The sequence below is a fragment of the Nocardia sp. CA-135398 genome, assembly GCF_050955845.1.
Lineage (GTDB): Bacteria > Actinomycetota > Actinomycetes > Mycobacteriales > Mycobacteriaceae > Nocardia.
Genome location: NZ_CP192084.1, coordinates 2,815,108 through 2,872,778, shown reverse-complemented (window position 1 = coordinate 2,872,778; position 57,671 = coordinate 2,815,108). Strand labels below are relative to the sequence as shown.

The 57,671-nt window shown below is 65.4% G+C and carries 41 protein-coding genes (2 of these 41 only partly in view); 11 read left to right on the top strand and 30 right to left on the bottom strand.

Annotated elements, in window-relative coordinates:
- On the bottom strand, nt 1-734 hold the 5' portion of the coding sequence (locus ACQP1T_RS12695) for an MFS transporter (protein ID WP_433760169.1). 667 nt of this gene lie to the left of the window's left edge; only the first 734 of its 1,401 coding nucleotides appear in the window; it begins with the start codon at nt 732-734; the stop codon falls past the left edge of the window.
- Nucleotides 731-1,708 (bottom strand): L-histidine N(alpha)-methyltransferase, encoded by a 978-nt coding sequence (gene egtD, locus ACQP1T_RS12690; RefSeq protein WP_433760168.1) that lies wholly within the window; start codon nt 1,706-1,708, stop codon nt 731-733. Before egtD ends, ACQP1T_RS12695 begins: the two co-directional genes overlap by 4 nt.
- Before the next feature lie 343 nt (nt 1,709-2,051).
- On the opposite strand from egtD, the gene ACQP1T_RS12685 reads away from it, so the two are divergent.
- Nucleotides 2,052-2,642: a class I SAM-dependent methyltransferase gene (locus tag ACQP1T_RS12685; protein WP_433760167.1), complete on the top strand. Its 591-nt coding sequence runs from the start codon at nt 2,052-2,054 to the stop codon at nt 2,640-2,642.
- 130 nt (nt 2,643-2,772) lie between these two features.
- On the opposite strand, the gene ACQP1T_RS12680 is transcribed toward ACQP1T_RS12685, so the two are convergent.
- Entirely contained in the window at nt 2,773-5,550 is a 2,778-nt protein-coding gene (locus ACQP1T_RS12680; protein ID WP_433760166.1) for a helix-turn-helix transcriptional regulator, read from the bottom strand.
- A gap of 279 nt (nt 5,551-5,829) precedes the next feature.
- Here ACQP1T_RS12680 and ACQP1T_RS12675 point away from each other — a divergent pair, with 279 nt between their 5' ends.
- Both ACQP1T_RS12675 and ACQP1T_RS12670 read left to right on the top strand, forming a co-directional pair.
- Complete coding sequence (locus ACQP1T_RS12675) at nt 5,830-6,252, top strand: threonyl-tRNA synthetase editing domain-containing protein (protein WP_062988178.1); 423 nt, start codon at nt 5,830-5,832, stop codon at nt 6,250-6,252.
- Between the two features lie 290 nt (nt 6,253-6,542).
- Entirely contained in the window at nt 6,543-6,827 is a 285-nt protein-coding gene (locus ACQP1T_RS12670; RefSeq protein ID WP_433760165.1) for a hypothetical protein, read from the top strand.
- A gap of 280 nt (nt 6,828-7,107) precedes the next feature.
- Here the strand turns inward: ACQP1T_RS12670 and ACQP1T_RS12665 are convergent, their stop codons facing one another.
- Both ACQP1T_RS12665 and ACQP1T_RS12660 read right to left on the bottom strand, forming a co-directional pair.
- Nucleotides 7,108-7,689: a hypothetical protein gene (locus tag ACQP1T_RS12665; protein ID WP_433760164.1), complete on the bottom strand. Its 582-nt coding sequence runs from the start codon at nt 7,687-7,689 to the stop codon at nt 7,108-7,110.
- Between the two features lie 204 nt (nt 7,690-7,893).
- A complete protein-coding gene (locus ACQP1T_RS12660; RefSeq protein ID WP_062988184.1) occupies nt 7,894-8,628 on the bottom strand; it encodes a MerR family transcriptional regulator in 735 nt (244 codons plus the stop codon).
- 169 nt (nt 8,629-8,797) lie between these two features.
- On the opposite strand from ACQP1T_RS12660, the gene ACQP1T_RS12655 reads away from it, so the two are divergent.
- The gene (locus tag ACQP1T_RS12655; RefSeq protein ID WP_433760162.1) at nt 8,798-9,151 is read left to right on the top strand and encodes a DUF1707 SHOCT-like domain-containing protein; all 354 of its coding nucleotides are present in this window, start codon (nt 8,798-8,800) and stop codon (nt 9,149-9,151) included.
- 15 nt (nt 9,152-9,166) lie between these two features.
- On the opposite strand, the gene ACQP1T_RS12650 is transcribed toward ACQP1T_RS12655, so the two are convergent.
- Complete coding sequence (locus ACQP1T_RS12650; RefSeq protein ID WP_433762176.1) at nt 9,167-11,362, bottom strand: tetratricopeptide repeat protein; 2,196 nt, start codon at nt 11,360-11,362, stop codon at nt 9,167-9,169.
- 390 nt (nt 11,363-11,752) lie between these two features.
- Nucleotides 11,753-13,282, bottom strand: a complete 1,530-nt coding sequence (locus ACQP1T_RS12645) for an amino acid permease (protein ID WP_433760161.1) — start codon at nt 13,280-13,282, stop codon at nt 11,753-11,755.
- Nucleotides 13,283-13,480: 198 nt separating this feature from the next.
- Between ACQP1T_RS12645 and ACQP1T_RS12640 the strand changes: the two genes are divergently transcribed.
- Nucleotides 13,481-14,548 carry an SPFH domain-containing protein gene (locus tag ACQP1T_RS12640; RefSeq protein ID WP_433760160.1) on the top strand — a complete coding sequence of 356 codons (1,068 nt, stop codon included), beginning with the start codon at nt 13,481-13,483 and terminating at the stop codon, nt 14,546-14,548.
- A gap of 351 nt (nt 14,549-14,899) precedes the next feature.
- Here ACQP1T_RS12640 and ACQP1T_RS12635 read toward each other — a convergent pair whose 3' ends face one another.
- The 19 genes from ACQP1T_RS12635 to ACQP1T_RS12545 all read right to left on the bottom strand — a co-directional run bounded on the left by ACQP1T_RS12635 (nt 14,900) and on the right by ACQP1T_RS12545 (nt 42,619).
- A complete protein-coding gene (locus tag ACQP1T_RS12635) occupies nt 14,900-19,801 on the bottom strand; it encodes an NAD-glutamate dehydrogenase (RefSeq protein WP_433760159.1) in 4,902 nt (1,633 codons plus the stop codon).
- Between the two features lie 157 nt (nt 19,802-19,958).
- The gene (locus tag ACQP1T_RS12630) at nt 19,959-20,675 is read right to left on the bottom strand and encodes a hypothetical protein (RefSeq protein WP_433760158.1); all 717 of its coding nucleotides are present in this window, start codon (nt 20,673-20,675) and stop codon (nt 19,959-19,961) included.
- A 10-nt stretch (nt 20,676-20,685) separates the two neighbouring features.
- A complete protein-coding gene (locus tag ACQP1T_RS12625) occupies nt 20,686-21,753 on the bottom strand; it encodes a discoidin domain-containing protein (protein ID WP_433760157.1) in 1,068 nt (355 codons plus the stop codon).
- Between the two features lie 69 nt (nt 21,754-21,822).
- Complete coding sequence (locus ACQP1T_RS12620) at nt 21,823-22,176, bottom strand: helix-turn-helix domain-containing protein (RefSeq protein ID WP_062988200.1); 354 nt, start codon at nt 22,174-22,176, stop codon at nt 21,823-21,825.
- Between the two features lie 13 nt (nt 22,177-22,189).
- Nucleotides 22,190-23,914 (bottom strand): type VII secretion protein EccE, encoded by a 1,725-nt coding sequence (gene eccE / locus ACQP1T_RS12615; RefSeq protein WP_433760156.1) that lies wholly within the window; start codon nt 23,912-23,914, stop codon nt 22,190-22,192.
- On the bottom strand, nt 23,911-25,260 hold the full coding sequence (gene mycP / locus ACQP1T_RS12610; protein ID WP_433760155.1) for a type VII secretion-associated serine protease mycosin: 1,350 nt from the start codon (nt 25,258-25,260) through the stop codon (nt 23,911-23,913). The genes eccE and mycP overlap by 4 nt, the downstream gene beginning before the upstream one ends.
- Nucleotides 25,260-26,792 (bottom strand): type VII secretion integral membrane protein EccD, encoded by a 1,533-nt coding sequence (gene eccD, locus ACQP1T_RS12605; RefSeq protein WP_433760154.1) that lies wholly within the window; start codon nt 26,790-26,792, stop codon nt 25,260-25,262. The genes mycP and eccD overlap by 1 nt, the downstream gene beginning before the upstream one ends.
- Nucleotides 26,789-28,306 carry an AAA family ATPase gene (locus tag ACQP1T_RS12600; RefSeq protein WP_433760152.1) on the bottom strand — a complete coding sequence of 506 codons (1,518 nt, stop codon included), beginning with the start codon at nt 28,304-28,306 and terminating at the stop codon, nt 26,789-26,791. The genes eccD and ACQP1T_RS12600 overlap by 4 nt, the downstream gene beginning before the upstream one ends.
- Before the next feature lie 34 nt (nt 28,307-28,340).
- The gene (locus ACQP1T_RS12595) at nt 28,341-29,171 is read right to left on the bottom strand and encodes an ESX secretion-associated protein EspG (protein ID WP_433760150.1); all 831 of its coding nucleotides are present in this window, start codon (nt 29,169-29,171) and stop codon (nt 28,341-28,343) included.
- Between the two features lie 80 nt (nt 29,172-29,251).
- Entirely contained in the window at nt 29,252-29,572 is a 321-nt protein-coding gene (locus ACQP1T_RS12590; protein ID WP_433760149.1) for a hypothetical protein, read from the bottom strand.
- A 55-nt stretch (nt 29,573-29,627) separates the two neighbouring features.
- Nucleotides 29,628-29,972, bottom strand: coding sequence for a hypothetical protein (locus tag ACQP1T_RS12585; RefSeq protein WP_433760148.1), 345 nt, complete (start codon nt 29,970-29,972; stop codon nt 29,628-29,630).
- Nucleotides 29,973-30,016: 44 nt separating this feature from the next.
- On the bottom strand, nt 30,017-31,348 hold the full coding sequence (locus ACQP1T_RS12580; protein WP_433760147.1) for a PPE family protein: 1,332 nt from the start codon (nt 31,346-31,348) through the stop codon (nt 30,017-30,019).
- A gap of 33 nt (nt 31,349-31,381) precedes the next feature.
- Nucleotides 31,382-31,711 carry a hypothetical protein gene (locus ACQP1T_RS12575; protein ID WP_433760146.1) on the bottom strand — a complete coding sequence of 110 codons (330 nt, stop codon included), beginning with the start codon at nt 31,709-31,711 and terminating at the stop codon, nt 31,382-31,384.
- A 127-nt stretch (nt 31,712-31,838) separates the two neighbouring features.
- Nucleotides 31,839-35,849 (bottom strand): type VII secretion protein EccCa, encoded by a 4,011-nt coding sequence (gene eccCa / locus ACQP1T_RS12570; RefSeq protein WP_433760145.1) that lies wholly within the window; start codon nt 35,847-35,849, stop codon nt 31,839-31,841.
- On the bottom strand, nt 35,846-37,405 hold the full coding sequence (gene eccB / locus ACQP1T_RS12565; RefSeq protein WP_433760143.1) for a type VII secretion protein EccB: 1,560 nt from the start codon (nt 37,403-37,405) through the stop codon (nt 35,846-35,848). Before eccB ends, eccCa begins: the two co-directional genes overlap by 4 nt.
- A gap of 5 nt (nt 37,406-37,410) precedes the next feature.
- A complete protein-coding gene (gene eccA, locus ACQP1T_RS12560) occupies nt 37,411-39,171 on the bottom strand; it encodes a type VII secretion AAA-ATPase EccA (RefSeq protein WP_433760141.1) in 1,761 nt (586 codons plus the stop codon).
- Nucleotides 39,172-39,535: 364 nt separating this feature from the next.
- Nucleotides 39,536-41,089, bottom strand: a complete 1,554-nt coding sequence (locus ACQP1T_RS12555; RefSeq protein ID WP_433760140.1) for a hypothetical protein — start codon at nt 41,087-41,089, stop codon at nt 39,536-39,538.
- A gap of 5 nt (nt 41,090-41,094) precedes the next feature.
- Nucleotides 41,095-42,051 carry a C40 family peptidase gene (locus ACQP1T_RS12550; RefSeq protein WP_433760138.1) on the bottom strand — a complete coding sequence of 319 codons (957 nt, stop codon included), beginning with the start codon at nt 42,049-42,051 and terminating at the stop codon, nt 41,095-41,097.
- Between the two features lie 283 nt (nt 42,052-42,334).
- Nucleotides 42,335-42,619: a hypothetical protein gene (locus ACQP1T_RS12545; RefSeq protein WP_433760136.1), complete on the bottom strand. Its 285-nt coding sequence runs from the start codon at nt 42,617-42,619 to the stop codon at nt 42,335-42,337.
- A gap of 9 nt (nt 42,620-42,628) precedes the next feature.
- Between ACQP1T_RS12545 and ACQP1T_RS12540 the strand changes: the two genes are divergently transcribed.
- The gene (locus ACQP1T_RS12540; protein ID WP_433760134.1) at nt 42,629-43,618 is read left to right on the top strand and encodes a hypothetical protein; all 990 of its coding nucleotides are present in this window, start codon (nt 42,629-42,631) and stop codon (nt 43,616-43,618) included.
- Between the two features lie 642 nt (nt 43,619-44,260).
- Here the strand turns inward: ACQP1T_RS12540 and ACQP1T_RS12535 are convergent.
- From ACQP1T_RS12535 to ACQP1T_RS12525, 3 genes are read right to left on the bottom strand one after another with little or no spacing between them, the layout of a single operon-like run.
- The gene (locus ACQP1T_RS12535; RefSeq protein ID WP_433760133.1) at nt 44,261-46,348 is read right to left on the bottom strand and encodes a hypothetical protein; all 2,088 of its coding nucleotides are present in this window, start codon (nt 46,346-46,348) and stop codon (nt 44,261-44,263) included.
- Entirely contained in the window at nt 46,348-48,324 is a 1,977-nt protein-coding gene (locus ACQP1T_RS12530) for a type VII secretion target (RefSeq protein ID WP_433760131.1), read from the bottom strand. Before ACQP1T_RS12530 ends, ACQP1T_RS12535 begins: the two co-directional genes overlap by 1 nt.
- Nucleotides 48,325-48,358: 34 nt before the next feature.
- A complete protein-coding gene (locus ACQP1T_RS12525; RefSeq protein WP_433760129.1) occupies nt 48,359-48,700 on the bottom strand; it encodes a hypothetical protein in 342 nt (113 codons plus the stop codon).
- A 225-nt stretch (nt 48,701-48,925) separates the two neighbouring features.
- On the opposite strand from ACQP1T_RS12525, the gene ACQP1T_RS12520 reads away from it, so the two are divergent.
- Nucleotides 48,926-49,933: a hypothetical protein gene (locus ACQP1T_RS12520; protein ID WP_433760127.1), complete on the top strand. Its 1,008-nt coding sequence runs from the start codon at nt 48,926-48,928 to the stop codon at nt 49,931-49,933.
- Nucleotides 49,934-50,005: 72 nt separating this feature from the next.
- Here ACQP1T_RS12520 and ACQP1T_RS12515 read toward each other — a convergent pair whose 3' ends face one another.
- Nucleotides 50,006-51,910: a type VII secretion target gene (locus ACQP1T_RS12515; protein ID WP_433760125.1), complete on the bottom strand. Its 1,905-nt coding sequence runs from the start codon at nt 51,908-51,910 to the stop codon at nt 50,006-50,008.
- Between the two features lie 285 nt (nt 51,911-52,195).
- On the opposite strand from ACQP1T_RS12515, the gene ACQP1T_RS12510 reads away from it, so the two are divergent.
- The 4 genes from ACQP1T_RS12510 to ACQP1T_RS12495 all read left to right on the top strand — a co-directional run.
- Entirely contained in the window at nt 52,196-52,627 is a 432-nt protein-coding gene (locus ACQP1T_RS12510) for a YbaB/EbfC family nucleoid-associated protein (RefSeq protein ID WP_433760124.1), read from the top strand.
- 70 nt (nt 52,628-52,697) lie between these two features.
- Nucleotides 52,698-54,380 (top strand): hypothetical protein, encoded by a 1,683-nt coding sequence (locus tag ACQP1T_RS12505; protein WP_433760121.1) that lies wholly within the window; start codon nt 52,698-52,700, stop codon nt 54,378-54,380.
- Entirely contained in the window at nt 54,377-54,658 is a 282-nt protein-coding gene (locus tag ACQP1T_RS12500; RefSeq protein ID WP_433760120.1) for a hypothetical protein, read from the top strand. The genes ACQP1T_RS12505 and ACQP1T_RS12500 overlap by 4 nt, the downstream gene beginning before the upstream one ends.
- Nucleotides 54,655-57,671 carry the 5' portion of a T3SS effector HopA1 family protein gene (locus tag ACQP1T_RS12495; RefSeq protein ID WP_433760118.1) on the top strand. The gene runs 259 nt beyond the window's last position, so only the first 3,017 of its 3,276 coding nucleotides appear in the window; the start codon lies at nt 54,655-54,657; its stop codon lies off the right edge, out of view. Before ACQP1T_RS12500 ends, ACQP1T_RS12495 begins: the two co-directional genes overlap by 4 nt.

Here is a 57,671-nt window from a genome sequence, read left to right as displayed (position 1 = left end):
CCGAGCAGCACCACGCCGAGCAGCGACATCCACCCACGAGCACCGATGAACCCATAGGTCACCGCACCCAACCCGGCAGCGGCGGTCGCCGCACCCGGCAGATCGAGCGGCCGCGCATCCTCAGCCCGCGACTCCGGAAGAAACCGCACCGATACGACGGCGACTGCCACCGCGAATGGCACGCTGATCAGAAAAACCGAGCGCCACCCGGCCAACTCGGTCAACCAGCCGCCGACAATCGGCCCAACCGCCTCGATGACGCCGATGAGCCCCGCCCACAAGCCAATTGCGGCACCATGGTCGCGCCGATCGATCGAGGACGAGATCAATGCCAGGCTGCCCGGAGTGATCAACGCACCCGCGATACCCTGCACCACCCGCGCGGCGACGAGCATTTCCATCGAGGTAGCGAAGCTGCACAACAACGACGCCAACGCGAAACCGACACTGCCCCAGACGAATACCGCGCGCCGCCCGAGTCGATCCCCCAGTGCCCCGCCGACCAGAATCAGCGACGCCAAGGCCAGCGTGTAGCCACCGACGACCCATTGCAAATCGGCCACATCGTCGCCGAGACTCGAACCAATTCGCGGCACAGCGATATTGACGACCGACGCGTCGAGCACCACGACCGCCGATCCGAGCACCGCAGCCGCGACAACCCACCGTCCGGTGACCGAACGCAGGCGCGGCGGTGCGGACGCAGCAAGGTTCGGGACAACGAGATCGCTCATCCTCGGCAGGCGAGAACCAGCGCGAATCGATCGTCCGAATCGGTCCACGAATGCTGTACCCGGAAGCCGGAGGTCTCGAGCTCCCGATGAAATTCGGTCAGCCGGAACTTGGCCGAGATCTCGGTGCGCAGCTGCTCACCCGCCGCGAAGTCGACAGCGAGATCGAGCTCGGCGACGGTGACCGACATATCGGCCGTGGCCTCCAGCCGCATCTCGATCCACTCGTTGTCCGGATCCCACACCGCGATATGTGCGAACCGACCCGGGTCGAAATCGGCGCCGAGCCGCTGGTTCACCACATGCAGGATGTTGCGATTGAACTCGGCCGTCACCCCTGCGGCATCGTCATATGCGGGGACCATGACCGCAGGATCGATCACCAGTCCGACGCCGAGCAACAACTGTTCGCCCGGCTCGGTCACCGCGTGGACGCAACGGTAGAAATCCGCACGCTCCTCCGGCACCAGATTGCCCAGTGTGCCGCCGAGCAGGGCGATCAGCCGCCGGTCACCGCGCGGCAAGGTGTGCAGCATGCTGGTGAAATCGCTGACCACCCCGTGCACCGCGAGTTCGGGATATTCCTCGTGGATCCAGGACACCGCGGTGCGCAGCGCAGATGACGAAACATCCTGCGGCAGATATGTTTTCAGTGACCCATGCGCACGCAAAGCGGTCAAGAGCAGACGCGTCTTCTCCGATGAACCCGAGCCGAGTTCGATCAGCTCGCCCGCCTCAGCCGCCGCCGACGCGATCGCATCGGCACTCCGACGTAACAGCGTCCGCTCGGTGCGGGTGGGGTAATACTCGGGTAGCTCGGTAATCGCTTCGAACAGCTTGCTGCCCTGTTCGTCATAGAACCATTTGGACGGCAGCCACTTCCGGCTTCCGGTCAGCCCGCGCTGGACATCGGCACGCAGTGCGGCCGCGAGATCGTGCTCGGTGAGTTGGATATCGATGCTGACGTGAGGCCGCACTGGCTTACTCCGATCGATGCTGAATCGCCAGGGTCAGGTCTGGAGTACAAACCTCGCGGTCCACTTCTCCGACAACGGAATTGTTGACGCAGCCACCAGTGTCCCGCCAACCCGTGATTCGCATATTTACATCGACTTAAGTCTGGCCACACGCTGCGAATCAATCGGGTGAGCCCGCATGGTGGTCGACGACGATGGGCCATGCATCCCGGATGCCGACCGCGCTCGCGTGTTCAGACACCACCGAATCGGGTCATATGCGTCAGGATGAGTGAGAGGATCTTGGGGTATGGAGGTGTCAGAGGATTCCTTTGGAGGGCGGCGGCCGACAAGTCATGAGCGGATGACGGGGCTGCCGTGGGATGCGTCGTATCAGGATGGCCCTGCGCCCTGGGATGTGGGTCGGCCGCAGCAGGCGGTAGTGCGGTTGGGGACCGCTGGCAGGTTCGCGGGGGCGGTACTCGATGCGGGGTGTGGGAGTGGGGAGAATGCGCTGTGCATTGCGGCGCAGGGATTTTCGGTGCTTGGCGTCGATGTGGCCGAGACGGCATTGGCCAGTGCGCGGGCCAAGGCTGCCGAGCATGGGATCGATGTGGAGTTCGTCGCGGCTGACGCGCTGCGATTGCAGGGATTGAGGCGCAAATTCGAGACGGTGCTGGATTGCGGGCTGTTCCACACGTTCGACGCGGACGAGCGACCGGGATATGCCGCGAGTCTGGCGTCGGTGACCGAGCCCGGCGGCACGCTGTATGTGTTGTGCTTCAGCAACGAGGGTCCCGAAACCGGACCGCACCCGGTCAGTCGCGAAGAGCTCGAGGCGGTTTTCGACGCCCACAGCGGCTGGCATATCGCCACCATCGAACCGGACCTGATCGAGACGAGGTTTCACGACCAGGGCGCACCAGCGTGGCTGGCCACGATCAAACGGAACTGAGCCTCGTCCAGACTGGTCGCACTGCGACGACCGGCGTACGAGGCGCACCGTTCTATCGTGCTACCGCACGCATTTCACCGGCCTACTGGTACGCGCGGGCGCGCTTCGGTACACCGGAGCGGAGTCGGCGCTACCTGCCGGACAGAGCCGCCGCGATATCACGCCGCGATCCGATGCCGAGCTTCGCCAGAATATTGGACACATGCGACTGAATCGTCCGGCGCGACAGGAACATCTGCGCCGCGATGTCGGAGTTCGAAAAGCCTTCGGCTACCAACGCGGCCACCTTACGCTCGGTATCGGTCAAGGCGGCCCGTCCAGACTTGGGGCGGTTGCGGGGTCCGCGGACGCCACGGCGAATTCCGTACGGACGCATGCGCGCCACCGCGCGGGCGGTGTCCCAGGAGGCGCCGAGACCGGTGTAGAGCGCGACCGCGGCATCCAGCGCGCCACGCGCATCGGAGCCACGACCGTCCGCGGCGAACAGTAAGGCGGCGTTCTCATACGCCTGCGCCTCGTAGAACGGTCGTCCCGCCCTTCGGAAATCAGCGGCGGCAGTGCGCAGGATCGACGGGTCGCGCTCGGCGACGCCGCGACACAGTAGCGCGGTACCGGTTCGAGCAGCCGTGGGTTGGCGCCGTGCCATTTCGGCCGATGCCGCCACCACCGAACGCGCCGCCTTCTCGTCACCGACATCGGCGGCGAGGCGGGCGATATCCGGGAAGATGTAGTACAGCGTGGCAGTGGTCAGGCCGCCCGCGAGCCGCTGATGCGCATCGACGAGGAGATCCAGTGCGCCGCGTGGGTCACCGCGGGTCTCCAGCATGAGGGCCTTGAGCCATGGATAAAACTGGCCGTTACTACTGCTGCCCAGTTGGTCGTCGGGTGCGGCAATGGTGTCCGGATCCGGCAGGAAGGTGCCGCGGTGGATGCCGATCAGCGCGGCCAGGATCTGCAGGATCGGGGTGTAGCCGAAGGCGTCGGGCACCGACTGGCCCGAAGTGCATTCGACGAGCGCATCGTCCCAGCGTCCGTTCAATGTGTAGAGCCGGGCCTTGGCGACCACATTCGCCCCCAGATAGAAACCGTGGATCCGGCGACTGTGTCCGATTGCCTTGTGCAGCGCCGCTTCCGCGTCGGCGAGCCGATCGAGCTCGATCAAGCAGTGGGCGTTGAGAATGTAGGGATCGAACTGGTCGGAGCCGAATCCGCTGTCGAAAACGGCCAGGATGCGGTTGCTCAATTCCAGCGCCTCATCGAGATAGCCCTGGGTGTGGCGCACAGATCCCACGGTCAACAGTCCGTATCCGGTCACAAGCGGATTCTCGGTGGCATCCCCGATCGCCAGCGCCCGCGCACCCGCCGCCTCCGCGGCCTCCAACCGGCCGAGGAACACATTGCTCAAGCCGATCATGCCGTAGAACCGACCCGCGTCCTCAGCCGCGAGATTCGAGGTAGCCAGGGTCTGCTCGGCGATCGCAACCACTTCGCGCAGGTCGCCCCGCGCATGGCAGGCCTGGATCAGCAACCAGCGCAGTTCGATATCGTCCTCCGGCCGGGTCAACAGCGCCGTGCGCACGAGGGCCTCGGCCTCGGCCGCACGACCGTTCCACAGCAGCGCCTGGATGTGCAGTTGCAGCAGTACCGGACGCATGCCGAGGTCCGCGGTGTCGGCCGCGCGCTGCAACAGCTGCACCGCGATCTCTGGCGCGCGCACGATCAGCTTGTCGGCCAGCGCGACCAGCCAGTCGAGTGTCGGCTGGTCAAGCTCGTTCTCCCCTGCCAACAGGTAATAGGCGATCCGCTCGATCGGCGCGTCGGTGGCCAGCAAGATCTGACCGGCCCGGCGCAGCAATCCCGCGCGCAGCGAATCCGGCAGCTGATCGGCGAGCACCTGACGGATCAGGTCATGCCGGAAGACCAGTTCGGAATCGGCGCGGGTGAGCAGTCCGCCGTCGGTCGCCTCGGTAACCACATTCCAGATTTCCAGAATCGGACTGTCCAGCACCGCGGCGAGTTCCGCGACGTAGACAGTCGGCCCGAGTGCGGCCGCCATCGGAAGTACTTGCCGCGCCGACCGGGACAGGAATTCCAGCCGCTGCGCGATCGCCTGCGCCAGTGATGCCGAGGGAGAATCGGCCGGTTCGGTCGGATCGGCGGTGTCGGCGACCACCGTGATCGCCTTGTCGCGCAACAACGAGGCCACCAATTCCGTAATGTAGAGCGGATTTCCGCCCGCACCGATCACCTGCCGCATCAGTCCCGGACCGGGTGCCGCACCGACCATATGCCGAACCAGTTCCGCCGCAGCCGGTTCCGGTAGTGCCCCGAGTCGAATCATCGGCGCACGGCGTTCCACCAGTTCGGCCGTCAATGCGATCATTCCGGTATCCCGTGGCACCGGACGCGTCCCCAGCACCAACAGCAGTGGCAAATCACCGGCCACATCGCAAAGCCGATGCAGCACTGCCAGACTCTGCCGATCCGCCCAGTGCACATCGTCGATGATCAACGCGACCGGACCCGCGGCACACCAGCTATCGACGAGATCGAGGATCGCCTCGGTAATCGCGAACTCGTGTGTCGCCGCACCGTCGCCCGCCCGATCCCCACTGCGCAGCAGCGCACGCACCGGATCGGATCCCCGATCGCTGTCCAGCCAGGAGCACACGGCCGCGAACGGCACCTGCCGCTGCAATTCCTTCGCCGCTCCCCGACGCACATTCAGACCCTCAGCCGCATATCGAGCAACGGCCACATCGAGGAGCGCGGTCTTGCCGATACCCGGCTCGCCCTCCACCAGCACCACCGTCCCCTCCCCAGCGGCGGCGCGTCGACCTAACGAGACCACACGCTCGACCTCGGCATCGCGACCAACGAAGACGGAGGTAAGGGGAGGGGCCTGCACGCAGCGAATCCTATGCCCCCGCATGAACCTGTGCAGCACGCGCATCGCCCGGTCAGCGCAATGTTTCGATACCTGATACGGATATTCCTACCCGTTATGACGGATGTTTCCCGCTTGGTGGTGCCCATAGGGTCCGTCTACGGTGGCTCGCGACCGGCGAACCTACCGGGTACAGCAGATCTGATCGGCCGCCGAACAAGAGGAGAACACACAGCGTTGGCCACACACGTAAGGACGGTCTGCGTCACCCCTGAGCGCGGTCGACGCTGAACACCGAGCATGAAGATCTTCAGTAGTCGTTGTCGCACCTTCGAATACACCGTCACTACCGCGAGTCCGGCCGCCGTCGATCTCGAATCGGCGGCGATCGGCGTGCCCAATGCGTTTTCCGATTGCCTGCTGCTCATGGTCGGCGTGGAGCGCGGCGATTCGACTTCGTCGACGGCCGCCGCGAAGATCGTGCGGCGCATCGCGTCCAAGACCGAAGCGTCGCATATCGTCATCAACGGGTTTTCCCATTTGGCAACCCCCGGTGAACGATCCGATATCCCAACGGCTTTGCACGTACTGGCGAATCTGGCCGAATCCCTCGAGGCCCGCGGTGCCCGCGTCCATCTGATGCCGTTCGGCTGGAACAAGCGCTGGCAGGCCGACGTCCTCGACGGCGAATGGGAACAGCGCGTCGTCCATCTGCCCTCCTGAAGCGGCTGTCCCCGCTCCTGAGAAGGAGCCCGGCATGGCGCGTACTCTCTCCGTGGCCGAACCCACTTGTCGCACTTGACACGGGTGCGTCCGAACCACCGTGCGCGAAATCTCCAGTTCTGCCCGCAGAAGCGGGAAACTTACCGGAAAATCCGTAGATTTTCCTAACGGGTCACTATTGATTGTGCCGTCAAATAGCGGCACAATAGATCTCAGACAACCTGCATCCCCGGCACACTCACTTACCGACCAAGTCCGGGCTCGGCGGGACGAAGGAGATATCGGTAACCATGAACCTCAAGTCGAAGAAGGTCGTCATAGCCGGTGCGGTCGCCGGTGCACTGGTGATCACACCGGCCGCGATGGCGATTCAGTCGACCATCGCGGCGCCCGGTAACCACAGCAACAGCAATGGCGGCGGCGCGCGAGGCGGCGGATACAGCAACGGCAACGCGGGCAGCCGCCGTGTCGCCGACCAGGATCACGCCGCCTCCGGCAACAACTCCAGCCGCGGCGGCTACGAAAGCAACGATGGCGGACGCTGGGTCTGGGTGCCCGCCGAGGGCAGCCGCTGACCCACTCCCCTTGCGGCTCTTCATATTACGAATGCGACCGTCGCTCCCTCCGGAGCGACGGTCGCATTCGTATGTTCGCCGTATATGACGGATCGCTTCGTCGTACACCGACCCGAATCAGCGCCATTCGTCAACTACCCGTCAGCATCGTTCGCCAACTGCCCTCCGCCGGTGGCCAACTGGACGCCCACACAGACCGATGCCCTCCCGGGCGGTGCGTGCGGAGTTGCACGGCCCACCCGAAAGGGCATCGGCGATAAGAAGTTTCGCGGTCTGTCGGCTAGGTCAGGTTGCCGTCGACGCACAGGCTCGACGACCGCCACGACGGTCCCGGCCGGTTCGCGGCCATATCGAACGTCCAGTCCGAAATCGGCCCGGCCGCACGCCAATACAGTCCGCCGCGACCGTCCGCAACGGCCTCGTAGATATCGTCGCGACCCTCGATCAGCTGACTGCCGACGCAGTAGTCCATGTAATCGGTGCCCGGCTGCTGCGCACCCGGACTGAACTTGCCCGCGGGATTACCGTTGGTGCCCGGGTTGTACACGCTGCTGCGACCGGATGCGTAGCCCTCACGAGACCAGCGCGCGAAGCCGAAGAAATCGGACTGGCACCGGAACCTCCAGCCGCCCGCGGAGATCGCCACACCCTGCGGCACGGCTTCGCCGGCCCACAGGCAGCGCACGCCGATATCCGCGTTGGCCGCGGGCGTCTCGGTGCCGATACCGAATCCGCCGACCCCCGCCGCGATCGCCGCAAGCAATGACAGTGCTCGGATCTTGTTGCGTCCCTTGGCATTACGTGCCTGGTCAGGACATTCCGTAGGTTTGGGTGCGCCGCGCAGTTCGCTGACGTTGATCATCGACGTCTCCTTCATCATTGTCTCGCCCCACCGGCCGACGTCGATACGGACCGATGGGAGGTGCTGATCCCGCTGCCTAATGTAACGCTATCTAACGGCACGTTAAGTTAAGTATCACCACACGTGGGAACGATGGAAGAGAAACACCTGGCCAGGCACATGCAGCAGCCGCAAGCCAGGTAAGAAAATGCGCGCCTCGGCGCGTCAGGCTTCGGGCAGCGCCTCGTTGAGTTCGCTGTCCTGTTCGAGATACTTCGCGATAAAGCGGTTCACGAGCTCGGCGGTCGCCTGGCCCGGCCGGATCCGAGTCTCGGCCACCCGGTCGGCCAGTACCGCCGTATCCGCGGGTGTGCGCTCGGAGTTCTGATACGGCTCCCACGCCGACCGATGGAACAGATCGACGAAACGGCGGGCGATCCGGTCGCAGTCCGCGCGCAGGCGCTCCAATTCGGCGAGCAGCGCATCGACCGGCATGCCCGCGCCCTCCAACTGATCGAAGATGCGGATCAGCTGCGGATCGGCAATGCGGTAGGTCGCCGCGTCGACCGGTTCGTACAGACCGGCCGAGACCACGCGGGCCAATCCATGGGGCACGTCGCGGTAGCGCTGCTCGAGTTCGGTCGCCGCGATCGTGTCGCCGGTCGGCGGCGCGGTGGATTGCGTCGCACCGGGCTCCGCGACGCCGAGGATGTCGCCGAGATCGTCACCGCGATCCCATGCCTCCAGCAGTTCCCTGATCCCGTTGAGCTTGATCCCTCGGTCCAGCAAACGGCTGATCGTCTGCACCCGATTGAGGTGATCCGGTCCGTAGAAACCGGTGCGGCCCTTGACCTGTGGTGGGGGCAGGATGCCGCGCTCGGCGTAAACCCGCAGGCTACGGACGGTCGTACCGGCCTCGCGCGCCAGCTCGTCGATCGTGTACTCCACGTCCCCTGCCATATGTCTAGGAAACCACACAGAAACATTACCCACAGGTAAGCATACGTCAGTGATGTCGGGTACCTATGGTGAGCCAGGCGTTGTCAACCCCCAATGACGCCCCTAACTATTCCCGCCGTTGGCAATTCATACACACCGAAACGGAGGCAGCGGGGCTTATCCTTCCGATATGACCGAAGCGCAGGCTTCTCGAATTACCGTGACGGAACGGGAACGGGCGCTGGAGCAACTGTCGCACCATCTCGGTACCGGGCGATTGAGCCTGACCGAGTTCGACGAACGCAGCGCCATTGCCGCGGCGGCGACCACCAAAGGACAATTGGCGGAATTGTTCGTCGACCTGCCCGGGATCACGCCGGATGCACCGCCGGCACCCACCGGCAACGCACTGCAAAGATTGCGGACGATCGCCGCGGTGGTCTCGATCGTGGCGGTCGTGCTCGCGGTCGCCACGGGTAACTGGCTGTGGCTGCTGGCGGGCACCGGAACCATCGTCGCCTTCGTGGTGCAACAGCTGCGCTGAGCCCGACTGTCGTCGCTACCAGCGGGTGCGCGGCCGAACCGAATTCGCCAGATCGACCAGCCGGTAGCGGTGCCAGCGATCCGGCGCGGTTCTGGCCAGGGCGCGCAGGCTGGTCTCCAACCCCTGCCGCAGTCCCGCCGAGGTGACCGGGAAACCGAGGATCGTCCGATTCGGATTCCGCGGCCGCCCGCCGACCCGCAGCCACTCCAAGGCGGCACCGACCACGATGACCTGCAATTGCAGCGTTCGCGCATCGTCGGGCAGCGCCTCCAACCGCCCCGCCGCCGTACAGATATCTTCCTCGGTGATATCGGCGATCGGCCGCGATACCAGCAGCAGACATCCCGTCGTATGCGCGACGCTGTGATGCCGGGACGCGGCGGGTACCTGTTCGAGCACCTCGACGGCCTCGAGCAATTCGCCGTCGGCGGCGAGTCGACGGGCCAGGCCGAAGGCCGCGCTCACCACACCGTGGTTGGTCCGCCAGACCGCACGGTAGTGCTCGGCCGCGGCGCGGTGCCAGCGATCGGATTCGGCCGGGTCGTCCAGATGCTGCAGCACCAGTTCCGCGGTGGCGGCCAGGGCGAGTTCCGGTCCGATCTCGCCGGGCAGCATCCCGTGCACGGTCTCGAAATGCTCCCAGGCGCGGTGGTAATGGCCGTCGAGCAGCGCGGCGACGCCGACGTACCACTCGATGCGCCAGTCCGCGCCGTAGTCGGGGCGCAGATCGGCGAGCAACTGGCAGGCCGGAACGGTTTCCCCCAGGTCCAGATAGGCGCGGACCGCGGTCAGCGGCCCCTCCAGGTCGAAGGATTCCGGGGCGACGATGGTGCCCGCGCGGATGCGTTCGTGTGCCCGGCGCAGCGCGTCCAGCGCGTGCCGCGGTTCGCCGTGCAGCAGGGAGGACAGCAGTTCGGCACTGGGATCCTCGCTATCGATCAACGGCGTCGGCAGGGCCGCGACGACATCGCGCGCCTCGAGCACCGGCATCCTGGCCATGCCGTCGACGATGCCGTCGGTCTGGCCGATGAGCGTATCGATGCCGAAATCGTCTCGCATGGAGCTCAATTCGACCGAAGGCTGCGGATGTTCCAGGCCGGTGTCGATCGCGAGCACCATGCGCAGCGCGCCGGCGAGCTGACAGTACATCGAATACGCGGACGGGAAGCGTCGCTCCGGCTCCGGATCGGTGGCACGCAGCAGCAGGCGGTACAGACACGGGTAGCGCGCGAGCAGCGGCTCCTCATCCGGTTCGGGTATGCCGCCGAGAAAATGCCCGTCGCGATCGCGCGGCAGATCCAGGGCGAGCGCCGCCAGGGTGCGGCCGACGGTGTAGATATCCGAAACCACGGTGGGCCCGGTCTCGGTGATCTCCGGGGCCTGATAGCCGGGCGTGCCGTAGATGCTGCCGTAGGAATCCATCGCGGCGACCGCACCCAGATCGATCAGTTTGACCTCGTGCTCGCTGACCATGATGTTGTCGGGTTTCAGATCGTTGTATGCCAATCCGAAGGAATGTAGATAGTCCAGCGCGGGCAGGATTTCCATGATGTAGGCGATAGCCTCGACAACCGGAATGCGCTCCTTGCCGCGCAGATCGAGCATCTTCTTCAGCGATTGTCCACCGACGTATTCCATGACGATGTAGCCGTCCGGAATATCGCGGGCAGACCGGTGTTTGACGAAGTTGTATATCTTCACCACGCCGGGGTGGGCCACCTCGGAAAGGAATTGCCGTTCGGCGAGCGCGACCACATGCGCCTCGAAGTCCAGCGGGTTCTGCAAACCCTTCAGCACGACCCAGCGATCGCTGACATTGCGGTCGACCGCGAGATAAATCCAACCGAGTCCGCCGTGTGCCAGCGACCCCTGCACCTCGTATTGATCGGCGACGAGTTCGCCGCGCTGCAGGGTCGGACGGAAGTTGAACGGCGAACCACAGCGGCCGCATTCGCCGACCACCACGCCCGGCTCGGTTGCGGTGCGGCGTCCGACCGGTTCCTGACATTTCCAGCAAAACCGTTTGAGTTCGGGCACTTCCGGATCGTCGAGAATGGCGGAGCGCGGGTCGACCGGCGCCACCCGAGGCATCGGCACCAGGCCCGCGCCGAGCCGCCGCACGCTCGGCCGAGAGCGACCGCTGCGGCCGGAGACCGGCTCGTCGAGTTCGAGGGCCTCCTCGGCGCCCGTCACCGGATCGCTCACCGGCATGGTATCGCCGGGCGATGGAGGCGCGGAGATCCGTTGCGCCGGAGGACGTTCCACGGTGCTGGGCCCGGACCATGGATGCTGGCGGCGTTGCGATGTTTCGAGTTTCGACATGCCGCGGGTAGCCCAGGGATGTGGCGTCCGTCGCGGAACCTCGGTACCGCGCATCCGCCGATTCGCCCATGGGTGCGGCAGCGGATTCTCGGAGGCGCTGGGTTGTTCCGGCATGGGAACCTTTCGAGCCTGGTGAATAGGGGACCCATTCTCTTCCGCCGTCCGCCGCCGCGCGCCTTGCCTTATTCCCCGCTATGGGAATAGCTCCGCCCCGGACATGCTGTCCGGGGCGGAGATCCCGTAGCGACTGCTTGCAGGTCGCTCGAAATGATCTGCTTTCTACTCCTCGTCGGGCTTGTCGAGAACCACGACCGCGTCACCTTCGCGGCGCGGCCGCTCGGCGAGCACCGGGAACTGACCGGTGATGCCCTCGCGCTCCTGAGCGACCTGCAGCACCCGCTTGCGGGCCAGGAACCAACCGCCGACGAAGGCCGGGACTACGACCACCGCCATGGCGATCACGGCACCGCGCTGCTCGATTTCGTGGCTGCATGCCATCAGCACGATCACCGCGACCAGGAACACCAGCGTGGCGTAGCTGGTGTAGGGCGCACCGATCAGCCGGAACGAAGGACGCTCCGCCAGACCCTTCTTCGACCAACGGAACAGCTGCAGCTGGCAGATCACGATCGCGCCCCAAGCCGCGATGGTGCCAAGTGCGGACATGTTCAGCACGATCTCGAAGGCCTTGTCCGGCACCATCGCATTGAGCCCGACACCGACCAGCGCGATCGCACCGGTGGCGAGGATGCCGACGTAGGGCACACCGCCGTTGGACATCCGCGAGGCGATCTTGGGCGCACTGCCGTTCATCGACATCGAGCGCAGGATGCGACCGGTCGAGTACAGACCCGCGTTGAGGCTGGAGAAAGCCGCGGTCAGCACCACCAGGTTCATGATCGAGCCGGCACCCCCGACACCGAGCTTGGAGAAGAAGGTGACGAACGGGCTCTCACCGGACTTGAAGACCACATAGGGCAGCAGCAGGCCGAGCAGCACCAGCGAACCGACGTAGAACAGCGCGATGCGGGCGATGACCGAATTGATGGCCCGCGGCATGATCTTTTCCGGGTTCTCCGCCTCACCGGCCGCGGTACCGATCAATTCCACTGCGGCGTAGGCGAATACGACACCGGTGGTGACGGTGACCAGGGGCAGCAGACCGGTCGGGAACAGGCCGCCGTTATCGGAGAGCACGGTGAAACCTGTGGTCTGACCGTCGACCTTGAATCGGCCCGCCAGGAAGATGGTGCCGACGATCAGGAAGGCGACGAGTGCGACGACCTTGATCAGCGCGGCCCAGAATTCCAACTCACCGAACCATTTAACCGAGATCAGGTTGATGCTGACCACGATGGCGAGTGCCACCAGCGCGATCAACCACTGCGGTATCGCCTCGGTGGCTCCCCAGAAATGGACATAGGTGGCGATCGCGGTGATGTCTACGATGCCGGTCATGCACCAGTGGAAGAAGTACATCCACCCGACTGCGAAAGCCAGCTTCTCGCCGTAGAACTCACGCGCGTAGGAGACGAACGAGCCGGAGGACGGACGATGCAGCACCAGCTCGCCCAGTGCCCGCAGGATGAAGAAGACGAAGATGCCGCAGACCGCGTAGACCAGGAACAGTCCCGGGCCGGCCGTGTGCAACCGACCACCGGCACCAAGGAAGAGTCCGGTGCCGATCGCGCCACCGATCGCGATCATCTGCAGCTGGCGCGGGCGCAACGCCTTGTGATAGCCCGCATCCTCAGCATGCAGACCATCCGCGGGCGCCGGCACTTCCGCGGAGGATTGAACGGTTGTCATGGTGGAGCCTTTCAAGTGACGGCGATCATATCGCTGCTTAATGTATCGCTATTCAACGGTACGTTCAATAGGGAAGCAAGACTTGTAACCACGCGGAAACGTCGCGGAGCCGCTCTACCCGCCGTGACCTCGGCATTAGTTGATCGTACCGTTGAACATCGGTACGATGTATACGTTTACGGCTGATGGAGCGCGAGCATGGCATGGTTCGAACGGGAGTTCATCGCGGTCCCTGAGGACCGCAAGAATCAACTGGTCTACAAGTGGCCGGATGTCAACATCCGTCGCTACAGCCGTGCCAACGTCAATGCCGACGAGATCGCCCTGTTCGTCAAGTCCGGGCAGGTCGTGGCCGCGATGGGCCCCGGTCGGCATCGGATCGATGCCGACGAACTGCCGGTACTCGGCGCGCTCGTGGATACGCTGACCGGCAACAACTTCTACCGCGCCGAACTGTATTTCGTCTCCACCCGCGAGTTTCCCGGCATCAAGTTCGGCGGCCGCCTGGCCGATATCGCCGATCCGGTCAGCGAACAGGTCGTGACGCTGCGCGTCTTCGGGGAATTCGCACTGTCGGTGCGGGATCCGGCCGAACTGGTCACCGCACTGGCGGGCACCACCGACCTGAGCGTCCCGGCGACGGTGGAGTCCTGGTGCTCGGACCTACTGCTGAAGTCCATGAAAGTCGCTGTCACCCAGGGGATTTCCCGGGGCGAATGGCCCGTGCTCGGCCTGTCCGGACAGTTGGAGCCGATCGAGGCCGCCGTGGTGCGCCAGACCAATCTGACGCTCTACGAGTACGGCCTGCGCATCGCGCGCCTCGGCAACTTCGATATCACCTTGGCCCCGGAGGATGCCGAGCGCATCAAACGACTTGCCAAGGATGTCACCTATATCCGGCTTGCTGGCGACTTCCAGCGTTATGCGGCAGGCGAATTGGCACTCGGCGCCGGCCAGGGTTTCGCGCACGGCCATGGTGGTGGCGACGGATTCCTCGGCGCCGCATTGGGTTTGAATGCCATCCAGCAGCAGGCGCCGAGCAATCCGTGGCAGCGCCAGGCGGTTCCCCCTGTCGCACAACCGGTTTCGACCAACCCGAAGCCCGAATGCGCCAGCTGCGGAACCGACAATCCCGCAAATGCGCGATTCTGCATGAACTGCGGCGATCCATTGGCCGCCCGCCCGCGCCACTGCACCGAATGCGGCGCGGATCTCGCTGCGGCAGCGAAGTTCTGCGGAAGTTGCGGCACCCCCGCCCCAAGCTGACCCTCCCGACGGCCTACCGCACCGGCGGACCCGACGTCAGCCTCTGACGCAAGCCTTCTGGCCCTGTCGCACACCATCGAAGCCGTCGCACATCGACTCCCCGCACGACACACCGATCCGGAAATCCGAAGCTCTGCGCGAGCCGTACTCGAGCGTGAGCCGCCCAAAGGAAAACCCCGTCGTCCCGGCGAACACCGGGATCCACTGCGGAGGTATGGATCCCGATGTTCGACCGGACGACGGGGCACCTACTACCGCCTATCCGCCTCCAGCAGCCCGCCGAGCGTAGTCATATGGCGGTCGAGTTCGCCGTGGGCGACCACCATTCGACTACGTTCGGCGGGACGACGGCTAGCTAGAAGCCGGTGCGGCCGCGGCGGATTCGCCGCTGGTGACCATGCTGCGGACCTGGCGGGCGGCCACCGAGAGGGTCGCCAGGTCGTGGGTGCCTGCGCCGAAGATCTCGCCGAGTGAGGCACCGGCACGGGCCAGGCGGGGGCGGTTGACCGACTCCCATTCGGCGATCTTGTCGGCGGTGCTCTCATTCGGTTCGGATGCGGTGAGCACGTCCAGGGTGAGCGAGCGCAGCGAATCGTAGAGATCGTCGCGGACCGCGAGCCGGGCCAGGGTGCGCCACCGGTCGTCGCGGGGGAGGTTGCTCACCGCGGTCAGCAGCCGCTCGATCTGGAAGTGATCGTCGAGTGCGTAGTACAGCTCGGCAACCTCCTCCGCGTCGCGCTCGGCGATATCGGCCACGTCGAGGATGTCCAACAGCGGGAACAGGTGGATGAGTCGGTACACCTCCTCGGCCAATTCCGCGGGCGCACCCCGCTCGACAGCGGCACGTGCATTCGTCGCCAGATCCTCGGCGTGGGCCGCGGGCAGCCGAGCAGGCAGCATCTGGCCGGCGAGCTTGCGGACTCCGTCGCGGTAACGGGCGATATCGGCGCCGATGGCAATCGGTTGCGGGCGGCTGGTCAACAGCCAGCGGGACACCCGGTCGAGGGTACGCCTGGTCTCTCGCTCGAGTTCGTCACGTGCCGCGGTCGGCATCGGCGTGGTCCGAATGCGTTGCCAGAGCGTGTGCAGATCGAAGATCTCCACCGCAACGGTGAAGGCGCGCACCGCATCGTCGGTGCTCGCGCCCGCCTCCTCCGCCAACCGGAACGCATAGGTGATGCCGCCATGGTCCACCATGTCGTTGACCACCATGGTGGCCACGATCTGACGACGCAGCGGATGCCTGCCGATCGCGTCGGCGAACCGTGCCCGCAGCGGTCCGGGGAAGTAGGCCAGCAGCGCCGAGGCGAAGGCCGCGTTATCCGGCAGATCCCCGGCCAGCAGGTCATCCTTGAGCGAAAGCTTCACGTGGGCAAGCAGATTCGCCAGCTCGGGCGAGGTCAGCCCGGATCCGGCGGCGGCACGCCTTTTCAGCTCGGCATCCGAGGGCAGTGCCTCGAGCCGCCGATCGACACCGCGCCGGGACTCGAGGTCGGCGATGAGACGGCGATGCACGCCCGACATCGGCACCGCTTGCGCCCGCGAGAGCCCCATCCGGAAGTTCTGCGAAATATTGTCGCGCAGTACGAGTTCGGAGACCTCGTCGGTCATGGCGGCGAGCAGTTCGGTGCGGTCGGCGGCATCGAGCTCGCCGCTGGAGATGACCGCGTCCAGCAACACCTTGATATTGACCTCGTGGTCCGAGCAGTCGACACCCGCCGAATTGTCCAGGGCGTCGGTATTCATCCGGCCGCCATTGGCGCAGTATTCGACGCGGCCGAGCGCGGTCGCGCCCAGGTTGCCGCCCTCGCCGATCACCTTGGCGCGCAACTGGTTCGCGTCGACCCGCACCGCATCGTTGGACTTGTCACCGGCATCGGCATTCGTCTCGGTGGAGGCCTTGATGTAGGTGCCGATACCGCCGTTCCAGAACAGATCGACCGGTGCGAGCAGGATCGCGCGGATCATCTCCGGCGGTGACAGCCTGGTCACGCTCGGATCCAAGCCAAGTGCCTCGCGCACCTGCGGGCTGACCGGGACAGCCTTGGCGGACCGATCGTAGACACCGCCGCCCGCGCTGATCAGCGACTTGTCGTAGTCGGCCCAGGACGAGCGCGGCAGTTCGAACATCCGCTTGCGCTCCCGGAACGACTTCGCCGCATCGGGATTCGGATCCAGGAAGATGTGCCGGTGGTCGAAGGCCGCGACCAAGCGGATGTGTTCGGACAGCAGCATGCCGTTGCCGAACACATCGCCGCTCATATCGCCGACCCCGGCGACAGTGAAATCGGTTGTCTGCGTGTCGATATCCATCTCGGCGAAATGCCGTTTAACGCTCTCCCACGCGCCCTTGGCGGTAATGCCCATCGCCTTATGGTCGTAGCCCACCGAACCACCCGAGGCGAATGCGTCACCCAGCCAGAAACCATATTGGCGCGCAACATCATTGGCGATATCGGAGAAGGTCGCGGTGCCCTTGTCGGCGGCGACGACGAGGTAGGTGTCGTCACCGTCGCGACGCACTACCCGCTCCGGTGGCAGCACCTCGCCGGAGGCGTGGTCGACGTTATCGGTCACATCCAACAGACCGGAGATGAAGGTGCGGTAGCAGGCGATGCCCTCGTTCAACTGCGCCTGTCGATCCGCGGTCGGATCACCGGTCGCCGTCGGCGGCTGCTTCACCACGAAACCGCCCTTGGCGCCGACCGGCACGATGACCGCGTTCTTCACCGCCTGCGCCTTGACCAGGCCCAAGATCTCGGTGCGGAAGTCCTCCAGACGGTCGGACCAGCGCAACCCGCCACGCGCGACCGGACCGAAGCGCAGATGCACGCCCTCGACCCGCGGCGAATACACGAAGATCTCGAATTGCGGTCGCGGCCTGGGCAATTCGGAGACCGCATGCGGATCGAATTTGAACGACAGGTACTCCGGCGCGTTGCCGTCGCTGTCGCGGCGATAGTAGTTGGTGCGCAGCGTCGCGGTGATCAGACCGAGTACCGCGCGCAGGATACGGTCGGCATCGAGGCTCACCACCGCGTCGATCTCGGCCTGCAGCCGTTCGGCGATGCCAGCGGCCCGCGCCGATGCCACCGCTCCGACACCCTCGGGATCGAAGTACGCGTCGAACAATTCGACGAACAACCGGGCCATGTTCGGCTGTGCCAGCAATACACGGGAGATATTGCCCAGTGTGTAGGCGAATCCGGCCTGCTGCAGGTACTTACCGTAGGCGCGCAGTATCGAGATCTGCCGCCACTGTAGTCCGGCGCGCAAGACCAGTTCGTTCAGTGCGTCGACCTCGGCGCTGCCGTTCCACATGGCCGCGAAGGCCTCCGGGAAGTATTGCCGCACACCGCCTTCGACCGACGACTCGTCAGCCGATCGAGTGAGGTCGGCCTCCAGGTCGGCATCGATCGCGGTGCGCAGCAGCGCCGCCGGGACGCGCAGCCCGAAATCGTAGATCCACTTGTGCGTATCGTCCGGAAGGGCGATGCGATGCGGCCGTTCGTCGACCACCTCCACCCCGAGACTCTGCAGCACCGGAAGCACCCGGCTCAGCGAGACGCCCTCGCCCGCGACATAGAGCGTGAAACGCCACTCCCCCGACGGTGATTCGGCATTCCGATACAGATTCGTATCGATGGCGCCGTCGGCGAGACGGTCCAGCCGCTGCAGATCGACCAGCGCGTGCTCCGGCTCGTACTCCTGCTGGTAGCCGACCGGGAAGGCGCTCGCGTAGGCATTGGCGGCCTTCGGCGAGATCGCGGGTACACCGGTCGCGGCCGCGACCAACCGGTCGGCCCAACTCCGGGTGGACGCGAACAGCAGCTCCTGGATGCGTTCGCGATTGGATTCGGAGATATCGGCAGGCTCCGCATCGGGACGACGGTGCACCGTGAAATAGACGACAGCCAACTCGGATTCGCTAGCCCTTGCCGAGTACGCGACCTGCTCACCGTCGAATTCCGCGCGCAGGATCTCCTCCATGCGCAGCCGAACCTCGGTCGAGTACCGATCGCGGGGCAGGTATACCAGGCAGTAGACCGCACCGCTGCGTCCGTCGCGCCGGATGAACAGGCGAACCTGCCTGCGCAGCCCCAAATTCATAACCGCGGAGACGGTTTCGAACAACCGCCGGGCGTCGGTGGAGAACAGCTCCACCCGCGGGAAGGACTGCATCATCTCCAGCATGGCCTGCCCGGAGAACGAATTCAGTTCGAAGCCCGCCCATTCGATGACCTGATGCACGCGGCGGGTGATGACCGGGATGTCGAGGATGTTCTCGTGCAGGCCGGTCACCGTGAAGGAGCCGACGAAGACGTGCTCGCCCTGCACCGGGCCGACACCGCCGGAGCCGCCACTGCCGTAATCGGCGACGCTGACGAAGTACAGCTCACCCGATCCCGGGATCAGCGCATCCACCGATCCGTTGGCCAGCCGCAGGACGGGTCGGGTGTTGCCGAGCACAGGGACATCGAGATCGACGTTCGAACCGTTCCAGAGCACGCCGAGGCCGGTACCAGGCACCTGTTGCGGTTCGTTACCGCCATCGGTGCGGTTGCTTCGGTAGTACCCGTAGCCGAGCACCGTGAAATGCCCATCGGCCAACCAGCGCAACAACTTCGCGCATTCGGGTACCTCCGGATCGTCGGAGCGTTGCGCGATATGGTCGAGGCGACCCGCCAGCGCGACCATCGCGTTCGCCATGCCCGGCGTATCGTCGACGACCTTGCGCAGCACCCGCAGCAGCGCGGGCAGCTCGCGGTCGATCCGGTCCAGCAGCGCGGTGCTTACGCCGGGGGCCAGCTGCACATGGATCCACGATTCGGTGACAGTGTGACTGCCGCTCGCCGCTACGGTATCGGGCTCCTTGGCGGCGATCGCCCGCAACCGCCCGCGGCGGTCCCGTGCGATATCGAAGACCGGGTGCACGACCTCGGTCACCGCGGCGCCGAGACGGCGCAGCGCGGTGGTCACCGAATCGACCAGCAGCGGCATATCGTCATTGACGATCTGGATCGCCGCACCGAGTCCGCTGCCGTCATCGGGGCGGTACACCCGGGTGATGGCCGCACCCGGCAGCCGAATCGCCGCCAGTTCCAAGTGGTTTCGGAAGATCTGTTCGGCCCGATCGGTGATCGTCGGCGCGGTGGCGCCCGGCTGGATCCAACGGAAGTAGGCCGCCTCCAGATCGGTCGGATCGTCGCGGAACCGTTTGAATGAAATCGTCTGCTGGGTGGTTGCCACCATCGACTCGTGCCTTCCCGAGATCTGAGCCCGTAACCGTACGGTTCCCATACATTACATGGTTTGATGTGCCGTTGTATAGCGGTACGTTAAATGCGTAGCATATTTATGGAAGAGATCAGCACTGGTCAAGTGCACTGACCGGCCGGAGCCCGGTCGGTCAGGGAGTTAGACCGGATCGTGACATGAAGGTCTGAGCGGCCGCACGTCCGATGAAGGCACCCGTCTCGACCCGAAGTCCGACAAGGGTATTCGCGTACCGCAGGGTTGCCGACGGACTGATCGCCACGAAGACGACACCATCGGCCAACACGGTTCCACCCGCCGTTCGCCAATTCCGCACGGTGTCGGCCCGGCGCTCGGGCGGATCCAGTGCCACCGAGAGCGTCAGATCCCGGCCACCAGTGATTCCACCCGCGAGCAGCGGGTCGGCCGCCGGAACGACACAGTTCTCGGCCGTGGCGTCGACCGGCTGACAGGAGGCGGCCGCACGCAATTGGCCGGGCAGCGCCTGATCGACACCAAGATCGGCCATCGAGGACAGTGGCGTCGAACACGAACGCACGACCGTGAAGCCGAGGCCGAGGACCATGGTCACGATGGCCGCGATCGCGGCACCCCACTGCCAGCGCGGATATTCCTTGGCGACAAGCTTTTCCGCACCCGACGCCGCGTGCTCGGCACCCGCCACCGCATCCCCGGTCGCCGCCACGGCCCGCTCGGCACCCACGACCACCCGCTCGACCTGCTCCGGATACCTGGTCAGGCTCGATAATCGATGCACTGCGGTCAGCGGCGCACCGCAGTGCCCACACTGCGCCGGATTACCGATATTGCGGTGGGAGCAGTACTCACAGACCAACTCGGCTACTGACATGGCAGCGGCCTCAGTGCCCGGTGATCACGATGGAGGAAATCGCGGTGGTATTGATTGTCGGATCACCCTTCGATTCCTGAATCGTCAGCACGATCTTCGACGCCTGCACGGGCACCTCGAACTTGGTGACGACCAGGGTGCGCTGATCGAGGGTCTGCTGGGTATAGGCCGTCTTGTTCGGATCATCGAAGTTATACCGAACCCGGCTCGCGGTGCGGTATTTCGTCCACTGGTCCACACCGTCGCTGCCCACACTGTCCCAGCCTGGGACGATGCCGATCGAATCGATCTGATAGGTCTTGCCGAGATCGATGGTCAGCACCTGCCCGTCGACCTTGTATGCGCGCGGGCATGACCAGGCCTTGCCCTGCTGCCCACCGAAGGCGTCCATACCCGGCGTACTGCCCGGTGGGCAGTTGGCAGTGGCGGATTTCGGGGTGATCGTTCCGGACGCGGGCGAAGACGGTTCCGGTTTCGATGTCGGGGCGGGCGCGGTCGCCGAAGGAGTGATGACCGCGATGCGATCCGGCGCCTGCGCATCGTCCTTCCCACCGGTGGAAACCAACGCGATGATCAGCAATAGCACCAGCACACCGCAGATCGCCAACGCGACCTTGGGATTCTTGAGCTTCTTCGCCAGCAAGGCGATCTGCTCCGCGGTGTCGGGTTTACGCGTCTTGGACGTGCCGGACGCCGACCGGGCCGGTTCCTCGGGCGGCGGCTGCTTCGCCGAGACTTCGGAGTAGTCCGCCGAAAAGTCCAGTCCCGGTGCGGCATCCGGCTGCTGTCCGTTCAGCAGGGCGATGATCCGCTCACTGGCCTTGGGCCCATCGGAGGACCGCCGCGGCGGGAGCTCCTCGGACATCGCGCCCTGGGCGGAACCGGCTGCTACCGCGGCACTGGAATACGGATCATCACCGAAACCCAGTTCCCCGAATTCCGGAGCGCCGACCATGGGTCCGCTCAGCACGGATTCGGAAGCCGGATCGTTTTCCCCGAACGAGGGATCCGAGAGCAGCGCATCCAGGACAGCGCCTCGATGGCGGAGAATGACATCTCCCGGATCGTCGCCAGCCATGCTCGGGATCGTATCCAGACCGGGCCGCACCACGACTCGGCGTTATTCCCGCTGGCGGGAATAACGCTGTCAGCGGTTTTTCTGCTCGGTGACGAAATGTTCTGGCGGCACGTCGAATACCCGCGCCAAGGCGATAATCAGATCGAGCCGGGGCACCGCGTCGCCATGAATGAGCCGATATAGACCCGACTGGGAAACCGGAACATCCGGGTACGCCTGTTCCAGGTGCTGGGCAAGTGAATAGAGCGTCAGCGACCGCGTCGAGCCGTCCTCGGTCGAGACCACCGATTCCGCGATCAATTCCGACAGCCGACTCGAGAAGATCGCTACCGCGGCCTGTCTCGGGGTCAGTGCCTCCCCACTGTCCTCCTGCACATATTCGCCGTCATTCGGCTGGGAGTCCACAACCACGCTGATAGACACTACCTGTCTCCCATCAGCTCATGCGCCGAACGTCCGGCCCTGGCGTGGCACCATTGCCACCCGCGGTAATCGCAGGTTGTTCGGCGGCGGAATCGAAATAGCGGGTTTCACCGCGCGGCTCGATCAAATCGACACGCACGGTCCGCATCGGAATGCTGACATCCACCGCGGTCGCGCTGACCTGGTTGATTGCCAGATCGACCGATCGCCGCCGTGGCCCACCGGGCTCGCTGATCGTTACGGTGGTTTGCGCGGACGATACCTGCGGCGGCAGATTGTCGAAGACCGTGATCGTAGCCGATGACGATGGCGGACCCGAACCGGCATGCCCCGCAGCGACATTCGTGGCACCGGCCTCCGGAGCCAGCCGCAGCGATTCCGGATCACCGACCGCGGCGACCAACTGCCACCAGCGGTGCGGGCGCCCCGAATGGACCTCGACATCCGCGCCTACCACCATGGCGCGCAAGACGATCTGCTGCGCCACCGGTAGGTCGGCGTGCACGTCGATGGTGCGCCTGCGCGGGTTGTAGCGGGCCGGATCGAATAGCGGGAGCGCCAAGGTATGCCGCGGCTGACCACTGATGGAACCGAGAATCTGGCCATTGGGGCCGATCGCGATCGTGAGATCCGCCAACAACTCCTCGGGGGCGACATCGCGGCCCGAATCATCGACGGGCACCGCGCGGATGGACGTCCCCGTCGGCATAGTGGCCAGCAACGCGATCGCCTGCCTGCCGGTCAACCGACGCAAATAGTCCGGTGGCTCGGTCGTGATCGGCGGACCGATATACCGCGCGAGCGCGCGCGGCCCGGTCGTGGCATCGGTGAGGCTCACCACCAACGTTGTCCGGCCGCGGTTCCACGACCAGCAATCGTCCAGGCCGGCGCCGTCCATCCGCGTCCAGTCGATCAGGAAACTGGTCACGCAGCGACCCGGTACCGAGGATTCCAAACAGGTCCAGGTCTCACGCAGATCGCCGAGTTCGACACCGGCGTGTAGCACCCTGGTGGCCTCCTGCATCGCCGCCGCGGGCAGCGCGTGCGCGGCGATACCGCGTTCCCGCAATCGGCCCGCGATGCGGTGCGCCGCGGTGGCCAACGCTCTCGGCGCGACCATCGAGACCAAGCCGCGCCGCTGCAGCAGATCCAGGTTCCGCTCCATATCCAGTCGGACGACCAACCACGTGAGGCGATGGCCGACCACCGGATGGGAGCCGATCAGCTGGTCGTAGAGCATGCTGTAGTTACCGGTCGGACGAACCCGCTGACCGGTGGTCACGATATCGATATCGACCGCGAGGCCGAATTGATCGAGCAGACCGACCAGGGCGTCGACCGGGACGGTGTCCTCGGTGTAGATGGATTTCTCCGCGATGACCGTCGGCAGGTCGAGGTTGGGCGCGAGTTGGATCATCGCCGTGAGTACGGTGCCCTCGGAGCGAATACCACAGACCCCGGGAGGCACCTCGATGTCGACCACATTCGCCGGTCCGGCCAGCGCCTCGGCTCTGGTGGCCCTGCCGAATCGGTAATCGGCCCAGTCGAGCAGCCATCGACTCGTCGTGCGGCCGTTCACCTCGACCGCCACGGTCACCAGCAGCACGGTGATCACCGCCGCGCTCGCCCAGATCGGGGTGTGCGACCACAGGCCGGTTACCACCAGGCTGCCGCCGATTACGGCGACGGCGAACGGACCACGTTCGACACCGCCTACCCGAACACTCGGAAGGCTCACCGCCGCCTCCGGACCGCGGAGCTCGCGTAGGTGGCACCGAGCCCGAGCAGCAAGGCGGCGACGATGACGACGGCGGCCGCGAACGGCGGACGACGATCCTTCGCCCGCGGCGGATCCGGCAAAACCAGAACCGACGAACGGTACAACCCGATCGGCGGCTTGGGTGCGGTGCGGTAGCTGAGCGCGGTGAGCGGATCGATGACACCGGCGCCGATGACGTTATCGATACCGCGCGCGGGCGCGTGCGCGCTGGCGGTCAGCCGGGCCATGATCTCGGCCGGGGTTTCGTTGGGGAACCGGGAACGCAGCAGGGCCGCCACCCCGCTGACATAGGCGGCCGCGAAAGACGCGCCACCGACCGGCACCAGTTTGCCGGGTTCACCGACACCATTGATCAGGCCACCGCCACCGGGCCCGATCGATTCGATCGCGGTACCCGGTGCACCGACCGAAACCCATGGGCCCGTCAGCGAATCGGACATGGTGGCGCCGGTGGCGGTGGTGAAGCCCACTGTCAGCACGTCCGTCCCGAACCAGCCCGGCGCGGATACGGTCTTGACATCGCGCCAGTTCCTCGGGTCGCTCGGCCGGGTCGGATCGATATCCGGATTCTGATCACAGCCGGTGGCGGCATTGCCCGCACCGGCGACGATCAGCGAGCCCCGCACGTGGACGGCGTAGCCGATCGCCACCGACAGTATCGACTGATCCACCGCGAGTCCCACCGGAACGCAGACCGGCAGCGCCACCGTGATCACCCCGGCACCGAGATTCGCCGCATGCACGATCGCCCGAGACAACGTCCGGATATCCACCGTGAGTTGTTGTGCCGCATCGTTATTCGGGCGCTCGGCGCTGAAGGCACCGGAGCGGTACCGAATGGAAATGATTCTGGCGTCCGGAGCGACTCCAGTGAATCCGTCCGAGGGATCGGATGCGGCGCCGATGATTCCGGCGATGAGAGTGCCGTGCGCATCGCAATCCGACAGACCGTCACCGCCAGCTTGAATATAGTCACCACCGCCGACCAGACCCGGCAGGCGGCTGCTTGGCGTGACGCCGGTGTCGAGCACCGCCACGGTCACCCCGGCACCCCGGCTCAGTGACCGGGCGTTCGGCAGATCCAACGACAACTCCGAGGGCGGCGTGCGCGTCAGATCGCTGTCCTTCAGAACGCCGGTCGCCAAGCAGCCCTTGTCCTGTTTCATCGGCAATTCGGGGCCGGGCGGATCATCCGCGGGCGCGCCGATGACCACCTGCGGCGGTTCCACCGCCAATGCCGGTGTGGCGGAGGCGATCAGCGCGAATCCGGCCAGCACCGCGACCGCGGTTGCGCCGATTCGCATCAGATCGCCCGCATCGCGGTGTAGATGCCCATGATCCAGCAAGCGATGATCGGGATCACCAGAATGAGCGCGTACTCCACCAGGTCGATCATCCGGCGGGTGACCGGCGAGAGCCGCCGACCCGGCAACCGCACCGCCGCGACACATGCCACGGCAGCAGCCACGCCGATCACGAAGACGACGACCAGCCGAGCCGGGGCCGTCTCGTACGCGGTGACCAGCACGAGACCCACGCCTACCACGGTGATCGCCGATGCGATGACGAGCGCGATCGCCTGTACCCGGTCCGGGAACCAACGCGCGCGCAAGGCCAACAGACCGCCGATAGCCGCGGCCAGCACGATTTCCCGAATACCACCGGGACTCACAGCGGCCGACAGCACAGCGGCGCCCGCCAGCAATGTCGAGGTCGCGGCGATGAGCCCGCGCAGACTGGTGACCGCCAGTCGGGCCCGGCCTTCGATACCCGCTCCGGCCTGCTCCCGCTGCCGCTCGGTATCCTCGGCGGAATCGAGTTCGGCGTCGTCGCGCGCGGATTCGGCGTCGAAGATATCGGTGAGCGTGGCTGGATTGACCTCGTTGCCGGGGTCCGGCAGATCCGGTGGTCGAATCCGGGCGACCACGACCGCGAGACGCGGTGCGGCGGTGAGCAGGATGAGTCCGAGAAGTACTGCGCCCCCGGATATCTGGCGCACCGACAGATCCAGATAGGTCAGCGGGATCGCCGCGGCAGCGACGGTCACGCCGAGCACGGTGACCGCCATCAACGTCGCGATCCCGAGTTTGGTCACGCGCATCATGGCCGCGGCCGCCACAGCGGCGACCACCGATCCCGCGGCCAGATTGGCCGCGGCGAACGGACCCGGCTCACCGTAGGCCGGTGGCACCAGCATCGCGCCGCCCGCGAACAACAGCGGAATCGAGGACAACGCCAACCCGAGGCTGATCCGCGGCGCGAAATTACGCTGTCGCGCTTGCACCGCGCCGCCCCAGCACACCGCCCCGAGCAGTAGCGCGGGCAGCGCGTACCACCAAATCGAGCCGGATTCCGTCCACGACAACGACAACATCGTGGCGATGGCGACCGCCCCGAAACCCAGCGTGGTCAGGCCGACAACCGCGGCGGTCTCCGCGTCGAATTCGGCGAATTCGCGCTCGTTGATCAGGGCGAGGGCATCGGTAATGTCCTCCACGACCGGCGTGAAGACCTCCGCGGATTCGACCGCGGCCAACATCAGCACGGTGCCGTCGACGACATCGTGGTCGGCGAGGCTGCGCCAGCGCGGCATCGGCGCTTCGCCCGGTCGAGCCAGGCTCCACTGTCCGGTCGGCGGGGTGAAATCGACGGTGTCGTCGTCGATGGCGTTGGCCAGCACGACGAGCAGATCATCGATGAAGGTCTCGATAGTGAATTTGGTCGGCACCACGACATCGACCTGGTAGCTGGACACCAGGACCGCCATCCGGGCACGCGCCACCTCAGCGGATGCCGCGGGCGCCGCTCCCGGCGGCGAAGCAACGGCAGTACTCATCGCCACCCTCCGGCGGACCGGCCGCCGCCACCAACATAATTCGGGAATCCATCGGCAAGCCCGGCCGCGAGTTCTTCGAACGCGAGCAGGGTTTCCTTCTCCACCAGGCGCAGATCGATTTCGCCGCCCTCGGCCAAATGGTCGTCGAAGGGCAGGATGCACGTCGGGCGCTGTCCGGTAGCGAACAACTTCTCGATCGCCGCGACATCGACGATCGGCTTGGATGGTTGCTGATGCACGATCGACACAACCGATTTGGCGATCAGGTGCTGCATACCGTGCGAACTCAGCCAATTCAACGTGGCCACCGCACCTTTCACCCCGCCGACGGTGGGCGGGGTGACCACCACGACGGCGTCGCTGGTCTTCAGCACGCTCAGCGTCACCGAATCCAACACGCCCGTACCGCAATCGACGAGCAGCAGATTGAAGTGGCGGCGCAAAACCTCGACCGCCGTAGCGTATTCGCGACCCGAAAGGGCCTCATTGGCCTCGATGGTCCACGGCGAAGCGATGACGGCGAGATCGGCCGAATTGATCGACATGAACGATTGCACCGTCGAGAAGGCCTCGAGATTCGAAGCATGCGCGAGATCGCGCAAGGTCAGGCCGTACGGGTGCGGAGCGGTACGGGTCGGCAGATCGCCGAAGTCCGGATTCGCGTCGACGGCAACGACCCGGTCCGGGCGCAGCGCCGCGAAGGTCGAGCCGAGCGTCGCGGCGGTAGTGGTGCGGCCGACGCCGCCCTTCACGCTGATCACCGCGATCTGGTACGGGGTGTTGAGCTGGGTCCGGATTCGGGCGCGCCGATCCTCTGCGCGCTGCTCGGCGGGTGAAAGGCCGAGCCGGAAGCCGACCTTGTTCAGTGCGCCGCGTACGCCGGTACTGGACTGCAGCTTGGCCCGATTGGCCGCCGAGATATCGGCCAACAGGTCCATCGACGTCAGTGCCGCGGGCAGCACCTCGACCTGCGGTGCCGCCGTGCGGTCGATGCGATCGGGCACCCAGTTCGCCGCCTGAGCGGGTTGCCATGGGGTATCGACGGATTCGGCGCCGGGTCTTTCCGCACTTGGTCCGGTATCGCCGCTGGACGTATTCGCCGAATTCGACGCGGTGTGGGTAATCCGAGCGGTAGCGGGCTCGGCTCCGGTGTGGGCCGCCCACGTCTCGGGTGTTGAAGGCGTCGCGGCCGCGTAGTTCTCGCGCGCCGAATCCGCCGTCGGCGCAGCTACATTCGGCGCAGTCCGATGCGGTCCTGTGGTGTATGCCACACCAGCTTCCGGCGTGGTCGTGCTCCGCGGGGGCGCCGGCCGGTCCGCCGAGGCCTGCGGCACTGACTGACCGGGCGCACCGATCACCGGTTCGCTGATGCCTGGGTTCGGGCGAGCCGGGACGCTGCCATCGGGCGGGCCACTTTCCGGCTCCTGCTCTGCCTGCATGAAAAAGGCGTCGTAGCCGCCCTTGTGTCGGACGGACTCGGCCGGATGACCATTCGTACTCGGCGCTCGGCTCATATCTGTCGTCCTCTCCAAAAACCCATCGGGACGTTCAACCGATCCGGCTGGTATCGAACCAACTTCGGTCCGGCAACAGCTCGACCAGTCCCACGATCGCGGCATGTAGCGCCGCATCGTCACCGGGTGTGTATGTCGATCGGACTTCCCCGTCCATCGCCACACTCGGCGTCACAATGATGCGCCCCGACAGCGTATCCAGCACACTCACACCGTACTTCGGCTTCAGCTCAACTCCGTCCTGGTGTTGCACCACCGCCACTTCCGCGCGCCGGACTACCTCGCCGAGCGCTCGACCGAGCACCCCCGCGGTGTGCGGCTGCGCACCCAACTCCAGCAGTGCCTGCCGTCGTCCGTCCTGGTCGTCGGGCACGTCGGCAAGATCCTGCTGCGCTGCGGTCATCGGCTCGAAACTCAGTGCCGGAGTCTCCCCCAGCGCCGCCGACACCGCCGCCGACACCGAATCCAACTGCTTTTCCTGCTGGTACACCGCCTGGATGACGACCTCGTCGTCATAGCGCACCGCGAGCACATGGGTATCGCCGCGACGCACCAACGACATGCGCAGCATGCCCTTTTGTTCGCCATCCAGGCCGGTGGCCAACACGAGTGCCATCAGTTCCACATCCGGGCGGTACAGGCACTGCAACCAGTGCTCGACCGTCGGATGCACGCGGTCGCCGTCGATGATGCCCACCTCGGTGAGCTGTCCGGCGACGACAGCGCGCACCCGCTCCAGGTCGTCGACGTCGAAAATATTCGGCATCAACGCCAGGATCGGGGGGTAGGAATCGATGCCGGCCATGTCTTGCAACAGCAGCGCGGCATCGACATTCAGATCGATCGAGATCGGATCAGTTTCCACACCTTCACCAAACGACCAGTCGCCTGCAGCCTCGTTGCGCCATGGCCGGAACGACGAAGCGGACAGGGGCTGCGAGACTCCTAGACGCCACCGATCGACATGAACCGAGCGCCCTGCTGGTGGTCGGTCTCCTTCATGAAGCCCTCGGATCCGGAGGTCTGATGGATCGCGTTCTTCACCTGCTGGAGCTGGCCCTGGTAGCCGGTACCTTCCGCGGCGCTGCCGAGCGCTGCCTTGAACCGGTCCATCAGCGGTTTGGCCACATCGGCCGCCAGACCCGTGAAGACAGTCTCGAGTTGTTTGATCAGTGAGGTCAAGTGGGCGGCATTCTGGTCCATACCATTCAGAACGCCCTGCACGGTGAGATTCGTCGAGTCGACGGCTCCGTAGTTGAATTGCATTGCCTGCCAGCCTTATCTGTGGTTTTTTACGATTCGTACCGTGTCGCTCGCGGCGTTACTGCCACGAGCCGGTGTCGACCTTGCTGTCCGTACCGAGCTGGACCGCACGGTTCAATGTGGCAGCATTCTGAAGGTCTGTCGCATCGATTTTCACGCCGGTGTCTTTCAGCGTGTCGATGATGTCCTGCAGGGTGCGGGCCAGCTTCGTACCGGCGGTGTGCGCATGGTCCATTGTGGTCTGGATCTGCGTACCGGTTTGCGAACCCGTGACCGCACTGGCGAATTCGTCACGCAGGCCCATCCAGCTGCGCAGATAGCCTTCGAGTTCACCTTGGCACGCCATGGCATTGACCGCGGTTTGGTTCAATACCTTCGGATCACCGTTGTAAGTGGTGGCCACTGTTGTTTCCTCTCTCGAGTGGATCTATATTCCGCCGCGGTGTATTACCGGGCAGGCTCTGGCTCGGCTACCGCCGCCTCGTCGTCATCGGAACGCTCAAGGACACCCAGCACCGACTCGCCTTCAGCGACAACATCTTCCGGATGTTCGTCGGCGTATTCGATGACGCCGATCACCGGCGGCTTCTCCAATACCGGGACTTCCAATTGCTCGCCCGGCACGAATACCTTGCCCGGTCTCCGTTCCTCGTCCCGCCTGCGCCGCATTTGTGCCTTCGGTGCGATGGCGCCCTTACGCGGAGCCCCGCGGCCAGCCGGTCCGACGCCCGCCGGATTCGACGACGCGCCGAATGCCGTGCCCGGCCCGCGCAGCCAATTGGACGGCAGCCGGAATCCGGTGGACGCACCCGGCATGGAGCCGAGTCCGCCCCGGGCCAGATTCAACGTGACCATACTTCCCACGCCCCCGCTCAAACCCGCCAGAGTTGGCGAATTGGGCGAGGTTCCATAGAACCCCGACTGACCGGCTGACCCGTCCGTGCCTGCGTACGATCCGGAATCGCTCAGCGGCGAAGTGACCTCACTCGGATCCGCGGTCGTCGGCTGGGTCGGCGACTCGGTGGTGTCGGTCGGCGTATTGCCGGTGTCGGTATTCCCGGTATTCGTATCGCCGGTGTTGTTGTCGGTGTTATTGGTGTTGGTGTTATTGGTGTTGGTGTTATTGGTGTTGGTGTTGTTCGTAGTTGTATGGTTGTTCGTCGTGGATCCGTCGAATTGCCCATTCGGGCCCGACTTCGGGGTATACACCGGCACTTCGAATTGCGGCGGCGGCGGCAACACACCAGGGTCGGTCACGATAGGCGTCGGCAGCGCGGGCGGTGGCAGCGTCGCCAGGGTCGGCAGCACCGCTCCGGCGTAGCCATCCATCACCCCTGCGGCGGTTACCCAAATCGCGATGTACTCGAGCTGGTTGAGAAGCAGTGGAATCGCGTTCTGGCCCCCACTATTGGTGAGGAGCAGCACCCCCTGCTCGAACCTGTTCTTGGCAAGCCATCCGCCGACCGCCGCCATCGCGGATTGAGCCGCGCTGAATTCGCCTGCCACCGCATGCAATACGCCCGACACCGACTGGGCGACCATGGCCTGCTCGTGTAGCCAATTCGTGTGGTTACTGAATGCCGACTGCGCCAGATCACCCGACTCGCCGTTCCAGGTCTCGCCCATATCGAGCATCGCGGAGGCGGTGTTGCTCGCCGCGGTCATGAACGTGTACGCCGCGTTCTGATAGGACTCGGCCGCAGCCGTGATCATCTCCACCCCGGGGCCGTCGAGCAGATTGCCGACGTTTATCTCCGGAGGCAGTGCGTGCCATATCATGACATCAGCCTTCGCTCGGGCCTGCGGCTCGGACTACCTGGGCATTTCGCTGAGTGTCGCCCCGGTGGACTCGATACCGGCGCCATTGATGATGTCACTGCCGGAATAGGCGAGGGCCGTCGGCGGTAGCGACGCCGACCCGACCTCACGGTGCACGAATCCGTCACCCGTGCAACTGAAGAACGACTGACCATATGCGGCGGTCACTTCGGGAAGGATCATCGCGCTCACGGCGTCGAACGCGGGCGGGAATACTACGCAGGTGGCTGCCGAGCTAACAAGGTTAGCGATCGCTACGTCGGCGATCAAATCGAGTTGGGAACTGACTACGGGCAGATGCGCCGGGTCGACATTGAGAGCCATGAGAGATCTCCTAACGATGAGCGCCGACTCAATAACGAGCGGTACAGGACAAACGCTAAGGCATTCTCAGTGCTGGGAAGGCTCGTCGAGTCGATGCCGGCCACGCCTGGTACCACCGCGAACAGGGCTACTCCTGCGGTGGGATCCATGCCGACTGCACGAGGTCCTTGCGCGAATGCAGCGGCTCGACGAAGATGCCTCGGCCCACCGGTTGCTTGGTCGGCTTCACATCGCCGATCAGAACTCCGTCCAGTTTCGAGCCGTCCATGATGATGCCCGAGGAATTCAGATTCTTGATCTGCCCCAGCACGTTGTCGTACAGCGCGGTATCGGCCTGGGCGATACTGCGTGCGGCGATGACGTGCAAACCGGTGTCGCGGCCGTCGACGATGATGTCCTTGAGCGGCTCCAGCGGATTGCGCATCCCGCGCTGGGCGACCATGTGGTAATCGTCGACCACCACGAAGATCTCCGGTCCGGACCACCACGAACGGTCCTTGAGCTGTTGCGAGGTGACACCGTCCGGTGGGCGGCGGCCACGCATCTTCTCCGCGAACGACGGCAACCCCTCGAGCACATCGCGCTCACTGGTCAGATAGCCGATCAACTGTTCTTCCGGAATGGCATCCATATGCTGGCGGCGATAGTCGACCAACAGCACCCTGGCCTGATCCTTGTTGAATTGCAGACGGATCGACTCCAGCAGCGCGGCCAGCACCGTCGACTTGCCCGAGCCGGACGACCCGAGCACGATCAGATGTGTCGAAACACCGAAATCGACTGTGGCAGGGTACAGATCGGATTCGCGGATGCCGAAGGGCACCACGAGGCGCTGCGCCAGACTGATGGGCTCCGGACGACCCGCGCGTACCTCGGCCAAGGTGATCTGCGCGGGCAGCAGCTTGACCTCCGGCGCCCGGCGGTTCTGGTACTTCTGGTTCAGCTGGTCGATCGCGGCCGACAGGCCAGCGCCGGCGGAATCGGCATCGCCCACCCCATCGATCCGGGGCAGGGCGGTCAGCATGTGCAATGCATCGCTGGAGATACAGCGACCGGGGCGATCCGGCGGAATCGCGGCGACCACATTGCGCTGGCCGAGGAAGATTGTGTCGGTGAGATCGCCGAGCCGCATCTCCAGCCGAGTCTGCAGCAGATCTTTGATGGCCGGACGGATCGCCGCCCAGCGCGAGCTGCTGACCACCAAGTGGATGCCGTAATTCAGACCCTGCAGTGCGATCGACTCCATGACCGGGAGGTATTCATCGAAATACGGTCCGGTGACCGCGAATCCGACATCCCAGCCGTCCACGACGATGAAGACATCGCCGTGCTCGTCACCGCGGGCGGTGAGTTCGGCGGATTCCCGCGGCGAGGAACGCCTGCGCCGGAATTCGCGCATGGTGTCGATGCCGAGTTCGCCGAACAGCACCTGCCGACTCGCGATGAGATTGGTGATGAGCGCGAAGGTGCGCCGGACCCGATCGCCATCGCGGCCCGCGGCGACCGACCCGACATGCGGCACGTTCCGTAGTCCGCCCAGACCGCCCGAGAAGTCGAGGCAATAGAACTGGACCTGTTCGGGCGTATGCGTCAACGCGGCGGACATGACCAGTGTTTGCAGTGCGGTCGACTTACCCGACTGCGGGCCGCCGACGACGGCCACATGTCCGCCCGAGCCGGACAGGTCGACCGACCATATGTCCTGACGCTGCTGTCGCGGCTTGTCCACCAGCGCCCACGGCAACTGCAGCGAACCGAGAGTCGCACCGGAGAGGAACTTGTCCAAGGTCGGCGGCACGGTCAGCGGCGGCAGCCACATCTTGTGCGCGGGCGTGCCGAATCCGCCGAGTTGTTGCAGCACCGTCTCCATTACGGTGACCGGCTCGCTGTCCGGCGTCTCCGGTTGCGGTGCAACAGGTTCGGGCTCGACAGCGGCGGGCCGCACATCGATGATGTGCGCTGTGGTGAATTGCTGCGGTGGCCGATAGCCACCGCCGGGTCGCCTGGCACGTTGGGCACTTGACGCCGATGCCTGTGCGGGCGCGACATACGGCGAACCGACATAGGCGGCCTGGAATCGCTGCAGATCGCCCGAGCCGACGCGCAGATAACCCGCACCCGGCTTCTTCGGCAGGTGATAGGCGTCGGCAGTGCCGATGGCGTCGCGGGAGTCCGCGGTCTGGTTGGTGCGCAACGCGATTCGGTAGGACAGGTGGGCTTCCAGCTCACCCATCCGGTTCGCGGGCACCTTCTGCGAGGCCAGCAGCAAGTGGATACGCAGCGACCGACCCAACCGGCCGATCGCGACGAACAGTTTGGAGAAGTTCGGATGCTGCTCGAGCAATTCGGCGAACTCGTCGAGGATGATCAACAGCGTCGGCAGCGGCGCGAGCTGCGCGCCCTGCTCGCGAGCACGCTCGTAATCGGCGACGCTGGCGAAGTTGCCCGCATCACGCAAAATCCTTTGCCGCCTGCCCATTTCGCCGTTGATCACGTCTTCCATACGGGTGACGAGATCGGCCTCTTCCTCCATATTGGTGACCACGGCCGTCACATGGTGCAGCCGGTCGAATCCGAGGAAGGTCGCACCACCCTTGAAGTCGACCAGCAGCAGGTTCAGCTGATCCGGGGTGTGCGTCGCCACTGCCGAAAGCACCAGGGTGCGAAGGAATTCCGACTTTCCGGAACCGGTGGCACCGATGCACATGCCGTGCGGGCCCATGCCCTCCTCGGCCGATTCCTTGATATCGAGATAGACCGCGCCACCGGCCGGATCGTGGCCGAACGGAATATTCAACCGCGACCGGTCCGCGTCGCGGCGGCGCGGCCACTGCTGCTCGACCCGGATCGCGCCCGGATCGGTAATGCCAACCAGTTCCTCCCACGACGTGCCACCGCTGGCCTGGTCCGCGACCACGGCCTCGACCACGGTGGACAGCCGGTACGGGGAGATGCTGCGGGCCAATGCCTTCGCCGTCGCCACCGACATCGCGTCGGCGACTCCGACCCGCCGCAACCCGCGCGGGGTTACCTCGTGCAGCGCCCGATCGGGCCCCACCGTGAACTTCAGCGCCCGCGGCAAGGTCTGCTCGGCCCGCCCCAGCCGTATCCAGGTGCAGCCATCGATACCCGAGATATCCCGATCGGTGGCCGGACTGCTGTCATCCACGATCAGCAGATAGTGCTTGCGATCCAGCGTCGGTTCGGAATTCGCGGAGAACGGACCACGATTGAGTCCGGCAAGTGCCTTGGCACGCAACTCCGAAACGCTGCGGTACACCATCCGGCTCGACCCGATCGCGTCCGTATCGCTCGAATGTTGGGTGTGCGGCAGCCATTTCAGCCAGGACCACTCCGGTGCGTCCGGATTGGCCAGCACCGCCGCGACCGCGACCTGATCGGGCCCGTGCAGCACGACGATTTCGGCGACCATCGCCCGCACCAGCGCGGCCACCGAATCGGGATCACCATCGACACCGATCTGCGGCGCCGACAGCAGATTGATCGCGACCGGCATACCCCCGACAGTCGAATACGCCTTCGCGAACCGCGTCACCTCGACCACACCCACCGGATCCAGATCCGAAGTGGGTGCGGCCTCGGGCACGATCACCCGCACCTGATTGGCGATCCGGCCCCGCCCCACCCGCACCCGCAGGAACTGCGGACTGGCGACCTGCACCTCCCACATACGCTTACCGCCGATCAACGCGGCGATCTCGGCCGGACCCGGATGGGTGTAGCGCAAATAGGTGTGCAGCTCGGACTCCGCGGCGTGCACGGTCTTACGGTTATCGGTAATGCTGCGCAGATAGTCCTTGCGTTCCTCGTTCAGACTCGCGGCCCCCCCGCTACCGCCACCGGAGAACGCACCGCCCATCATCCCGCCCATGGAAACCAGCATCATGACCGGGAACATCAGCATCATCGGCGACATCTGCCCGCCGCCGCGGAACATCATCACCATCATCCCGGCCATAGCCGCCACCATGACCACCGGCATGATCATCTTCAGCCGCGACGGCGGCACCGGTTTGGGCAGCTCGGTCGGCGGCTGCAGGCGCAATTCGGTCACCGCCGGGGCCTTCGGCCCGCGCAGCATCCGAGCGGGCCGCACGAACCGGCGGGTAGCCGTCACGAGGTACCACCCGGAAGCCCGATGACGGCCTTATTCGTCGGGATGCCGTCGTGCTGGATCTTGGCGTCCTTCTGCGACAGGGTGGGTCCGACCGCGAACAGCGAAACGATGGACCACGGTGCGGGCACCGGAGTACGCAGGCCGAGCGAGGTCAAGGTCGAATCCGGGTTGGAGTTGTTCTCCACCACGGCGTTGATGCCATAGCGAACGCCGCTGTCGGAGATCCAGAACAGCGACTCACGCCGCGGCGATCCGGGGTCGGCACCGGTCACCTGGACGAAGCGTCCGGTGGTTCGCGGCAGATATGCGGCGTCGGCGGTGGTGCCGCGCGATCCGGTCGCCGTCACCAGGCCGACGGTGCGGTTCTGTTCTTCCACGTTCAACGGCAATTGCCGTCCCACGAGCAACTCGGTCGCGGCATTCGGATCGGTGCCCCCGCGCGACCAGTGATAGCAGGTCACCCCCAAGCGCATCGGATCGATGACATGGACCGGTCGAGTCGGGTAACTGGCCGTCCCCGGCCACGCACCAGGACGCAGATTCGCCGCGATGACATCCGGACCGACTGTCCGGGTCGTTATCGAACCGTGCGAATCGGCGTTGCGGATGATCGACGCGAGCACCGAATTGATCTGTACCACACCGGATTCCGATACCAGATAGTAGGACGCGGCACGATCCGGCGCCGCTACCGTGAGCACCGAACCGACCGGCACGCTCAGCCCCGAAGAGAAGGTCACGGCGCTGCCCGCACCGGGCACGTCGGGCACGCGCAGCGGCGGCACCTCGGGGATTGCCGAGATGAAACCCTTTGAGGCCGAGACCACGGTCGAGGTCGGGTCGATGCCCAAGGCCAGGATCACCGCCGAATTACTCAGATCTATGGCCGCGCGAACAATGCCCTGCTGCTCATCGGAGTACACGAGCCAGGTGGTGCTGTCATCGCGCAGCAGTCGCGCCTCATCGGGGCCGAGTCTGCGGATCGCATCACCGTCGACGGTCAGCGGACCGCCTATCGCGGTGGTCAACACCGGCGATAACGCGACCGTGGGCAATCCGGTCTGCGGATTGACCGGTGCCGCCGCACCGACCTTCGCGGTATCACACACCGTCCATGACGAATTCCGGTCCCCGTTGTCCGCGATCACCCCCGGCGCGCCCGGAATCCCGACCCACGGGCCGCGCGGATACCTGGCCAACTCGTCACGCGAGACCGGCACCGGATTGTCCGGCGAACCGGCGATGAGTCGCGCCGAGGTGAGATTCAGCGCCGGATGCAGACGACCACCGACGCGCACATAGAGCGCGCCCGTGTCCTTCTCCGCGATGATCTTCGAATCGCCCACCTTCTTGGCGGGTTTGAAGAATGCCAGCAGCGCCGCACCGGCGATCACCAGGCAAGCCAATGCGATACCGATCGACAGCGCGGTGGAGCGACCGCGCTGCGGATCGTCGATCATCGAGGCGTCCCGACGGACCAGCGCATGCTCGATCCGGCGCAGCAGAAAACGCCAGCCCGATATCTGGTGCTTGGTCACCACCCGGAAGCGCGCCATGCGAATCAGCCCGTCGCGGCCGGTGCCAAGCCCGCGAGCGCGGCGGTGATGTCCGAAGAGTCGATGGTCATCAACTCCTCATTGGTCATCGAGAGCACATCCGCGTTGTCCCTGGTGAATCGATAGTCCCGTTCGGCTTCGGCGGCCTCGACCACGTTGCGGACGAAACGACCGTTGCCCGCGAGGTCGATGAGCCGCCGACCGTTCTTGGTCTGTCCCGACAACTGCTCGCACCGCGTCCGCAGCACGTCTTTGGCATCGGCGGCGAGTATCGAATCCTTTTTGTGCGCAATATGATCGGCGATCCGCACCAGTTCATCGGCGTCGTAGCTGGAGAAGCGGATGCGCTTGGTGAAACGGGAGGCGAGGCCGTCGTTGGAGGCCAGGAATCGGTCGATCTGGTCCTCGTAACCGGCGATGATCACGACCAATTTGTCGCGATCGTTCTCCATGCGGGCCAGCAAGGTGTCGACGGCTTCCTTACCGAATGCGTCACCGCCGGACAGACCCTCCTGGATCAGGGTGTAGGCCTCATCAATGAACAGCACGCCACCGAGTGCGGAATCGATCAATGCGTTCGTCTTGGGTGCGGTGTGGCCGAGGTGGGTGCCGACCATATCGTTACGCGACACCTCGATGACTTCGGCGTTCTCGACGACGCCGAGTCCGGCGAAGATTTTGGCGATGACGCGGGCGATGGTCGTCTTACCGGTACCGGGTGGGCCGGAAAAGATCAGATGCTGCGATCGGGAATCCACCGCGAGCCCGCGTTTGGCCCGGACCTGATCCATCAGCACACCCGACTTGAGCCGGTCGACCTGCTCCTTGACCGAATCCATGCCGATCTGGGCCCGCAGCAGATCGGAGGCCTCCTCCAGCAGTGACTCACGGGCGAGTCGCGCGGCGGAGGCGGCGACCTCGGTCGGATCGTCACCGGATTTCGGATCCCACTGATTGGTACGCGAGGCGATGACCTCGGCGGTGGTGACCTCGAGTCGATAGGACTTGTCCCGCACCGCACGCTGCCATTCGGGACGGTCCGGCCACAGCGCGGAACCCTGCAGACCCTTGAGAATCTTGTCGGCGGCATCGTGATCGCCGTCGTGGCGCAGCAGCATGCCGAGCAGGTAGTGCGCGTCGGCCCAGATGTAGGAGAGGTTGCCGGACTGACTGTCCTCGACGATGCGCTGCGCGCGCGGCAGGGCCTCGCCGAATCGACCCAGATGCGCCAGCGCCTGTGCTGTCATCAATTCGGCCGCGATATCCAACAGCCCATCGTCGAGCGCGGGCTTGGCATTGCGAGCGGAGAGCACATCCAGCCACTGTTTGGTGCGGAAGTACAGCGACATCCGTACGAAGTCGGCGACATCATCGCGCGGCACTTCGGCGAGAATGGCCGCGGCCTCCTCCCATTCGCCGCCGTCGGCATAGGAGCAGGCCTGGGCGATGGCGATCTGATCCCGATCCGCCATGGCCACGCGCAGGCCGAAAACGCCGATTTCGACCTGACACCACAGCGCACGATCGACCAGACCGGCGCGTTGCTGATCCCGGTAGAGGTTGTGCACCGATCGGTACGCACCATAGATCACCTCGGAGGTGACCTCACCGGCCATGGCGCGCCCCAACCAGGCATCGCACATATCCGGATCCAGGTCGGTGGCGGCGCGGAAGGCAGCCGCCGCCTGCTGTTCATTTCGCACGCCCCCGGCGACGAGCGCCAGACTTTGCACACCTGTGTAGAACGCGTCCTCGGCCGCAGACAACTCGGGCTTCCCTTCCGACGATCCTCGTAGACCGAAGATAGCCATTTCGCGCCCGGTCAGGAGCGCCTAATCATTCCCAAGATTGGGAAGGCTGTCATTGTTTCCCGACGACAAGGTCTATCTACATCATTTATCGGCTCGATATTGAATGTGCCGCTATTTAGCGGTATGTTGTTGATGGGTCGACGGTCCCTCATCCCGAAGACCCAGCCCCGTCCAGCGGTGGCCGGTGACCGAGATCCGGCCGTCGGCCACCGCCTGGCAAGCGGCGGATCGTCACCCCAAAACCCCGGCGATCTGTCGTGCGGCGGCCGACGGTACCCCCACACATCGTCGGCCGCCGCACCCCTGCTTCGCGGCCTACTCATCGGCCGCCATCATCCCGGCGTCGGACCGTGGGAACGGTGACCGCCATTTCGCTCGAAGTCGGCTCCGATTGCCGCGCGAGCTTCGACCACGGCGTCTCCCGTGGCTTGCGTGCCGTTGTCGCCCGCCGGTCCACTGTTTGGAACGCCTTGGAGGGCACCCCTTTCGAGAACGCCGCGCGCTGCGCCGAGGCCCGGACCGCATGCGCCCAGGGTGTTACGAAGCCGCGTGAACGACTCGGACCGAGCCCAGGTTGCATGCGAGGGCCGACGCGACCGCTTTGGGCGGCGCCAGTGATTCCCGCGTCATCGGCGGAAGAAACGCTGAGTATCTGCGATTCGGCAGGAGGCACGCTGGGCATATCGGATTCGGCAGGGGTCATGCCAGGCGTACGCGGTTCTGCGGGGGTGACGCCAGACGTCAGCGGTTCGGCCGAGGGTACGCGCGGCATCCGCGGTTCCCTAAGCGCCCCACCAGATTTCTGCGATTGCTCAGGGGTCATGCCAAGCTTCTTCGGTTCGCCAAGCGCTGCACCCTGTTCCTGCCCTCCAGCAGTGGCTCCACCGGATTTCGGCGATTCGCCAAGCACCGCATCAGGATTCCGTGCCACGGTCGAGGCCACGCCGGACATCCGCGATTCACCAAGCGCCACAGCAGGTTCCTGCCCTTCGGCATGGGCCACACCAGGATGCTGCGGGTCACCGGCGGCCACACGAGAGCTCTGCGATTCACGAAGCGCCGCGACAGGTGTCCGCGATTCGGCCGAGGTCACGCCAGACCTCCGCCGTTCGCCAAGCACCGCATCAGGTTCCTGCCGTTCGGCGGGGGTAAAACCAGGCTGCCGCGGTGCGGCAGGCAACTGCGCTTCGCCCGAGGTCACGGCAGGCGTCCCTGGTTCGGCAGCGACGGCAGGCATCGGCGGTTCGGCCGAGGTCGCGGCTGGCGTCTGCTGTCGGACTTGCGCTGCACCAGTCAACTGCGGTTGAGCGGAGGCAGCGCCGGACAGCTGCGATTCGGGGGCCGGTTCAGCGGACGACATGTTGATCGACACCGCACCGGAGAACAATTTGTCGACGCCGCGTTCGAGCGGTTCGACGGCCCTGCCGATCACCTCGATGACGAGGTAACCGATCAGGGCCAGCTCCATCTGCGTGCACAGTCGACGCGCCGCCGCGGTGACGAGTGGTCCGGTGATACGCGCCGCGGGTGTGGCCGTCATCGCCGCGTAAGTCGTTGCCAGCGCGGCGAGTTCGGTCAGGACCACCGCCTTCGTCACGGTCATGACGTAGGCCACCGCATCCAGTGCCTTCGCGATGGTGGCGCACACCCGATCGAGCTCGGCTTGCTGGTCGTCATCGGAACCGGCCCAGGCCGCGGCCATGCGCTGGTACGCGGCGAGAGCATCGCCGGGCTCGGGGGCATCAGGATCGCGCGTACTCGCGGCAAAGGTACGTACCTTGAGCGCGAGCCCCCGCACGTCACCTTCGTCGATGTCCGGGTACCGCACCCCACAGCAGTCGAGGAAATCCGCGACCTCCGGCGGAATCTCCACCGCCACTACAGCACCCGCACCACAACGGCATCGCTGGACATGCGCGACCACTTCACGGTCGAACCGGAATACGGCGCCTCGATAACCATGCCGTTGCCCGCGGCCAACTGGACATGCTCGGGCCCACGTGCGCTGAACGAGCTCGCGGGAAACACCAGGTCGCCGGGGCGCACATCCGCCGCGGAGACCCGCACCCCGCTGTAGATCTGCTCATACGTCGTCCGCGGCAGCACCACATCACCGCCGGAAGCCTGCGCGATCGCGTATTGGGTCAGACCGGAACAATCGAAGCCGCCGCCGGTCGGTCCGCCGGCGCCACCGCCACCCCAGATGTAGGGCGTGCCGAGCCATTCGCTGGCCAAGGCGACGGCCTTGCTGCCCGCGGTTCCATCCGATGGCACCCGGGGTCGGCCGCGCCGACCGTTCGACAGCACCGCGGATCGCGAACGAGCCCGCCGCCGACGACGCGGCGTCGAACTCGCCACTTTTCGGCGGGACAGTTCCGGCATACTCGGCGGCATGATCTGCGCCGCCCGCTGACGCGCCGCCGCGACATCCGTATCGACCTGCTTGGCCGCTTTGGCGATGGTCGTATGCGCCGCTTCGAGCAGGGCGGGCCCGCTGAACCTGGTATCACCGACCGATGCGATCGCCTGGATGCGCGATTGCAGATCGGCGATCTGATTGGTCAACCGGTTCCGTCCGACGACGGTGCCGTCACCTGCCTCACCCACGGTTTTGTGCACGACGCCGTCTTTGCCCGCATGGGATTCCACGATTGTCGATTGGATGCCGCGTGCGTCGGTGTAGCTGGCCACGCCGGACCCACCATGCCCACTCAGGTCGGCGTTGATCGATCGGGCGAGGCTCGCCGTGGCGGCCGGAGTGGGTTGCCCGTCGCCGTACAGCCCGAGCAGGGCGCGCAGGACCTCATTGAGGTCGCCCGTCAATGCCGGCGACATTCGACCGACTCGCTCTCGCTCATCACCGACCGCCTCTCAGGACCTGCTCACCAAATGCATCGCCGGTTGGCACCGGTCGCCCCGAATGTCGGGGGCTGACAACGACTATGCGGCAATTTCGCGAATGATTCATCTTCCCAGCGACGGGAAGACACGACAATGGGAACAACTTCTGGGAGGCGGTGGCGAGAATATGGCGGGCGAAGTGGCGGGTACCGCGGCCGAGACATGGCAAACACTGTTCGGCTCACCCACCGCTGGCAATTCCGCCGAGACCGGGGCCTCATACGGTGCGCAACCAGGTGGTCTCTTCGGCCGACCGCCCGGTGGTCCACCGGGTCAGCCCTCCGGCCAGCCGCCAATCGACGGATCGGGCCCGCCACCCGGTGGCCCGCCCGGTCAGCCTCCTGGCGCGCCAGCCGGCCAACAACCGCCAATCGACGGTTCCGGCCCACCCGGTGCGCCGCCCGGCCAACCGCCAGCTGACAGGTCCAGCCCACCAATCGACGCCAACCTGGTCAGGAAACACAACGACACCACCACGGCGAGCAAGGCCAAAACCGGTCACTACTGGACGGTGGAACTGACACCACCGCCAGGCGCGTCGGCGGGTTTGAAGGCATTCATCGCGATGGCCGAGGAGGCCATCCAAACCGCCGTCGATCTGCTGGGTCGGGGCACGCCCGACCTGCCGCCGAACGTCGATGATCTGCTGCGACCGGTGATCTACGAGAGCATCGGCGACAGCCTGATGAAGGAGCAGTACCAGGAAGCCATTGCGAAGGTCGAAGCCCGGCAGACCGCGCTGCTGACCTACGACACCAAGGTCATGAAGACCTCCATCGTGGTCGCCGCGGGCAGTGACGAGACGCTGCGGGCGATCAAAGCGATCGTGGCCGAACTCCAGGCGAAGCTGAAGGCCGCCGGAAGCGGGAAGCTCAAACCCGCTCAGGAAGTGGCTCTCATGAAATTGGTCGCCCAGGCGATAGACCTCGTATACGACAAGGTCGAAGCGGTCTACCAGCTCAACAACGATATGGCTGGAAACGGCCAGGGCTCCAACGGCAGCGGCTCCGGCGGCGGCAGCGGCCAGTCCGGATCGGGCGGTTCCGGTGGTGGTGGCGGCGGCGACGGCGGGCTCGGGCAATTGGTGTCGATGCTCGGAATGCTGCCGATGATGGCGATGCCATTGATATCGCAGTTGCCGGAACTGCTGAAGCAGCAGGACAAGGACAAAGATAAAGACAAGGACAAAGACGCAGCACAGGACGGCGCGCAGCCCGGCGAGGGCCAGCCGCAAGCGGCAGCCCCCGGCGCAGCGCCGGGCAGTCCCGCACCTGCGGCGGCACCCGGCGCCGGCCAACCTGCTGCGGCGGCGGCGGCGAGCGCGAGTACGCCCGGATCGGCCACGCCGGTGGCGAATACGTCCGGAGTGTCGGCTCGCACCAATGTCCGACGCGCGGTGAACCGGACCGGATCGACTCCGACCGATAGCGAGACCGACGAAACGCAGGATACCGATCCCGATGACGAGGTCACCGTGGATTCGCCTGTGGTGCAGGCATAATCGCTGATTCCCACAGCCCGAGTGGGCAGACGATATCGTCCGCCCACTCGCCTGCGGGCCGAATCAGTTTGGCGCGGACTGGATTCCACCTCTGGGCCACTGCGATCCCGTGAATTTCCGCGGAACGGCAATGCCGTCATCATCGGCGTGAGAACCGCACACGCGGCAGTCGTCGTAGCGGCGCGCGGTGGTGCTGCGGTGATGAACGCGCGGCACCGGTGGACTTGCATCTGAGCCACTGCGGTCCCCGGTGGATTTCAGCGAGACGACAGCGCAGTCATCGTCGGTGTCAGAACTGCACACGCGGCTGTCGGCCGAGCGGCGCACAGTCGCGACGAACGCGCAGCACCGGGACTCACATCTAAGCCACTGCGGTCCCCGGTGAATTTCACCGAGACGACAGCGCCGTCATCGTCGGCGAGAACCGCAGTCAGGGCTGTCGGTGTGGCCGATGCTGTAGTCACGCCGGGCGTGCCGGGCGCTCTCTTACAGCTGCGCAGAGTTGTCCAGATCGGCGCCGCCCCGGGTGGAAGCCCCTTTGAACTCGCTGTAACCGCTGGCCAGCTACAGCGCGGTCGCGGAAGTCGACCTGCTCCTCGGCGACCGTGGTCCCCCTGGTTTCCAGAGGGACCACCGTCCGTATCAGATCGTGGTCGGCGCCGGAACCGAGGGCGGAGCTGTCGGCGTCGGCGGCGCCGTAGTGACTCCGGGCGCACTCGGCGTCGACGGCTGCTGCTGCTCGGCCGAGTTGTCCAGATCGACTCCGCTCGGGTGGAAGAATCCCTGGAATTCGCCGTAATCGCCGTTGCCGCCATCGGGTGGGTTGTTCGGGTCCAGCGGCACGAGCTGGCCGTTGATGATGACCTCCAGGCCCGAGGGTTCCACCACGACGATCGCACTGCGATTCGCCCACTGCACCACGTCACCGGTCTGCAAGTGCGCACTGTCCACCGAAACCCACGGACTGCCCGCCGAGGGCTGTCCGGTGGTGCCCGAGTAAGCCGACCTGGCATCACTGCCGTTCGGGTTATTGAGTTCCTTGTTCACCGCCTGCGAGACCGCCGAGGACACCTTCTGCGTCGTACCGTCGGGCAGCTTCATATCGACCATCGACCGCCCACCGGCGCCCACCGGCGGCGGTGTCGCACTGGCGTCCGCCTGAACGACATTGGTCGGCTGGTTCGAGGCGACAGCGGGCTGAGCCTGCGCCTGGGCCTGCGCCGCAGCCTCCTGCTGTTCCTCCCTGCGCCGCCGACGCCGCTCCTCGCGCTCCTCTTCCTCGCGCTGTTTCTGTGCGTCCTGACCGTTGTTCCCCATCATCTGCTGCATCATCTGCGACATCATCAGCGGCAGCATCATCGAGCTCATATCCGTGCCGCCGCCGGACCCCGACGAACCGCCGCCGCCGGTGTTGTACCCGGCCTGAGTCGCGCTGGTACCCGACTTACTGTTCTCGAGCGCGCTGATAGCGGAATTGATCGCGGACATGATGCCACTGTTCGCGCCGGTACCGGTACTCGTGCTGCCATCGGCACTGGTCGTGCCGTCGCCGCTGGTTGTAGTCGAACCGTCGCCGAGCAGATCGTCGAAGGTGTCGCCGTAGTCGGTGTCGGTGGGCGTCGGCGTAGGGGTCGGCGTAGGGGTTGGTGTCGGAGTGGGAGTCGGCGTAGGGGTCGGAGTCGGAGTCGGAGTCGGAGTGGGTTTCGGGGTTGGGTCCTCGTCGACCTTGGCGGCCTGTGTCTGATATTTCTTGGTCGCTGCCGCGTAAGCCTTCTCCCAATCCTCAGTAGCCGTGTCGATGCTCGAGACGTAGTATCTCTGCTCCGCTTCGGGAGTCAGCACGAATTTCCCATTAGTCGCGCTGCCCTCGGTCGTGTCCTTCTCGTAGACAGGGATCTGCATGTCGGAAGTGGCCGGCCCACCAGAGTGTTCGGTGATCGTATTACCGGTGTGCTTGGTGTCCGTTGGCTCACGTTGGAGGTCTTTGTTGAGTTCGTCCTTGATTCCCACGAGCTGCTTGAAGACATCCGAGCCGGTTATTTTCGAGTCGTATGTGGCGTTTGTGACGGAGTCATGTTTCTTGGTGTAACCATCCTGCCGATCTTTCAGCTGGTTCTGCAGGCCGTCGTGTGCATCCCTGATTTTCGACCAGCCACCCGCGGTCGTGACCTGATCGCCTGTCAGCACTTCCGTGAAGTCAGGGGCGGCCTTCGGATTACCGACACCGAGTGTGTCGAGATCCCACTGCATAGTGAACTCGGTGTCCGCGATCAGGGCTCTCAGCTGTGCACTGGCACCCTTCGGGATATAGAGGTCGACCAAGTGCGCATGCTTTTCCTCTTTTCTGAAATCGTCGAAGCCGTATTTCTGGAACTCCGGCGTTTCTTTACTCTGTTCGTCTGTTGTCTTGGCGCCGACGTAATCTTTGTAAGCTTGGGAGTCTTTACCCCCCTCGAGAGCCTTTACGAGCTCAGGATACTTTTTCTTGACGTCATCGCCAGCATCCTCGAGGAGCTGTTTTCTTACGTCTTGATACGTGTGCCCCCCAACAATCCAGGGATCCGAATATTGATAACCAAGCTTGTCGAAGACCGTCTTGAAATCGGCCGAATTCAATTGACTGAGTTGCTTCAAAGCGTTTTCGGCTTGGTCATCTTGGAAGCCAATGTTATCTATAGTACCCGGCTCGTAATCCTTTTTTATCTGGTTGTAGACGTCGTCTGCGCTCATCAGCCTCTCCTCTGTTCGCTGGAGCCCCGGGACGCCGCCGGACCTGTCAGCAATTCGGCGATGGAGGGCGGAGCTCCGACGAGACGGGAACCAACGCTAACGGAGCCGACGCCTTGGGCACCGGGTCCGGCGCTGCGGGCAACATCGATGTTCGGAACCGGCGTACCTGTACCCGCGCCTATTGTCCCTGTAGCCAACTTCCGCGCCGCCTCCGGTAACAGCGGGTGCTCGGTTATCTGACCATACGTGTACAGCACATCGCGCAGAACCTGCCGATCAGGTTCGCCTGCGGCGAGCAACAGCAGCAATTCATCGGCACGGCGCTCGAAAACCATGCTGCGAACTGCATCCGTGCCGAATACACCTATGGAGACGCCGCCGACCGGAACCGAGGACACGTCTACCCGCCGCGACCACAGCTCCGACGCCGTCACGTCATCGGCGGCACGCATCTGATCCCACCAGCTCATCGGGACGGGCTGACCGGCGTGCAGTGCGTCGAGAATCCGCTGCCTGCGGGCGCGGCGGATCGAGGTCTCGCTGTCGACGCCGGAGAATGCTGCGCGGACCATCGCATCCGCGGCTTGTGCCAACTCCAGGCACTTGGCACGAATTTCCGTTTCGGGTACCAACACGGCCTGTCGCAGCAACTCGTCCGAACCGGCCAACGCGAGACGGTCGACCAGGCCTGGACCGGGAACTGTGAAGTCGACGGCGGACTCTGCGGGAGACACCCACTCCTCGATGGCGGTATCGGCGCCCACCGCTGCGCGTACGCCGTCCGGGATTGCCGCGGACGACACCAATGCGCTGATCCAGACACCATTGCGGCGGCGGCCCACCATCAAACCGAACTCGGCGAGCACTCGGGCCGGGTCGCTGGTTCCTTCCAGCGCCGCGAAGGCATTCTGACCCGCCGTAGGAAGAGCGGCGTCCCACCGCCATGGAATGCAGACCTCCAACGGCAGGAACAGTCCGGGAGGCAGCCAGCCCCGCCCCTCGGTGGAGGTCAGAAAAACGACGGGCCCGGCATGGTCACGCCCCACTATCACCGCCCATTCCACACCGCGCGCCGAGTCGGCTACTGCGGCGAGGGTCGCGGAAAGCAGTATGCGGGCGAGGGCCAAGTCATCGGCGACCTCCATACCCACCACGAACGACGGCAAGGCTCGTCTGTCTTCGGCCGAGTGGACCGCTGCGGCGAACGGTCCCGTGGCGAGGGGTGCCGGGCTCCGGGCAGTTAGGCCAGCACCAGCGCCAGCGGGGTCGACCGTCGCCGGGTACGGACCTGTCATCAGGGGTGCCGGCATTCCGCCGACCAGATCCGAGCCACCAGCCGGGCCTGCGGGACCACTGGAATCACCAGCTGCGGCCGCCGACATATCGGCGCTGTACTCCGGTACACCCATCGTTGGCGACGTAGTTCCGATCGGGGCGATGCCGCCTGTTGGCAGGGTGTCATGGCCCTGTGGTGCAGATGCGGCGGGCGACAGGGGCGCCTGATCGGAGCGGGGCGTCCCGTCGGGCATGCTCGAGGTGTCGGGGGCGGTCATGGAAGGCTGCCCGGGCAGCGTGCCGTTCATTATCGGCGTGTCCGGTCCGTTGTACACCGGCCGGACGGGATCTGGGGGTGCGCCGTGTCCCGAACCGCCGGGAGTGGCGTTGTCGCCACCCGACTGAGATACCTGGCGTCCGCCAGCCTGATCGCGTTCTTCGAGTGCACTTGCTGCCGCGAGCAATTGATCTCGCGTCTGCAAATGGTTGAGAGCGAGGCGTTCAGCACGGTCGTGACGCGCGTTGTAGTAATCAATGAGAGCCCACCGCATGGGGTCGGCAATCGTGCCGTATGTGTCTTTGAATTCGGCGAGCCAAGCATGCGGGATTTCACCCCACTTCCGGAGGTTTGCGGCGGCCAGCTCGTGTTGCTTGGCGATCTGGCGCAGCTCCTCCGGCTCGACAACCAGTCCTTCGGGCATGCTCGGTTGATTCCTCCCGCCAGCTAACTCAGATTCATTGTTCCGGCTTCCCAGAATTGGGACGCTGGCGATCCGGTTTGCCCCGCCATTGCCCCATGATCTCCGAGAGTGGCCGCGGCAGGTTGTCGGGGTCGTTCATCGCGATTTGGTATTGCCGCCGCGCATCCTCGGCGCTCTCGGCGATAGCTGCCATGATTTCGGCAGCAAGTTCCTCATTGCCGAACCGGTTACACGTCCCCGGCGCCAGATAGAGATCCCGCAGCCGTCCGAACGCATCAACCTCGGGAATGACCAAGCCGCTCGGGGAGGGACGACGCGCGACAATCGCATCGGCACGTTCGCGCACGTCGGCGATGCGGTGGCGCAGCCGCCGCATCAGGCTGAGTCCGGCGAGTACGTCGGGATGGAGTTCTCTCATAGAGCTTCCAGGATGCGCCACGATCCGCCACCCGGAGTTCCCAACGCCGGGAAGCTTCACGGGTCGCCCGATGACGCCGCGCGATACGGGCCACTCCTATGATCGCCGTCACACCCGTGGTCGCTCCCCAAGAATGGGGATGAGAGCGAGTGGACATCGGCCGAATGGGAGAGATTTGTTGATATGGGAACTGCCGGAGAATTCCTGGTCGACCTCGCTGAGCGGCTCACGCTGGATTGTGCCCCAGCGACCGTCCGCGCCATGCTGGAAGTCGCTTGTGGCGGACAGCTGAAAGCCCGAAGGCCAGATGGAAGCCCAGCCAGCCTGCTGACCAGGTCCGGCATTCCATTTGAAGCCAGTGTGACCGGTGGCTGTGGGAAGTTCACACCTGCTCTTCGCTACACCACCGAGACCGCGACGCAGGAGATGGAGTTAGGGATTCGTGTCGCCGCTCAACTGGCCGCGATCCGGGATCTCGTCAGATGGTTGCCGAACGGAGATGAGACGGTCGTCGACATCTTTCGGTCGTTCGTCTCGACGTTATATCCCGATCCCGCGAGAATTCCGACGCGCGACGCCACGTGGACCGGAGTTGTCCATCACACCGCAACGCCCCATCACGCGGCCCGTATCAAAATGTATGGCAGCGTGAAGGTCGTGCCGGGGACGCTGCAACGGTTGTGCAGCACGTGGCCGGGCTTCGCCGGATTGGCGCAGGTACCAGCGGAAGAGAAGCTCATCACACCTTCTTTTGCCGCGATCGAGGTCGACGCGCACGGCAATGTGAATCACAAGCTCTATCTGAAGACTCGGCATGACGACGTCTCCGTGCCGATGAAGCTGGTCCGCTACTTTGGCGATCCAGCATGGGAAGTGCTGTCCGAACTCGTTCGGTGTGGCACCGACGCGGCCGAGCTCCACCGATACGGTTTCTTCGTGTGCTGCGTACGGGGGGAAGGCGCCCCCGAATTCAGTCTCCACGTGGGCACAGAGCACGACGAGTTGGCCGAACTCGTGCGCGAACTCGCCTCCCGCCACCATGGCACCACCCATGCCGTCGACGCCCTCGCCAAGGCAGCGGAGTCGTGCGGGGCAAGTTGGCGTTACACATGGGTCGGGCTGGGCTTCTCCCCCGACCACGGCATCGACAAACTCAATGTCTACGGCACCCCCACCTGGAGTGCCGCGTAGGACGCGAGTGCTGGTCGGCCCGGACGAGACTGCCGCCGTCGAACTTCAGCGCACAGTCCTCGTCCTGCCACCTCACTGCCGATCCGGCGCCACGACAGGCGGCGGCGAGCTCGGCGCGACCACGGCACCGCTCGGCGGCCCGCCCACAACCGGAGCGCTCACCGCGGGTGCACTGACCGCAGGCCCGCTGACCGCTGCACCCGCCGGGCGGGAAACGCGCTCGTCGCCGCCGACCGAGACCGCGGCCGGAACCTCCACGAACTGTGGATGTTCCACGATCTGCTCATGTGCGTAGATCGCGTCGCGCAGGCTCTGCCGCTCCGTCTCCTCGGCCAGCAACAAGACCAGCTCGTTGCACCGACGCTCGAAGATCATGTCGCGCAGCGCGGAAGACTCGGTGTCGATCCGCAAGTCGCCGAGTCCGACTCGACCCACATCGACCCGGCGCGAGAGCATCGAGGCGGCCAGCAGATCGTCGGCATCACGCAGCTCGTCCCACAGCTGCCGCGATACGGTCTGCCCGGCTGCCACGCTCGCCAGGATCCGCTCGCGCAGTTGTCGCGCCCCGGCGGCATCGGCGCTGGCGGCTACCGACCGGCCGACCCGGGTGTGCGCATCCGTCGCCAATTGCACACAGCGCTCGCGGACCTGTTGATCCGACACGCTCGCCACGGATTGCAGTGCGGTCGGGGAACCGACCAGACCGAGCCGGTCCGCCGTGTCCGGGGTGAATTCGCGCAAGTCGACGTCGTAGGTCGGGCCGACGAGTCCTTCCATCGCCACTTCGCTGAGCTGTGACCGCAGGCCGGGATCGATCGGGCCGGAGGAGACCAGCGCCGACAGGCTTGCGTTCACCTTCGGCCCCCAGGCGAGGCCGAATTCGACCAGCACCCGGGCCGGATCCGACACGCTTTCCCAGGATGCGGTGCCGCTGTCCGGGCCGAGTACTTCATCCCACAGCCAGGGTGTCGAGACTTCGCGCGGCAAGAAGAGTCCGGCAGGCAGCCAGCCGCGCCCCTCGTTCGAGGTGATGAACACCCCGGCTCCGGCAGGGCCGCGCATCACCGCGACCGCCCATGCCATGCCCACCGGCGAGTCGACGGCCGCGAGCACACTGCTGAGCAGGGTCCTGGCCAGTACCAGATCGTCGTTCACCCCATTGCCCACCACATAGGCCGGCTCGGCTTCTTTATCCTTCGCGGCGGCGACGGCGGAGGCGAACGGGGTGCCCACCGGCACCGGTATCGGCATGCCATTGGCGCCCGCGGTGGGCCCGGCCGGTGGCTGACTCGAACCGCGATCGTCGGTCGGACCGGCGTACACCGGTCCAACGCCCGGCCCAGCGCCGAGCGGCCCGGCCGACACCGGCGACGCTGTGCTTCCGGCTGTCACGCCGGATGTACCTGCCGAAATCGACTGGTCCGGGTGCGACACCGCGCCGGGCGTACCGGGTGTGCCACCAAGTGCCCCGCTCGTTGGCGTCGAACCATTCGATGCCGCAGGGGCCATGTGGGTATCGGGCGACGTAGGTCCACCGCCCGGTCCGCCACCGGGGCCGCCGCCCGGTCCGCCACCGGGGCCGCCGCCCGGTCCGCCACCGGGCGGCGGGGTGTACGAAGTGTTCGGGTCGGTTCCGTTCGTCGTCGGCCCCTCGTGCGGACCGCTGAAGTCGTGGCCGACCCGGCGCAGGTTCGACGCCATCTGGTTGTCGGCATTTTCGTAGGAATCCGCCGACTCGCGGAGCGACTTCGCGGTGTTGAAATGCTCCTGTGCCAGCGCCTTACCGGCCCGCTCGCGGGCACCGTAATACGAAACAAGCGCCTTGCGAACGGGATCGGCGATGGTGCCGTAGGTCGACTCGAAGCTGGCCAGCCACGCGTGTGGCGGCTCCGCCCACGCAAGAGTATCGCGCCCGACCTGCTCATGCTGCTGCGCCAGCTGGCGCAGCACTGCGGGGTCGATATTCATGCTGGTCATTGCTCGATCAGACCCTTTCCCGCCGCTGTTCTCAACATTGTCGATCCTTCCCAATGATGGGGAGATGGGACTCGCGTCGAACCGCGACCCAGGAGAAGCCGTAACTGTATGTAGCGCAAGCTATTCCACGCACGCAGCCTGACAAACTCCCAGCCTTCGGGAAGTGCACATCGGCCGCGTTGAGTGGCCGGTCCATAATCGGCGAACGGCAGTGCCGCGGAGGCATCCCAGCGATCGGGTGCCCGACCCGCGCCGACGACTTAGTACGAGCAGGTGGGAGCCGCCATGGATCAATGGGAACGCGAAAGCCTCCGGTCGGCGAACAACGGCATGCGCAACCAGCTCGACTACATCATGGACGTCTACGAGAAACAGCAGGCTCAGCTCGCCGAGATCCAGCAGCAGGTGGACGCGCTCCGCGCACAGGCCAGTTCATCCGATCAGTTGGTCGAGGTGACAGTGGACAGTGCCGGAGTCGTCACCGACGTGCGATTGACCGCGCAGGCGATGCGCGCCAAGCCGGAAAATGTCGGGCGGGCGATTGTCGAGGCCGCCCAGGCGGCGGCGCGATCGGCGCGTTCGCAGCATGATGCGCTGATCGCCCCGGTCGTCGATATCGCCGAGCTCATGCCCGATCTGCCCGACCTGGTACCTGGGTCGCCGAGCTGGCGCGATGCCCGCGAATCCGCCGAGAACGACGGTCCGCGCGCAGGCTGAACCCTCCCATCATTGGGAAGACTGGGTGGGCCGCGTGAGAATTGTCCGCAGAGATGCGTGAGGAGTCCGCGTGGCACAGCCGTTGGAAGTCGATGAGGAGCGACTTCGTGCACTGGTGCCGGAATTCGAGGATATCGGCGCCGACGCACAGCGCCTGCTCGATCAGCTGAAGGCAGCGCTCGAGCGCGAAGGCGAACCCTGGGGCAAGGACGCTCCGGGCCAGGCGTTCGCCGAGACATATGTGCCGGATCGGGACAAAGGACTCGCGAGCCTGGCGAAGACGGTCGCGAGCCTGCGCGAGGAGGGCAAGGTCGTCAGCGACCTCGTCGAAAGCTTCGACCGCCAGGATCGCGAAGCGGCTCGCTCGATCAGCGACGCCGGGGACCAGCCACTGCCCAACAGTCAGAACGTCACCCCGACCGCACCGACAGATCCATACCCGCTGGGCCAGCAGAATCCGATCACCACACGCACCACGCCCGATACGACACAATCGCCGACGCCATCACAATCCCATCCGGGCTATCAGGCCGCTCCGACTCCGACTCCGGCACCGAGTACCTCGGGGAGCCCACAGTCCGGACCCGCCTCCGCCACGCCGACCATCCCGGGCAGCCCGAACGGGAACGGCATGCCCAGCATGGGTAGCCCGTTCGAAAGCCCCGGGTCACCGAATACACGCGAAACATCCGGTTCCCCACCAGAATCGGCGCCCACGACAGGTAATTCAGCGCCGACCGCTGCCCGACCGACTGTCGACGTTCCAGCCACCGACCGCAAGCAGCCGAATACGCCGTGGTCGAGAGGTACAGCCGGTACCGGTGCCACACCGGATACCCCCGCGCCCAAGGCAGCCGCCGCGGGAGCCGCGCCGACATCGGCACCGAGTAACGCCGGACCTCGGGTATCGGCACCGTCGAGTATGCCGCCACGGATGCCCACGCCGCACCTGCCCGACCAACACCAGCAGTATGCCCGTCCGGCACCGAAGGCGGCGGGCAAGGCCTTCGGCGCCGAAGGGAAATCCGCCGCACGTCATCCGTGGGCGGCCGATGGCATGGGCCTCGGTGAAAACGCACTGCTGGCACGGAAATTGGCCGAGCGACACGATCTCGAGCTGGTCGGCTTCGACGATCCGAGCGTCGACGGGTACACGATCCGAGAGATCGCGGCCGCACTGGACGACGTGCTCACCCAGTATCCGTATGTGGATCTGCGGCAGATAGCGATCGCCGAATCCGCCGACGCGGCCACCCGCCTGGAATGGGATTGGGTCGCGGGGGCCACCGGCCCGGAGCCGTTCACCCGTCGCATCGTGCTCGATACGGTGGTCGCCCGCAGTCCCGGGGTATTCGCCGAATACATCCGCAGTGCAACGCATTCCGGAAAACTCGCGCGCGGCTCGGACCGGCGGCCGGTGTATTCGACAATGGTCCGCGAACTCGGACACGCGCTAGATGTCGCAGGTAGCTTTCGCGCCAGGCAGGCCGCTCAGGACGCGCTCATCGCCGAGTTCACCCGCACCCGAGGCACCGCATCGCGCGAGAACGCGGCCAGCGCGTCGAGTTCGGAATACGAGCAATGGCGCGCCCAGCTGAGCGGCTACGGATTCCACGACGGCAACTTCGACCCCGGTATGGCGATGGCGGACGCGTTCACCGAGGTACAGATCAACGGCGCCGAGGCAGCGCCGCCCGCAAAGGTGTTGCACCGCTTACTGATCGATACCGCACGGAAAACGGCGACGCCGTGAGCGTCGGCGGTGGACACACCGCCGACGCGCGGCACAGCACCTTCGAGACCGAACTGTCTGCGGCGACGGGCGGTCGCCCACTCCGAATGCACGTGGGGTTGGGACCGGACACCGACTCGGCATTGATCACCATCGCCCTGGCCCATCCGGACATCACCGAGGACATGATCGCAAACGCACGTCGAGCATTCCTCATGGAATCGGTTGTCGCCGACAGCGATACCGAGGTTGCGGAACTACCCGAAGAACAAATCGACGTGCCAGGTGCGGCGCTGTGACACTGACGCTGCCAGCATTTTTTCCGAAGTGGCTGGTCGAAGCCCTGGCGGGGTACTGGCCGGATTGCGACGAGGATGCGTTGCGCCGCGAGGGTGACTACTGGGCGACGGGCGGCGACGGCTGCCGCAAACTCGCCACACGGCACGATACGGCGTCTGCTACGGAAAAGACGGCCCTCAACGGCTTCAGCGCCGACACGAAGGCGAACAGGAATGTGCAGCTCGGCGACGATCTGCGCAACCAGGCCGAGTACTGCGACTCCATGGCAGAGCAGTGCTATCAGAAGGCCAAAGACTGCGAATTCATGAAACTGCAGGTGATCGCAACCGGAATCGCGCTGCTGACCCAGCTGGTGGTGGATGCCATGCTGTCCGCACCAGGTGTCGTGAAGGCCGCCGAGGACAGGGCGGCCGCCGAAGCCTCATGGGCCGCGAGCGCCAGACGGTACTTCGGCAGGGTCAAGAAGGTCGGGCTGGACTGTGCCACCAAGCGCGGGGGTCTGCCGCTGGCCAAGGCCACTGCTATCGGGGCAGGACTCGGTGCCGGTACTGCCGCCGCCGTCAATGCCGGTGCCCAGTTCTACCAGAAGGAGGTATTACACCATCGGGACGAAATGGATTGGGGCATGGTCGGAGATGCCGCGATCATCGGCGGCGTCGGCGGTGGAATCGGAGCGCGCTTCGCGTCGCGAGTGGCTCCCCGGATCAACAAGTTCCTCGGCAAGGTCGCCGGAAAGTCCGAGTCCAATCTCGTCCGCTACGGCGCGCATGTCACCGCAGGGGTGCTGATCGGCGGTGTCGGCGGTGTCGCGGGCGCGGTGGCCGGTGCGGGCGCGGGGATACTCGTCACAGGACATATCCCGGATGCCAAGGAACTGCGAACCGCGGTACTCCAGGGTTTCGTCGGCGGCTTCGTCGGTTCGGCGACCATCTTCGCCCGGCCCCTGCCACCGCGGGTCGTGCGATCCACTAACAGGACATCGACGTCGACCTCCACTTCGACGACGCCTCCGGCCACCACATCGACCAGCGGTAGTGGACCCCACTCGGGCACGACGCCGCGCGGCACAAGACCACCGGCCACACCGCCTGGGACCTCGCCACCGGCCACTCCCCCCGGCACCACACCACCGGCTAATCCGCCGGGCGGCACCACACCACCTGTCACACCTCCGGGGGTCACACCACCACCCCACACCCCACCACCGGGAGGCACCACACCACCGCCGACTCCGGGCACCCCGCCCACAACACCGGGCACCCCACCACACCCCACAGCGCCCGACGGAACCCGACGCGTTACGCCACCACCGCAGGGAACCCCACCCCCCACAACAACACCGCCGGGCACAGGCACGCCTCCCGGCACCAGCACCCCGCCGACCACCACCACACCCCCGGGCACCACACCACCGGGCGGAACCGGCCCACATCCGCCCGGCCCAACCGGATCACGCCCAGACTCCACTGCGCCCGGACCGGGTGACCCGACGGGCGGCGAACCCGCCAAACCGTCGACCGATGAACCCGAGCCACTCCCCCCACGCACCGGCGAACCGCCGAGCCCGCGTCCAGACTCGGGCGGGTCCGACGGGGGTGTCCCGCCACAGCAACCGGAAGAAGGGACCACACCACCCGACCACACTCAGGGCAAAACAGATCCGTCCGAGCCCGCGGGGGCCGTGCCCTCACGCGAGCCCTACGAAATGTACGAGCCGGACGAACTGCCCGACTACCTCAAACGCTCCCCGGGCGACAACTCCGATCCGCCTGAGCCGCATTCTCAGGATCGGCCGAGCGAGGAGCCACGTGTCGAGCCGCAACGGCCGCATGGCGAGGAGGAGACACCGCCTGCCCCAGCGCCACAGCATCCCGACGAACCCGGTTCCCCAAATGGCGACCAACTGGTCTGGCCTCCGCGTGCACCCGACCACGAAGCAACTCCGGGCGCACGGGATCCGGGCGACCCACCGCAGCACGCAGAACAACCCGTGCCCCCCGAGCACGACCCGGAGGTCGGGTCCCAGCGTGCACATGACGAAGCGACAACACCGCCACCGGACCACCACACCCAAGGTGATGGGGATCCGCAGCGAACGCCGCCGCTCGACGAGGAAACACCGCCCGCTGCGGGCGAGTCGCCCGATGAGTTGTGGCCAGCATGGCATCCGGATCGTGACCTATTCGAATATGCCGTGCGAAAATACCCGGAATTGTTGGACCAGCCGCGCACACTTGAGGAATTGCATCGCGCGCTGCGTTCGGAGATGTCGTTCGAGGATTTCCATCAAGCAGTGCGTCCCGATCTGTCCCCCGAGGAGTTCGGGCAGCTGATTCGCCCGGATATGTCGTTCGAGGAATTGCATCAGGCGCTACGGCCCGACATGCCGTTGACGGAATTCGTCTACAGCATGGATCCGGACATTTCTTTCGATGGACTCATGGCAGTGCGGGACCTCTCATATCAGGTACATGGACTGGAAGCACCGCCGCTGTCTCGCGAGAACCTCGAACAATTTCTCCAACACATCTGGACGGACCAGGACGCCATCGGGCTTCCGAACGATGTCTACGCCAGATACCACGCCTCTTCCGAGACCAACCCGGTATCCGATCCCCGCGCCTTCCTCGACGAAATGGGGAACATTCTCGGCAACCGCGCGCCAGAGAATCAGCGGGCGGTTCTGCAACCTTGGGAAGGACGCACGAGGCGTCTCGCTCCCGAGTACATAGATAGGGTGGACCCATCGGACGTCAGTTTTCTCTTTTTCCACCGCCTGGACGCCGATACCGATGCTATCGGCTACCGCGTGTACATCAATGCACGCGGCGATGCGACCCCGGCTCTCATGCGCGGGATCGTGCACGAGATAGTTGACCGCCCCGATCGATTCCCTGGGGTCGCCGCAGCAAGAGTCGGCGGCCCACGGAGGCTCAGCGCGGACAGCACGGTCATTTATGTCAACGAGGTGGAGGACGCCTACAGGGTCGTCGACTGGCTGAAGCAATACCA

Bases quoted from the DNA above. Each gene is read 5' to 3' on its own strand.
- ACQP1T_RS12515 (WP_433760125.1), bottom strand. From the start codon at position 51,910: ATGACCAGCATGAATATCGACCCCGCAGTGCTGCGCCAGCTGGCGCAG.
- eccB (WP_433760143.1), bottom strand. From the start codon at position 37,405: ATGGCGCGCTTCCGGGTGGTGACCAAGCACCAGATATCGGGCTGGCGT.
- ACQP1T_RS12685 (WP_433760167.1), top strand. From the start codon at position 2,052: ATGACGGGGCTGCCGTGGGATGCGTCGTATCAGGATGGCCCTGCGCCC.
- ACQP1T_RS12530 (WP_433760131.1), bottom strand. From the start codon at position 48,324: ATGCCCGAAGGACTGGTTGTCGAGCCGGAGGAGCTGCGCCAGATCGCC.
- ACQP1T_RS12600 (WP_433760152.1), bottom strand. From the start codon at position 28,306: ATGAGCCGAGCGCCGAGTACGAATGGTCATCCGGCCGAGTCCGTCCGA.
- ACQP1T_RS12640 (WP_433760160.1), top strand. From the start codon at position 13,481: ATGGCATGGTTCGAACGGGAGTTCATCGCGGTCCCTGAGGACCGCAAG.
- ACQP1T_RS12675 (WP_062988178.1), top strand. From the start codon at position 5,830: ATGAAGATCTTCAGTAGTCGTTGTCGCACCTTCGAATACACCGTCACT.
- ACQP1T_RS12650 (WP_433762176.1), bottom strand. From the start codon at position 11,362: ATGCCGGTGAGCGATCCGGTGACGGGCGCCGAGGAGGCCCTCGAACTC.
- ACQP1T_RS12510 (WP_433760124.1), top strand. From the start codon at position 52,196: ATGGATCAATGGGAACGCGAAAGCCTCCGGTCGGCGAACAACGGCATG.
- ACQP1T_RS12630 (WP_433760158.1), bottom strand. From the start codon at position 20,675: ATGTCAGTAGCCGAGTTGGTCTGTGAGTACTGCTCCCACCGCAATATC.
- ACQP1T_RS12575 (WP_433760146.1), bottom strand. From the start codon at position 31,711: ATGGCTCTCAATGTCGACCCGGCGCATCTGCCCGTAGTCAGTTCCCAA.
- ACQP1T_RS12670 (WP_433760165.1), top strand. From the start codon at position 6,543: ATGAACCTCAAGTCGAAGAAGGTCGTCATAGCCGGTGCGGTCGCCGGT.
- eccD (WP_433760154.1), bottom strand. From the start codon at position 26,792: ATGAGTACTGCCGTTGCTTCGCCGCCGGGAGCGGCGCCCGCGGCATCC.
- ACQP1T_RS12635 (WP_433760159.1), bottom strand. From the start codon at position 19,801: ATGGTGGCAACCACCCAGCAGACGATTTCATTCAAACGGTTCCGCGAC.
- ACQP1T_RS12525 (WP_433760129.1), bottom strand. From the start codon at position 48,700: ATGCGGCGGCTGCGCCACCGCATCGCCGACGTGCGCGAACGTGCCGAT.
- ACQP1T_RS12665 (WP_433760164.1), bottom strand. From the start codon at position 7,689: ATGATCAACGTCAGCGAACTGCGCGGCGCACCCAAACCTACGGAATGT.
- ACQP1T_RS12660 (WP_062988184.1), bottom strand. From the start codon at position 8,628: ATGGCAGGGGACGTGGAGTACACGATCGACGAGCTGGCGCGCGAGGCC.
- ACQP1T_RS12655 (WP_433760162.1), top strand. From the start codon at position 8,798: ATGACCGAAGCGCAGGCTTCTCGAATTACCGTGACGGAACGGGAACGG.
- mycP (WP_433760155.1), bottom strand. From the start codon at position 25,260: ATGCGAATCGGCGCAACCGCGGTCGCGGTGCTGGCCGGATTCGCGCTG.
- ACQP1T_RS12625 (WP_433760157.1), bottom strand. From the start codon at position 21,753: ATGGCTGGCGACGATCCGGGAGATGTCATTCTCCGCCATCGAGGCGCT.
- ACQP1T_RS12550 (WP_433760138.1), bottom strand. From the start codon at position 42,051: ATGTCGCCGGCATTGACGGGCGACCTCAATGAGGTCCTGCGCGCCCTG.
- ACQP1T_RS12535 (WP_433760133.1), bottom strand. From the start codon at position 46,348: ATGAGCGCAGACGACGTCTACAACCAGATAAAAAAGGATTACGAGCCG.
- ACQP1T_RS12520 (WP_433760127.1), top strand. From the start codon at position 48,926: ATGGGAACTGCCGGAGAATTCCTGGTCGACCTCGCTGAGCGGCTCACG.
- ACQP1T_RS12645 (WP_433760161.1), bottom strand. From the start codon at position 13,282: ATGACAACCGTTCAATCCTCCGCGGAAGTGCCGGCGCCCGCGGATGGT.
- ACQP1T_RS12590 (WP_433760149.1), bottom strand. From the start codon at position 29,572: ATGCAATTCAACTACGGAGCCGTCGACTCGACGAATCTCACCGTGCAG.
- ACQP1T_RS12580 (WP_433760147.1), bottom strand. From the start codon at position 31,348: ATGATATGGCACGCACTGCCTCCGGAGATAAACGTCGGCAATCTGCTC.